This is a genomic window from Micromonospora taraxaci, assembly GCF_007830095.1.
In the GTDB taxonomy this organism is placed as follows: domain Bacteria; phylum Actinomycetota; class Actinomycetes; order Mycobacteriales; family Micromonosporaceae; genus Micromonospora; species Micromonospora taraxaci.
This window is the reverse complement of record NZ_VIWZ01000002.1, coordinates 627,798-685,468: the sequence shown is the minus strand read 5'-3', so window position 1 is coordinate 685,468 and position 57,671 is coordinate 627,798. Positions and strand designations below refer to the sequence as shown.

Sequence of the window (57,671 nt, the reverse complement as noted above, 5' to 3'; positions counted from 1 at the left end):
CGGCCAACCAGGATGCGGCTGACCCGGCTGCGGCTGCCCGTAGACGCCGGGCTGCGGCTTGGGCCGCGGCACGTAGTAGTGGGCACGCCAGACCGTGTAGACCACCCACGCGGCGACCGCGAAGACGACCATCCAGGCGAACCGGGTGAGCACCCCGAGGAGCGCATCGAGGATCTCGGCCTGGGCCAGGCGGCCGACCGTCCAGATCAGCATGGTCAACGTGCCGAAGAAGGCGCTGACCGCGTACTCGACGAGGGCCACCTGTGTGATCAGCTTCGCCTTCGGCAGCACCGGCGAGATGTGCGTGGCCAGCAGCACGGCCAGTAACGGCAGAGCCACCGCCTCCACCCCGATGAACGAGTAGAACGCGCTGCCCGCCCGGTCGGTGAAGGAGCTGTAGTCGTTCGGGGCGATCAGGCGGAGCAGGCCCACGAAGAGGAACACGGCGTTGGCGCCGAGCAGCGCGAGCGCAGCGAGCTCGCGTAGTGGCTTGGTCAGCTGACGGGCCTGCGTCGCGTCGGTCGACGCGGGCTCGGCGGGGCTGGTCACGAGCTCCCCCTCGGGGCAGGAACGAACAGGGCGCACGTGAGCCTAGTCTCCCGGGTCACCGGCGGACCGGAGGCGTCACGTGAGCGAGGATGGTCGACATGCGCATCGTGGTTCTGGCCGGCGGCATTGGTGGCGCCCGGTTCCTGCTCGGCGTCCGGGCGTACGCCCGGGACGTCGGCGCGGAGGTGACCGCCGTGGTCAACGTCGGCGACGACCTGTGGCTGCACGGGTTGAAGATATGCCCTGACCTGGACAGCGTCATGTACACGCTCGGCGGCGGCGCGGACCCGGAACGGGGCTGGGGTCGGGTCGGCGAGAGCTGGACGGTCAAGGACGAGCTGGCCGCGTACGGGGCGCAGCCGACCTGGTTCGGTCTCGGCGACAAGGACATCGCCACGCACCTGGTGCGTTCCACCATGCTCAACGGCGGTTACCCGTTGAGCGCGGTCACCGAGGCGCTGTCCACCCGCTGGGAGCCGGGGGTACGCCTGCTGCCGGCCACCGACGACCGGCTCGAAACCCACGCTGTCGTCGAGGACGAGCAGGGGCAACGGGCGATCCACTTCCAGGAGTGGTGGGTCCGGTACCGGGCTGACATCCCCACCCAGCGCTTCGTGTTCGTCGGAGCGGAGACGGCGAAGCCGGCACCCGGGGTGCTGGAGGCGATCGGCTCGGCCGACCTGGTGCTCGTCGCGCCCAGCAACCCCGTGGTGAGCGTGGCGCCGGTGCTGGCCGTACCGGGGCTGCGCGAGGCGGTCGTGGACGGCCCGGCGCCGGTGGTCGGTGTCTCGCCGATCATCGGCGGTGCTCCGGTGCGCGGGATGGCCGACCGGTGCCTCGACGTGCTCGGCGTCGAGTGCAGCGCCGCCGGGGTGGGCGGCCTGTACGGAGGCCGGCCGGACGGCGGCCTGCTGGACGGGTGGCTGGTGGCCGAGGAGGACGCCGGCACGCTGGTGCCCGATGTGACGGTCCGCTCGGTGCCGCTGCGGATGACCGACGAGGCGGCGACGGCGGCGATGGTCCGCGCCGCGGTGGAGTTGACGTGAGGCTCGAAATCCTGCCGGTGCTCGGCATCGGCCACGTGACCGAGGGTGACGATCTGCCGGCGGTGATCGCGACGGCGGCACCGTGGCTGCGTGACGGTGACGTGCTGGTGGTGACCAGCAAGATCGTCTCCAAGGCGGAGGGGCGGCTGGTCGACGTCCCGGCGGACGGGCCGGAGCGGCTGGCCGCACGCGACGAGGTGCTGGCCGGTGAGACCGCCCGGGTGGTCGCCAGCCGAGGGCCGACCCGGATCGTGCAGACCCACCACGGCTTCGTGATGGCCTCGGCCGGCATCGACGCGTCGAACGTGGACAAGACCCAACTGGTGCTGCTGCCGGTCGACCCGGACGCCTCGGCGCGGGCCCTGCGCGAGGCGCTGCGGGAGCGCTACGAGCTGGATGTCGCGGTGATCATCAGCGACACGATGGGGCGGCCCTGGCGCAACGGGCTCACCGACGTGGCGCTCGGCGTGGCCGGAATGCCGGCCATCCGTGACCACCGGGGCGAGATCGACCCGTACGGCAACGAGCTGCAGTTGACCCAGATGGCCGTGGTGGACGAGCTGGCGGGCGCCGGCGAGCTGATCAAGGGGAAGTGCGACCAGGTCCCGGTCGCTGTGGTGCGGGGCTACCTGTCCAGCACCGACCCGGAGGACACCGCCGGTGCGCGGGCGCTGGTCCGCGACGCCGCCCAGGACCTCTTCTCGCTCGGCACCGCCGAGGCCCGGGCCGCCGGACTCGCCGACGCCGCCACCCTGAGCGACGCGCTCGGCTCGACGCCTGCGGACCTGGGCGCGGTGCGACGGGCGATCGACGCGATCGCCGACGTCGTCGCCCCCGGCACGGTCTTCACACTGGTCGACGAGGCGGAGGTACGCGCCGGACTGGTCGCCGAGATGCCGGGATGGCCAGAGGGCGCGGCCCTGCTGCTGGGCTCGGCCCCGACGCCGGTCGAGCCGATCGGTCTGGTCCGCTTCGGCGCCGACCTGCACCGGCTGCGCGTCGCCCTGGCCGCTGAGGGTGTCGAGTCCACTCTGTTGCCGCCACCGCCGGGCAGCCCGGCGAGCGCCGCGCTCGCTCTGTGAGAGACGGCCGGGTCAGGCGTCCAGCATGGCCCGGCCGAGCGGCGTCAACGTGTGCAGCACGCTGTTGCGTTCCCGGTGACTGACCAGCAGGCCGGCGTTGCGCAGGACTGTGGCGTGCTGGCTCGCCGCGGCGGGCGAGATGTTCAGCTGGCGGGCGACCTCGCCGGTGGTGCAGCCCTCGTCGCTGGCCTGCAACACCGCCGCCCGGGTACGGCCGAGCAGCGCGGCGAGTGAGTCGCGGGTAGCACCGGACGGGGCAGCAGCGATGCCGTCGGCCGGCGCGAGCCCGCCCAGCCGGTCCACCGGGTAGACCAGCACCGGCGGCAACGCCGGGTCGAGCAGCGCGACAGGGGTGCTCGCGCAGAAGAACGACGGCACCAGCAGCAGCCCGCGACCGTCCAGGTGCATCTCCCGACTGTGCGGGTAGTCCCGGACCTCGAGCACCCCGCCGTCCCAACGCATGGCCGGCCGGAGGCTGGTGAGCAGACCCTCGACACCGCCGTCGAGCAGCGCGCGGGCCCGGCGAGCCCGGTCCGCCGCCACCGCGGCCTGGATCCGGTTCCAGTACGGGCTGATCGCCAGCGACCGGTACTGCTCCATCGATTCGGCGAGGTGATGCAGCACCGCCACCTCGCCTCGGGCCAGCGCGGCGGCCGAGGAGGGCAACTGGTTCTCGGCGGCCAGCACGCTCAGGTCCCGATGCAGGAGCTCGGTGGGGGTTCGGCGGAGCGCGTCCAGCCCGGCTTCGAAACCGTCGACGCTGGCGTACGGGGTGAGGAAGTCGGGAAAGTAGCCGCGTGGCGGGTTGAGCGCGAACAGCAACCGGAGCTGCTCGGAGGCGACGTCCTGACGCAGCCCTCGGGACACGGAGCGCCGCCAGTGCGCCGTCAACGGATCGCGGTTGCGGCCCTGGAGCACGTGCAGGCTGAGGACCAGCTCCCAGATCGGGTCCGCAGCCGGCGCCACCCGGGTCCGGAGGATGTCCTCCCCAGAAAAATGGATCTTCAGCATGGTGCGCTCCCGTGTCGCCGGCAGGGGGATGCCGGTTGACCGTTCGACTCTACCTGGACGGCACTAATCTCCATCTTTAAGCCTGAGCTGAAAAACCTCGACGTCCTCCGGGCCGGTTCGGCATGCTTCCAGTGCTCGAGCACGAGGTGCCGGCGCGTCCTCGACGTCCCGGCGCAGGGCACCGGGACCGGGGAGGCCCCGGTGATCGGGCGGCACCACGAGGGTCTGCGGCCCTTGCTCCGCAGAGGTGCCGCCCGGTCACCCCACCCACGCATCCTCCCGCCCGACTCAGCCGACCCAGAGCGCGACCCGGTGGTCCTCGTCCGTGACGTAGAACGGCCGCCCGTCCAACTCGGCCACCCCCTCGACGTGGTGGAACGGCGCCAAATCCGCCACCAGTTCCCCGCCGAGCCGGCACGCGTCGTCCGACCTACCGTCCGGGAGTCGGAAACGCACGTGTCGGGAGGTGACGTCACCCCCGCCGGGGTGGTCGTCCAGCAGCACCGATCCCTTGCCCAGCGCGTCGATCGAGCCGATCACGGCCGCGTACCCGCCGTCCGCCGTCGGGCTGATCGCCCGAAAGCCGGTCAGCTCTCCGGGCGGGGTGACCCCGGTCAACACGTACGTGCGCACCGCCCGTGGCCACGCCGGCTCGGCCGTGAACATACCCGGCACGTCGGCCACCTCGACCAGGATCGGCTCACCGGCCTCGGTGACCGGGAAACGCAGCCCGAGCAGCACCGTCCCGCCCGGGGTGAAGGCCGCAGCCTCCACGTTCAACGGCAGGTCGTCCGGGGTGAGGCGACTCACCCAGCTCTTCTCCCGGGCGGTGCCCCTGGCCAGGGTTTCCACGATGAACCGGGCCCGCACCCGTTCCCCCCGGGGCAACAGGACCAGCGGCGACCCGGCGAGGGCGTCGTTCACTGCCCGGTGCAGCCGGAACGAGTTGCGCACCACGTGCACCGGGAGCGGCCCGGCCGCCGCCTCGTCCTCCCGGAACCGGGCCACGAAGGCACGTCGGGGGCGCAGCGGGCCACCCTTCGAGCCGAAGTGGGAGCCGAAGACGTAGACCCAGCCGTCGTGGTGGGCGAGCGCCTCACCGTCCTCGGTCCGCCCGTTCTCCGCACCGGCGTCCGCCAGCACGTGCCGGGCCGTCCACTGGCCGTCGTCCAGTTCCAGCAGCAACGCGAGGCAGCGCTCCACCGGCCCCTCGTCCAGCACTGTCCAGAAACCCCGCCGAGCGCCGTACGCGCGAAGCAGGGCCGCCGACCGCACCGGCAGCAGGTCACTGGCCTCGTTGCCGGCCACCACGAATTCGACGAGTCGCAGGGTCACCGAGCCAGCCTACGGAGCACACGCTCGTACAGTGTCGGGGTGCCCGACACCGCGATCCCCGGACCGACCGCTCACCCGACCGATGCCGCGACGTACACGGCGCTGCACGCCGACGCCACCGCGCTGCTCGGCGACTGGCAGCCCACCAGCCCGGATGCGGCCCGCGCACGGGACCGCACCCTCCGCCTGCTCGACGCCGGCCCGATCGCGATGAGCAGGCAGCACCGCCCCGGGCACATCACCGCGAGCGCGCTGGTCCTCGACGCCACCGGCTCGCGCGTGCTGCTCTGCCTGCACGGCAAATTCGGGCGGTGGGTGCAACTCGGCGGGCACTGCGAGCCGGTCGACCAGACCCTGGTGGCCGCCGCGCTCCGCGAGGCCACCGAGGAGTCCGGGATCGCCGACCTGCGCATCGACCCGGTGCCGATCGACGTGGACGTACACCCGGTGCAGTGCCAGGGTGGCTCCTTGCACCACGACGTCCGGTTCGCCGTGCTCGCCCCGCCCGGGGCGGTGGAGCAGGTCAGCGACGAGGCCGAGGAGCTGGGCTGGTTCCCGCCGGACAACCTGCCCGAGCCACTGGCCGGCGGGACCGTGCAACTGGTCGCGCCGGCCCTCGCAGCCCTCAGACGTAGCCCTCTTCGCCTCGCTCCTTGAGCTCGTCGACCAGGGCCTTGACGTCCTGCGCCCGGTCGCGCGGGCAGACCAGCACCGCGTCCGGGGTGTCCACCACGATCAGGTCCTGCAACCCGAGGACGGCCACCAACCGTCCCGACTGCGGCACGACGACCAGGTTGCTGCTGTCCCGCAGCAGCACACCGGGCTTCGCGTCGGTGCCGAGCACCACGTTGCCCGCGTCGTCGGCCGGCAGCACGTCGCCCAGGGTGTGGAAGTCGCCGACGTCGTTCCAGCCGAAGTCGCCCGGCACTGTCGCCACTCGACCCGCGGTGGCCGCGCCCTCCATCACCGCGTAGTCCACCGAGATCTTCGGCAGGGTCGGCCAGATCGCGCCGAGAACCTCGTCCTGCTCCGGGGTGCCCCAGGCGGCGGCGATCGCGACGACGCCCGCGTGCAACGCCGGCTGTTGACGGGCCAACTCGGCGAGGAAGACGTCCACCCGCCACACGAACATGCTCGCGTTCCACAGGTGCCGGCCCGAACGGACGTACGCCTCGGCGACCTCGGCGCCCGGCTTCTCCTTGAACTCGGCCACCTGCCGCCACGGCGAGCCGTCGGTGTCCTCGCCGGTCTCCAGGTAGCCGTAGCCGGTCTCCGGCCGGGTCGGGGTGATCCCGACGGTCATCAGCATGCCCTGCTCGGCACCGCGGACCGCCTCCTGGACCGTGCGGACCCAGCTGTCCGGGTCGCGGATCAGGTGGTCGGCCGCGAAGCTGCCCATCACCGCGTTCGGGTCGCGCGCCGCGATCACCGCCGCCGCCAACGCGATCGCCGCGCAGGAATCCCGAGGGGACGGCTCGACCAGGATGTTCTCCTCGGGCAGACCGGTCAGCTGCCGGGCCACCGCCGCGACGTGCGCGGCACCGGTGACCACAAGGGTCCGATCCGGTGTGGTCAGCGGCGCGAGCCGTTCCACGGTCGCCTGCAGCAGCGAGGCGCTGGTGCCGGTCAGCGGATGGAGAAACTTCGGGTGGCCGGCGCGGGACAACGGCCACAACCTCGTGCCGCTGCCACCTGCCGGAATGACCGCATAAAGCATCCGCACATCATGCCCGACGAGCCTGTCCGGAGTGGCACGGGTCACCACTCGGGTCGGAGAGTCAGGATCGGGCCCGGCTCCAGGCGGCGATGTGCACCTCGGCGCTGGACTCCCAGGTGAATTCCTTCGCCCGGTCGAAGCCCGCCTTCGCCAGCGACAACCGTCGTTGCTCGTCGTCGAGAAGGGCGGCCAGGTCGGTGCCGATCTGCTCCGGGTCCTCCGACGTGTACGCGACCGCGTCGCCACCCACCTCGGGCAGCGACAGCCGGGGAGTGGTCAGCACCGGGGCGGCGCACGCCATCGCCTCCAGGATCGGCAGGCCGAACCCCTCGCCGTAGGACGGATAGGCGGCGACCAGGGCGCCACCGAGGAAGCCCGGAAGGTCGGCGTAACGCAGGTAGCCGGGGCGCAGCAGGCGCAGGTGCGACGGCACCTCGGCGACGGCCCGGTCGATGTCGTCGTCGTGCCCCTGCCCGCCGGCGATCACCAGGGCCGGCGGGTCGGACCGGTCGGCCACCGCGCGCGCCCAACCACGGATCAGGTTGGGTACGTTCTTCCGCGGCTCCTTGGCCCCGAGGAACGCGACGTAGCTGCTGTTGCCGAGCCCCAGCCGAGCGCGGACTCGGGCCTTCTCCTCCTCGGTGGGAGCGTGGAAGGCAGCCTGGTCGACACCGTGGTAGGCCACGTCGATCCGGGTCGGGTCGGCGTCGAGCAGCCGGATCAGCTCGTCCCGGGTGGCCTTGCTGGGCACGATCACCCGGTCGGCGCGGCGCAGCGAGGTCTTGATGGCGCTGCGGAAGAACGTGCGGCGGGACTTGTCGTAGTGCTCCGGCTCGGTGAAGAACGTCGCGTCGTGCACTGTGACAGTGACCGGACAGCCGGCCCGCAGCGGGCAGGTGTAGAACGGCGAGTGGAGCACCTCCGCACCGACCTGCTGGGCGAGCAGCGGCAGGCCGGTCTGCTCCCAGGCGAGCCGGGCCGGACGGTGGGCCACGGCGGCCGGGGCGGGAATGATCTCCGCACCGGGCAGCATGCGGGTGTAACGCTCCAGGTCGGTGCGGAGGCTGACCACCGCCAGCTCCACCCCCGACCCGCACACCTTGCCGAGGGCACCGAGCAGACCGTCGACGTAGCGACCGACACCACCACGGTCGGCGGGGACACTCGTGGCGTCGATGAGCACGCGGGGCGGGCGACCGGCGGTCACGGGGCGACTCCTTGCACTGGCGGGTCTGTGGGGAAAAACACTCCGGGGGCCAAGCCTACGCCGGAGCGCGGGGGCGGCGCTGACTGCGACCCGACGGTACGCCGACTTGTCATCGCCATCGAGTACGGCCGGCAGGGGCGTATCGTTCGCGCCGATGGCCGACAATATTGCCCGGGTCTTCGCCGATGCGATCGCGACCGACCCGACCAGACCGTTGCTCACCTGGTACGACGATGCCAGCGGGGACCGCACCGAACTTTCCGGCGCCACCCTGGCGAACTGGGTGGCGAAGACCGCCAATCTTCTCGTCGACGAGGTCGGCCTCGCCCCGGGCACCCCGGCCGGCGTGTTGCTGCCGCCGCACTGGCAGGCCGCGGCGGTGCTGCTGGGTTGCTGGTCGGCCAAGTTGAACGTCGTCGACACGCCGGGAGCCGTGGACGTGCTCTTCGCCGCCGTCGACCAGTTCGACGAGGCGCAGTCCTGGGCTGCCGACGAGCGGTACGCCCTCGGGTTGGCCCCGCTCGCCGCCCCACTACGGCAGGTGCCGCCAGGGTTCGCCGACTACGTGGTGGAGGTACGCCGGCACGGCGACCACTTCACGCCGCAGCCCGGTCCGGGCCCCGCCGACGCGCGTCTGCTGACCCGGGCGGAGGCCCGCGCCGACGAACTGGGCATTCTTCCCGGCGCCCGGGTCCTCATCGACGCCGCCGGGCACCCCGACCCGGTCGACTGGCTGCTGGCACCGCTGACCCGGGCCGCCACCGTGGTCCTCTGCGCCAACCAGGACCCCGCCCGGTTGGCCGACAGGCTCATCACCGAGAGAGTCACCCACTCCCTCCGGTAGTCCGGTCGCCGTGCCCTGCGGAACGTCCGACGTGCGCGCCCGCGAGTGGGCCGACTAGGTGCTGAGTCTCCCTTTGCTCTGCACCCGCCGATGCGCCAGCCGCCACCCACCGACCTTCCCTTTGCTCTGCACCCGCCGATGCGCCAGCCGCGTCGGCCCGCACCGACCTCCACGGACCAGTGCGGGACTCCGACTGGCGCATCCGGGGGTGCAGAGCAAAGGGGCAAACAATCCCGGGTCGGGGTCGGGGTCGGGTCGGGTCGGGGCCGATCGCCGCGACGGGCGTGGACGCGGGGAAGGTGAACAAGGGACGCGGACCAGGCCTCGGGCGGGCCCTCCGAGCCCAGCGCGGGAGGTCTCAGACGGGCGTTCCGGTCGGGGGACGGCGTTGGGCCAGGGCCGCGAAGGCGGTCAGGGACTCGGGGTTGGCCAGGGCACCCTTCGCCGCGGCCTGGTCCACCGGCGTGCCGGTGAGGATCTTCTTGACCGGCACCTCCAGCTTCTTCGCCGACAGGGTGCGGGGCACCGACCGCACCTGGTGGATCTCGTCGGGCACGTGTCGGGGCGAGAGAGCGGTGCGGAGTTCGCGACAGATCGTCGCGCGCATCGCGTCGTCAAGGGTCAGACCCTCGGCGAGCACCACGAAGAGCAGCAGCTCACCGGCGCCACCCTCGTCGTCCTCCAGGTGCACGACGACGGAGTCGAGCACCTCGTCCAGCCCCTCGACCACGGAGTAGAACTCGGCGGTGCCCAGCCGCACCCCACCACGGTTGAGGGTGGCGTCGGAGCGTCCGGTGATCACGCAGCCGCCCCTCTCGTTGATGGTGATCCAGTCGCCGTGCCGCCACACGCCGGGGTAGACGTCGAAGTACGCCTCGGCGTAGCGGACGCCGTCCCTGTCGTTCCAGAAGCCCACCGGCATGCTCGGCATCGGCTCGGTGATCACCAACTCGCCCAGTTCACCGATGACCGGGGTGCCGTCGGCGGAGCGGGCCTCCACCTTCGCGCCCAGGGCACGGCAGGCGATCTCACCGGCGTACACCGGCAGCAGCGGCACCCCACCGACGAAACCGGTGCACACGTCGGTGCCACCGGAGAGCGACTGGAGCTGGAGGTGGTCGCCGACGGTCTCGTACACCCAGTGGAAGCCCTCGGCGGGCAGCGGCGCACCAGTGGAACCCACCCCGCGCAGCGCGGACAGGTCGGCGATCTCCCGTGGGACCAGCCCGGCCTTGCGGCAGGCCAACAGGAACGGGGCGGAGGTGCCGAAGTACGTGGTGCCGGTCTCCGCCGCCAGCCGCCACATCCCACCGAGGTCGGGGTGGCCGGGATTGCCGTCGAAGAGCACGATGGTCGCGCCCACCGCCGGGCCCGAGACCAGGAAGTTCCACATCATCCAGCCGGTGGTGGTGAACCAGAAGAAGCGGTCCGCCGGGCCCAGGTCGTGGTGCAGGGCGAGCATCTTCAGGTGTTCCAGCAGGATGCCGCCGTGGCCGTGCACGATCGGCTTGGGCAGCCCGGTGGTGCCCGAGGAGTAGAGAACGTAGAGCGGGTGGTCGAACGGTACCGGCGTGAACGTCAACGGCTCGTCGGTCGGCGCGGCCAGCTCGGCCCAGCCCAGCTCGCCGTCCTGCGGCGTCGCCTGCGGGTCGAGGTAGGGGATGCTGACGGTGTGCCGCAGCGACGGCAGGGCGGCCCGGATCGCCGCCACCTCGGCGCGCCGGTCCACCGGCTTGTCGCCGTAGCGGTAGCCGTCCACGGCGACCAGCACGGTCGGCTCGATCTGCTGCCACCGGTCGGTGACGCTGCGAGTGCCGAACTCGGGCGCACAGGACGAGAAGACAGCGCCCAGGCTGGCGGTGGCCAGCAGGAGGACGTACGTCTCGGGAATGTTGGGGGCGTACGCCGCCACCCGGTCACCGGCGGTGACGCCGAGCCGGCGCAGCCCTGCCGACACCCGGCGCACCTGCGCACGCAGCTCCCCGGCGGTCAGCGTGACCGGCGGTCGGGTCTGCCCGTGCGCGATCACCACCGGGTCGTCGTCGACCCGCCCCGGCATCCGCAGCACGTTCTCCGCGTAGTTGAGCGTGGCCCCGGGGAACCAGCGGGCCCCGGGCATCCCCCGCTCGGCCAAGGTGGCGGTCGGCGGGGTGTGCGCGATCACCTCGAAGTGATCCCAGATGGAGCGCCAGAACCCGTCCAGATCGGTGGTGGACCAGCGCCACAGCGCGTCGTAGTCGGCGAAGTCCAGCCCTCGGTGCTCCCGCAGCCAGCGCAGGTAGCCGCCGATCCGGGACCGCTCGCGTACGTCCGCCGGCGGCGCCCACAGCATGTCACCCACTGGTCCACCCTCCCCTGGCCCGGCACGACGTTGTGAATGGGCCGTGGCGCCATCTTGCCCTACCTCGAAGCGCCATTCTGCGCACCGGGTGCGCCGACCGACGCGTGCCCGTCCCACACTCCACCCCGCCGACCCATGTGGGTCAGCCGGCGCGGTGGGCCTGGATGGCGCGGCGGCGGGCGAGGCGGTGCGCCCGGCGGATCTCCGCCTCCTTGTACCGGCGCTCGTCCTCCGCGGTCTCCGGCAGCACCGGGCGGACCGCCCGCGGCGCCCCGCCGACGTCCACGCCGACGAAGACCAGGTATGCGGTGGCCACCCGCACCGCCGCGTCCTCGGCCGAGTCCCACCGTTCGGCGACCACCCGCACGCCGACCTCCATCGAGGTCTGGCCGGTCCAGTTCACCTGCGCGTGCGCGTGCACCAGGTCACCGACCCGGACCGCCTCGGAGAAGACGATCTCGTCGATCGCCGCGGTCACCGCCGTGCCTCCGCTGTGCCGGGCCGCGGCGGCGCCCGCCACGTCATCGACGAACTTCATCAGGACCCCGCCGTGCACGGTGCCGTAGAGGTTCACGTCCACAGCGGTCATGATCTTGCTCAGCGTGACGCGCGAGTACGACGTCGGCTTGCCGACCGGTGCGGCGGAGAGGTGCTCAGTCATGTCGAAAACGGTACGGTGCGCGGATGCGACATCTCTGGAGCTTCCTCGCCGGGCTGGTGGTGGCGCCCATCACCTGGGTGCTGGTCACACTGGGGCAGGACGGGTCGAGCCGGACGGTCGACCGCTGGGTGGAGATCGGCACGTTCAACACCGCCAACCTGATCGAGCCGGCCGTGTACCTCGGTGTCGGCGGTGTCCTGTTGGGCCTGCTCGGCACGCTGCGTTTCTCACCGCTGGGCCCGCTGGTGGCCGGATTGCTGCTGGTCACCCCGTACATCGGGATGTTCGTGGCGCCGTTCGCGGTGCGGGACGCGATCCCGCACGGGTGGAAGGTGTTCGGCGATCCGCTGCCGCTGCGGCTGCCGGTGGAGAACGGCACGCTCTTCCTCGTGGGCCTGCTGCTGCTGATGGCGACCTTCAGCATGCAGCGGTGGCGGCAATGGCCCCACCCGGCGACCGAGCCGGCCGCGACGCCGGCCCCCGTGCCGGACGGAGGCCCCCGCAACGACGACTTCACCCTCACCGACTGGCCGCCGGCCACGCCGACGGAGCGGGACACCGCGCCGCTCACTCTGGGTTACCCGGCTGATTCGACGCCGACCGAGCCGCTGCCGCGCCGGGTCGGTGGCGAGTCGCCCTGGTCCGCTCCGCCGCGCGGTCAACCGCGCCCGGAGGACACCACCGAGATCCGCTGAATCGTCGGGCGGGCCGGGTGACCGGCCCGCCCGCTGTCTCGTGCGGCCCTAGTGCACCGCGACCGCGAGGTCCGGGTCGACGGCGCCGAGGCTGGCACGGGGGACGACGACGAGCATGACCACCAGGGCGGCGGCCATGCCGCCCGCGATGACGATCGCCATCGGTACGCTCCCGGTGCCGAACAGACCGGCCAGGGGCGCGGACAACGCGCCGATGCCGAACTGCACCGCGCCGAGCAGCGCCGCGGCGGTGCCAGCGGCCTCGCTGTGCCGGCTCATGGCCAGCGCCGGCGCGTTCGGCAGGGCGAGGCCGGCGGCGGCCAGGACCAGCCACAGTGACGCGAGCAGGGTGCCCAGGCCACCGATGCCGGTCGCCGCGAACATGACCAGCAGCAGGCCGGCCGCCGTGCCGGCGATCAGGGCGCTGACCAGGATCTGCTGCGGGGTGTAGCGGCGCAGCAGCCGGACGTTGAACTGGGTGGCCCCGATCAGGCCCACCGCGCCGGCCCCGAAGGCGATGCCGAACTGCTGCTCGTCGAGGCCGTACTCCTGCTGAAGCACGAACGACGAACCCGAGACGTACGCGAACAGGGCAGCCATCGCCAGCCCGGCGACCAGCACCAGGCCGACGAACGCCCGGTCGTTGAACAGCCCCCGGTAGTCGCGCACTGTGGCAGCCACCCCTCCGTGCCGCCGACGCGCCACCGGAAGGGTCTCCTGGAGCCGGAGCGCGGCAACGACGATCAGCAGCGCACCGAGCACCGCCAGCGCCGCGAAGACGCCCCGCCAGTCGGTCCAGCTCAGCAGACCGCTGCCCAGGGTCGGCGCGAGAATGGGCGCCAAGCCCATGACGAGCATCAGCCGGGAGAAGATCCGGGCGAAGGACGCCCCGCTGAACAGGTCGCGGACGACGGCCGTGGCGACAACTGTGGCGGCCGCGACACCGAGCCCCTGCAGCACGCGCAGCGCGCCGAGCACCTCGATGTTGGGCGCGAAGACGCACAGCACGGAGGCCACGATGTGCGCGGCCAGCCCGGCCAGCAGCGGAATCCGCCGTCCGACCACATCGGAGAGCGGACCGATCAGCAGCTGGCCCAGGGCGAGACCGACAAGCGTGCCGGTCAGCGTCAGCTGCACAGCGGTCTCGGTGGTCTGGAGACCTGCCGTGATGGCGGGCAGCGCGGGCAGGTACATGTCGATGGTCAGCGGCCCGATCGCGATCAACGCCCCCAGCACGAGGACGAGTTGCACCCGCTGACGGTTGGTCATCAGATCGCCGGGCAGGACGCCCTCGGTGATCGTCGGATCTGCCGTGCGGGTGCCCGCTCCGGTCTCTTCCACGGACTGCTTCATCATCTCGATCTCTCTGCGGAAGCGGGTGTCTCGTCACACGCGGTGCGGGGCGTCCCCGCACCCGCAGGAGCAGCGGGCATGGTGGGGCGAGGCGAGGACATGACGAGCAGGGGTCGTGGTGGAGGTGAACGCCCGGAAGGCGTACGACGTTCCCAGTGTGTGGGGTGTCACGCCTCGACGGATCGCGGTCGACGGATGCCAGGTGTGACGGCGGTCACGGCAGAACGAGAACCGAAGCGGGGGTACGCGTCGTCTTGCCTTTCGTGAGACGAAGTCTGGACGGGCTCGACGAGGGCGAACTGCTCCGCCGGGTCGCTCGGGGCGACCGACGCGCGTTCGACGCGCTGTACCGGCGTACCGCCCCCTGGTTGACCGCACGTCTGCGTCGGCGCTGCGCCGACGAGGACGTGGTGGCCGAGGTGTTGCAGGAGACGTACCTGGCGGTGTGGCGGTCGGCCGGCAGTCAGGCGCAGTCGTCCTCCGCGTCCGGCAGCGCCGTGGGCTGGCTGTGGACGATCGCCGCCCACCGGCTGGTCGACGCGTTCCGCCACCGGGCTCGACGCGAGCGGATCCCGGCGGTGCAGACCTTCGAGACAGTGGCCCCTGCCGCCGAGGAGGAGGCGCTGGCCGGCGGGTTGGACGCCAACCTCGAAAAGGCCCTGCACGCGCTACCCCCGGAGCTACGGCAGGTACTCCGCGCGATGGTCCTCGACGGGTTGACCGCCCGGGAGACGTCGCTGCTGCTCGGCATGCCGGAGGGGACCGTGAAAACCCGCGCGCGACGGGCCCGAATCGCACTCCGGGAGGCGCTGTCATGACCACTCACCCCGCACCCGCTCTCATCTCCCACTACGCCTCGGGCGGTGTGGGCGTCGACGACGCGACCATCTGGGCGGTGGAGGCGCACCTGGAGACCTGCGCCGACTGCCGGGCACTGCTGACCGATGCTGTCGACCCCGGCACGCGTGACCTGCTGGACCGGGTCGCCGGCACTGTCGCCGCCGGGATCGCCAGCGGTCCGGGGCCGGTGCGACGGCGGCGGCTACGGCGTACCGGGGTGGCCGCCCGGATCCTGCCGTGGCTCGGCACCGCCGCCGGGCTGATGCTGGCCGCGGTCCTGTTCGAGAAGACCTTCGCCACCCTGCCGTCACTGGTGCTGCTTGTCGCGCCGGTCGCGCCGCTGCTGCCGGTGGCCGCCGTCTGGAGCCGGCGCGTCGACCCGGCCTGGGAGTTGACGGCCACCACACCTCGTACCGGCCTGCCGCTCCTCATGCGCCGCACGTTGGGGGTGCTGGTCGCGGTCCTGCCGGTGCTGGCGGTGGCCGGCTGGGGCACCGGGCACTCCCCCGGCCTCTGGTTGCTGCCGGCCCTGGGCTTCACCGCCGGGGCGTTGGCGCTCGGCACTGTGGTCGGGATCGACCGGGCCGCCCTCACGTTGGCGCTCACCTGGTCCGTGGGTGTGGTGGCCCCGAGCCTGGTCGGCGGGCGACTCCCGGCCGTCCTCGCGGGCAGCAGCCTGACCGGTTGGGCGCTCATCACGGTGCTGTTGCTGGCCGTGGTCTTCGTCCAGGCCCGATGGCGGTCGCAGCTACCCACCAGCACCTTCCGATGACGAGATACGGAGACATGATGATGCGTACGGTCAGCGTGGCGGAGACCGCGCCGTCGACCTACCCGTGGGCGGTGCACGCCGAGACGTTGCAGGTCAAGGCCGGCCGGCACCTGGCGGTCAACGGTCTGGACCTGTCGTTGGGCATCGGCGTACACGGGCTGCTCGGCCCCAACGGCGCCGGCAAGACGACGTTGATGCGGGCCCTCGCCACCGTGGTGAAGCCGTCCGCTGGTCGACTCACACTGCTCGGCGAGGACGTCACGTCCGGCGCGGACCTGCGCCGGGTACGACGTGGCCTGGGCTACCTGCCGCAACACTTCGGCTTCTACCCGCGTTTCACGGTCCGGGAGTTCGTCGAGTACCTGGCCTGGCTCAAGGAGATGCCGAAGGCGGTCATCCCCGGTGCTGTGCAACGGGCCATCGAACGGGTGGGTCTGGAGGACCGCGCCGACTCCCGGATGAAGACGCTGTCCGGCGGGATGCTGCGCCGCGCCGGCATCGCCCAGGCGATCGTCAACGACCCGGCGGTGCTGCTGCTCGACGAGCCGACGGTCGGTCTGGACCCGGAGCAACGCCTCGACTTCCGTGAGCTGCTGCGTGAGATCGGCCTGGACAGCTGCGTACTCGTCTCCACCCACCTGGTCGAGGACGTCGCCGTGGCCTGCACCGACGTGGTGCTGGTCAGCGAGGGCCGGTTGGTGTGGCAGGGCAGCACCGGTGAGCTGGCCGAGCAGGGCGGCGCCGACGACGCCGGCGACAGCGCCACCGAACGCGGCTACTCGTCGGTGCTACGCGCCTACCGTGGGCGGGTGTCGGCGTGACCGGACGAATTCTGCGCATCGAACTCCGCCGGTCGGCGGCGGTGGCCGTCGCCCTGCTGATGCTGGTGACCGGCACGGTCCTGCTGCTCACCGCCACCCAGTTCTTCGCCGGGCGCTGGATGCAACTGGCGGTCACCACCCGGACGATGCTGATGGTGCTGCTCCCACTCGCGCTGGCCGGCGGGGCGTGGCTGGGGCGGCGCGACGCGCGTAACCGGGTCGACGAGTTGTTCGCCAGCACCGTCCGGCCACGGTGGCAACGCGTCGGCCCGACCGCCGGCGCCCTCGCGATCGCGGTGGTGACCGCGTACCTCCTGGTGTTCCTCATCGCGGCCGGATGGGTGGTGCGGACGTCGGCGTACTTCCCGGCCAGGGCGATCGTCGTGACCGCGGTCGGCGTCCCGGCGTTGGTCGCCGCGGCCTGGCTGGGCATGGCCGCCGGCCGGGCCGTGCCGCGCCTGATCACCGCACCCGTCGTCGCCGTGCTCGGCTTCGTCCTGGTGGGGCTGGTACCGGACCTGGTCATGATGGCTGACACCGCCTCGACCATGACGAGGTTCCGGCCCGAACCGTCGGCGGTGCTGCTCATCCCGGTCTTCAGCGGGGGCGTGGACGACTTCCAGACGGTCACCAACCGGGTCAGCCTGCTCCAGATGGTGTGGCTGGTGTCCCTCGCCGCCACCGGGCTACTGCTCCTGGGCGCGGTCCGGCGTCGGGCCATCGCGCTGGCAGTGCTCCCCGCTGTGCTCGGCGCCGCCGTCACCGTGCCGCTGCTGCCCGTGGGCGGAACTCGCGGCGCGGTCGCCCCCGACCCGGTCGCCGTCGAGCTGGTCTGCGACAACGACGGCCCGCAGGTCTGCGTGACCCGTGCACACGCCGGGGTGCTGCCCGACGTCGTCGGCCCGGCCCGGGAGGCCCTGGCCGTGATGGCGGCGAAGCTACCCAACGCCCCGGTCCGGGCGGTGGAGACCCGACAGGTCGCCTACTGGGCGCAACTCTCCCCCGACCTGTCACCGCCCCGGCACCCCGTCGACACCGTCGTCTTCGAGGCCCCGACGATCACCAGCACCGGAGGCGCCGACCTGTCCGACGACTACTTCCGGCCGTCCCTGCTCCGGGCCGCCTGGCAGCAGGAGTGTGGCGAAGGGTCGGAGCGGGACGACGAGCCCCTCGCCCGGATGGTCGCCGCCGCCTGGCTGAGCGACCAGCCACCGACACTGGAGTCCTGGTGGGATCGCGCGGACGCCGAGCGGGCACAGCGTGCCTACCAGGCGCTGGTGAGCCTGCCGCAGGCCGAGCAGCGCCAACGGATGGCGGCGGCACGGGAGGCAGCGCTGGACTGCCGCTACGACGACCTGCTGGCGCTCCTGCCCGAGGACAAGCCGTGAGGTGGCTCCAGCTCTACCTGCGCTCCCGTCGGGTGCCCCTCGCCCTGGGTGTCGCCATCGCGGTGATCGTGCTGGCGTGGGTGATGTCGTCGACCTACACGACCTCGACGACGATCAACGCCCGTACGGCCAGCCTCACCATCATGCTGGCGGTGGTCGCGCTCGGGGCCACCCTCAACGGCGCCGACGACGCCCTCGACCACACCGCGTCGGTCAACTGGCCACTGCGGCGGGCCGGGCACCTGCTCATCGCCGCCGCCGTGATCACCGCCCTGCTGTCGCTCAGCGCACTCACCGACGTGCGGTACGAGCCGCTCGCCCTCGTGCTGCGCAACACCGCCGGCCTGCTCGGGCTGACCGCGCTCGGCACCGCAGTGTTCGGCGCCGCGCTGTCCTGGATCGCCCCGCTCACCTGGACCCTCATCGCGGTCCTGCCGTTCCTGGGGCCGAGCGCTGACGTGCGGGTACAGGTCGCCAGTTGGCTGACCCAGCCCGCCGGCACCACGGCTGCCACCGTCTGCGCCACAGTGCTGGCCGTGACCGGTCTGCTGGCGTACGCGCTACGCGGCGGTCCTCTGCGACCCGCCAGCGAGACAGCGCCCGACCGATGACGGAACCGCCGGTGGTCCGGCGCGCCGGTGCCGGCGCACCGGACCACCGGCGGCTACGCGCCCTAGACGACGGCGGCCAGCAACTGCCGGGCCATGACGATGCGCTGCACCTGGTTGGTGCCCTCGTAGATCTGGGTGATCTTGGCGTCCCGCATCATCCGCTCGACCGGGTAGTCCCGGGTGTAGCCGTAGCCACCGAGCAACTGCACCGCATCTGTGGTGATCTCCATGGCGGCGTCCGAGGCGAAACACTTGGCCGCCGCGCCGAAGTAGGTGAGGTCCGCGTCGCCCCGCTCGGACTTGCCGGCGGCCGCGTACGTGAGCTGCCGGGCCGCCTCCAACTTCATGCCCATGTCGGCGAGCATGAACTGGATGCCCTGGAACTCGGCGACCGCCTTGCCGAACTGCCGGCGCTCCGTCACGTACCCCTTGGCGTAGTCGAGCGCGCCCTGCGCGATCCCGACGGCCTGCGCGGCGATGGTGACGCGGGTGTGGTCCAGGGTCTTCATCGCGGTGGCGAAGCCGGTGCCCTCCGCGCCGATCATCCGGTCGGCGGGGATCCGCACGTTGTCGAGGTAGACCTCGCGGGTCGGCGAGCCCTTGATGCCGAGCTTCTTCTCCGGCGCGCCGAAGCTCACCCCGGCATCGGACTTCTCGACCACGAAGGCCGAGATGCCCCGGGACCGCGCGGACGGGTCGGTGACGGCGAAGACGGTGTAGAACTCCGACACGCCGGCGTTGGTGATCCAGCGCTTCACGCCGTTGAGCACCCAGTGATCCCCGTCACGCACCGCCCGGGTGGTCATCGACGCCGCGTCGCTGCCCGCCTCCGGCTCGGAGAGGCAGTACGAGAACATGGCCTCACCCGCCGCGACCGGCGTCAGATAGCGGCGCTTGATCTCCTCGGAACCGGACAACAGCAGCGGCATCGTGCCGAGTTTGTTCACCGCCGGGATCAACGAGGAGGACGCGCAGGCGCGGGCGACCTCCTCGATCACGATCGCGGTGGCCAGCGCGTCCGCGCCCGCCCCGCCGTACTCCTCGGGGATGTGGGGGGCGTGGAAGTCGGCCGCTCGCAGCGCGTCGTAGGACGCCTTGGGGAACTCCCCGGTCTCGTCGGCCTCGGCGGCGTGCGGGGCCACCTTCGCAGCGCAGACCTCCCGGACCGCCTCCCGGATCGCCTGGTGCTCATCGGGCAACCGGTAGACGTCGAACGACTCCCCTGCGGCCATGTCGGCCCCTCCCCTTCACCGCTATCATGCGCAGTCTGTGACGACTCCGGACCGCTGACCGAGCAGACTGAAGACTAGCGACTGCAGTTCAGGAGATGTTACCGGCGCGTAGGCATGGGCATGAGGGTGCACCCACGCCGCTGGGCAATGATGGAGGGCAGACAGTGAGCCACCCTCCGGTGCCCCGCCCAGGCGCCGCAGCAGAATGCGACGCGACGACGCGCCGCCAGTGCGAGCGGAGAAGACAGGCGTGACGATCCCCTACCCCACCATCCAGCCGACCCCCGCCATCGCCGCGGTGACACCGCCCTCGGGCGCGCCTCGGCCGCGGGTGACGTTCCTGGGGACCGGCTACCTCGGTGCCACGTACGCCATCTGCTACGCCGAGCTGGGCTACGACGTGCTCGGTTTCGACGTCGACGCGGACAAGATCGCGATGCTGAACGCCGGTCAGGTGCCGATCCACGAGCCCGGCCTGGACGAGCTGCTCCGGCGCAACCTCGCCGCCGGACGCCTGCGGTTCAGCACCGACATCGCCGAGACCGCCGACTTCGGTGACGTGCACTTCATCTGCGTCGGCACCCCCCAGCGAGCCGACGGGATGGGCGCCGACCTGTCGTACGTCGAGGCGTCGGTCACCAGCCTCGCGCAGCACCTGACCCGCAAGGCCCTGATCGTCGGCAAGTCCACCGTGCCGGTGGGCACGGCCGAGTGGGTGGAACAGCTCGTCGGCAAGCACACCCCCGACGACCTCGGCGTCGAGGTGGCGTGGAGCCCCGAGTTCCTCCAGGAGGGCTTCGCCGTCGACGACGTCCTGCGCCCCAACCGGATCGTCGTGGGCGTGAAGAGCGAGTGGGCCAACGGCATGCTCTACGCCGCGCACAAGGGCGTGTTCGACCTGGCCGCCACCGAGGACCGCGAGGTGCCCCTGGTGGTCACCGACTTCGCCACCGCCGAGCTGGTCAAGGTCGCCGCGAACGCCTTCCTCGCCACCAAGATCTCCTTCATCAACGCCATGGCCGAGGTCTGCGAGGCCTCCGGCGGCGACGTCACCCAACTGGCCCGCGCGATCGGCTACGACCCGCGCATCGGCAACCGGTTCCTCCAGGCCGGCCTCGGCTTTGGCGGCGCCTGCCTGCCGAAGGACATCCGGGCGTTCCAGGCCCGGGCCCAGGAGTTGGGTGCCGGCGAGGCGCTGCGTTTCCTGCACGAGGTCGACCTGATCAACCTGCGCCGCCGTACCCGGGTGCTGAACCTCGCCGCGGACCTGCTCGGCCGCCGCTCCGGGCCGGCCGGACCGGACTTCTCCGGCACCCGGATCGCCGTGCTCGGCGCCACCTTCAAGCCCAACACCGACGACGTCCGCGACGCCCCGGCGCTCGCCGTCGCCGCGCTGCTGCACAAGGCCGGTGCCGACGTGCACGTGTACGACCCGCAGGGCACCGACAACGCCCGCCGCGCGGTGCCCGAGCTGACCTACGAGCCCGGCATCAACGAGGCGGTCACCGGCGCCGACCTGGTCTGCGTCCTCACCGAGTGGGCGGACTTCCGCAACGCCGACCCGGTCGCCCTGGGCGAGCTGGTCGGCGGCCGCAAGGTCGTAGACGGGCGCAACTGCCTCGACTCGGCACTGTGGACCCAGGCCGGCTGGGAGTACCGGGGCATGGGCCGCCCCTGACGATTCACCACTCATCGGCCGGCCGCGAAGCGCTCCACGCGGCCGGCCGATGATGTTGTTTGCCCCGGACCCGCCGACAAGTGTCGAAATCCGCGCCAGCTTTGGGCATGCTGCGACAGTGGGAGTCCACAGTGCGGGTGGAGGGGTGTCGTGGCGACCTTTCAATGCTCCTCGTGCGGCCGGGAGATCAAGCCGGCCGTCCGATGCCCGCACTGTGGGGCCGACCAGCCACAGTGGGTCGAGCACCTGGCGGACATCGAGCGTTCCATCGCGGAGATGAAGGCGCGCGACGCTGCCATCGCCCGTGAGCAACGGCAGATCGCCGCCAAGATGCAGGCCGCGCTCTTCCAGCGGGACATCCTCGCCCACGCCGGCGAGGAGCGGGTCAAGCAGGCCACCCGACCCCGTCGCGTGCTGCGCCGCCGCCCTGGCCGGCGGCCACCGACCGCCACCACCGGCGCGCCTCCCCGGGTGCCCCGCCAGAACACTCCGCACCCCCCGGAGGACCCGCCGCCGCCACCCCGATGGCTCGACGCGGACGACCCGGAGCACCCGCCGGAGGCCTCGTCGCGCGAGGTGCAGAACATCCCCCTCGGGCTGGGCGCGCTGCTGCTCGGCGTGGCCGCGGTGGTCTTCGCCGCGGTGGCGACCAGCTCGATGGACGCGGTGGCCCGGCTCGGCATCCTGCTCCTGGCCACCGTGCTGATGCTGCTCGCACCGCCCGTGCTGGCCCGGCGCGGGCTCACCTCGACCGCCGAGACCATCGCCGCGGTCGGCCTCCTCCTCGTACCGCTGGCCGGTAACGCCCTCTGGGCGGTGGACCGGATCGGCACCGGCGGCATCTCCGCCACCGTCTTCAGCGGGGTGATCTTCGCGGTCACGGCGGCCGTCGCATTCGGGTACGCCGGCTGGACAGGCCTGCGCGCACCCCGCTTCGCCACCGTGCTCGCCGCACAGCCGGTGCTGCCGCTGCTCGCATACGACCGGATCACCGGCCCAGGCGGCTGGGCGCTGGTGCTGGCCCTGGTCGCCGTCGTCGACCTCGGGCTGGCCCGCTCCGGCGTGGTGCTGGAACGCCCCGTCCAGCAGGACCTGCCACTGCCGGACGCCTCGTCGGCGCCTCGCCAACGCAACGCCGAGAGCCGGCCGGAGGGCGACCCGGAGGAGGCCGCCGAGCTGATCGACGCCGACGCGGGCTCCGCCGACCCGCGACCCGCCCGCCCGGTGCCCGGGCTGCGCGAGCTGACCTGGTTGCTGCACGCGGTGGCGGTCGCTGTCGCCCTGGCGTACGCGGTCACCGCCCTGCTGCGGGCGCAGACCGTGCCGACGGCCACCGGCGCCGGGATGGTGCTGCTGCTGGCCGCCGCGGTCGGGCTGGCCGGCGCGCTGGTGCTGCGTCGACCGCCGTTGCCCGACATCGCGGCCGGCATCGTCACCCTGGCCGTGATCGGTGCGCTCAGCCGAATCGTCTCGGTGGCGCTGCCCGGCCGGGCGCTGCTGCTGATCGCGCTGGTCATCACGGTGACCGGGCTGGCGGTCCGCGCGGTCCCCGAGGCCGCCCGCCGTGGTCCGCAGATCGCCTCGGCGGTGGCGCTGACGGTCAGCGGCCTGGTGGTCGCCGGTGGCGCACTACGCGCCGGGGTCGCACCGGTCCGGGCGGCGCTGCCCGCCTGGGGCACCGACCTCAGCCGGTACCCGGCCGAACTGGCGGCGGCGGTCGGACCGACCACCTGGCAGCTCGCGGGTGCCGCGTTCCTGCTCACCATCGCTGCGGTGCTGGCGCTGCCTCCGGAGATCCGCCGCGAGTTCGCGGTCGCCGGCGCGGCCCTGACCGCGCTCGCCGTTCCGGCCTCGTTGGGTCTCGGCTGGGCGGCAGCCCCGTGGCCGATGGTGATCACCTCGATCGGCATCGGTGTCATCGGGCTCTCCGCCCGCACCGACCGCGCCGCGGTGGCACACGCCGTCGGCGCGGCGGTGGTGGGCCTCTTCGGTGCCGGTGCCAGCCTCACCCGCCCCGCACTCACCGCCGCGGTCCTGATCACCCTGTTCGTGGCCGGCACCCTGGTCGCGTTGGCACCCCGGATCCGGATCGCCTCGGCCGCCTCCGACACAGTCACCGCCTGGGCCGCCGGTGGTGCCGCGTTCGCGTTGCCCGGGGCGGTGGCCGCGTTCGTGACCGCCACCATGCCGGTCGACCCGACTCCCACCCCGGCGAGTCTCCGGGAGGTGACCGTCCCGGTGCTGGCGCCCAGCTTCCTGGCCGTCTGCCTGACTCTCGGCTACGCCGCGATCGTGCAGGTCTCCCAGCGCCGCATCCCCGCGCCGCTGTCGGTCGGCACCGGGCTGGGCGCGCTGCTCGTCACCGCCGCCGCGTTCGGCGCGCCCGGCGCCACCGTCGCCGACGCCTGGGTCGGTGCGCTCCTGCTGGTCGCGGCGGTGCTGCTCTTCCTGGCCCCCTCCATCGACGCCGGCCGTCGCGCCGACCTCACCCTCGACGGCTCCGACCTGGCCGCCGCCGCCGTCACCACCGCCCTGGTCGCCACACTGGTGCGGATCGGCGCGGTGCTCGCACCGGGCGGGCAGTTGGCGGTGGCCGCCGCCCTCGTCCTGGTCGTCGCGGTCGGCGCACGCAGCATGCCGGAGGAGTGGCGACGCGGGCCGATCCTCGGCCTCACCGTCGGTGGCCTCCTCATCGGCGTACTCGCCGGATGGTCCGCGGTGCGCGGCGGGGTCGGCGTGCTCGCCACCCCGGGTCCGATCTGGAGGGGTGACCTGAGCGGCTGGCCCGCCGCTCCCGTCGGCGGCTCCACCTGGCAGGCGCCCGTCGCGTTGGCGCTGTTGGCCCTCGCCGCCGGCATCCTGCTCCCGCCGCCCTGGCGCTGGGACGCGTCCGGCGTGGCGGCGGTGCTCGCCACGATCGGCGCGCCCGCCGCGTTCGACCTGGCCTGGTGGTCGCCGGTCCTGGTCGGCGGCATGGTCGCCACCGTGTACGGGATCGCCGCAGTTGCCACCGAGGAGGCCCGCGCCGCGCTGTCCCGGGCCACAGTGGCCGGGGTGGTCGCGTTGCACGCCGCCGGAGCCGGCCTGGTCCGGCCGTGGACGACGGCGCTGGCACTGGGCAGCATCGCGCTCATCGGCGTGGTGGTGGCCACGCTGGCCCGCGTCCTGGCCGGCCCGCAGGTGACCGACATCGACACCGAGGGGATGCCACCGCACCTGGCACAGATCGGTGGTGCGGCCCTCGGCGCGGCGCTGCTGGCCCTTCCCGGTGCGGTGGCGGCGCTGGCCGCCGAGTTCGAACACTCGGCGCAAGTGGTGCTCACTGGGGCCCTGGCCGCGTCCAGCCTCGGCCTGGCCGCCGTAGCGGCGGTCCGCAGGCAGGTACCGCAATATCTGCCCTGGGTCAGCGCCGCTGTGGTCGGCGGCGCCACCATCAGTGCCCTCGCCGCCATCCCCACCGGCCTCGCCGCAGGTGTCTACGCGGCCGCAGCGGCACTGCTCGGCGTGCTGGCCGAGCTGATCCGAGCGGCCACCGTGCCGCCCACCGGCGCCGCCCAACCGGTCCGGCGTTGGGCGGTACGCCTCGACGGGGCCCTACGCCGGCTGCCGGACGACCCGGAGCGACGGCGGTGGCGTTTCAACCCCGCAGCCGGTGCGCTGGCCGCAGCGGCCCTCCCGACCGCCCTGGCTCTCGCCTCGATCGCCCCCGCGCTGGTCGCCGCGCTGGTCGAGCCGCACCGCACACTGACCCGGATCTGGGACGGCCCGCCGCCGGAGCTGCTCAGCCCGCCCCCGGACGTGGTCGACCCCACCCACGTGCTGACCGCGCTGCTGCTCACCGCGACCGCCGCGCTCGCGGCCACCGGCTTCAGCGGTGGACGACGCTCGCGAGCCGTGCCTGTGGTGCTGCCCGGGGCCGCCGTCACGCTGTTGATCACGCCCATCGCGTTGGGCAGCGGCTGGCCGGCGAGCACCCTCGCCGCGCTCTCCGTCTTCACCATCGCAATGCTCGGCCTCGCGTTGACCCCACCGCCGCCGCTGGCCGAACGGGCCCGCTCGCTGCGGCTGGCCCGGGTCCTGGTGTTCGTCATCGGGTTGGCCGCCGGCGGCGCCGGGCTCGCCGGGAGCCTCGCCGCCCGGGAACTCACCCTGTTCACGCTGGGCGGGGCGGTCGGGGTGGGCGTGGTGGCGGCCCTGTTCGGCACCACCCAGCGGGCCCGCATCCTCGGTTGGCTCTTCGCGTCGCTGATGGCGCAACTTTTCGTGCTCACCGCCGGTCTGGTCGCCGGGCTGGCCCCGGTCTGGTCCGCGTTCGGGGTGCTCGCGGTCGGGGCCGTACTCCAGGTGTTCGCGGCGGTCCTGCCCCGGCTGCGGCAACCCGAGGCGCAGCGTGAGGCCTCCACGGTGCAGTGGAGCGGATACGCTGCCGCGCTCATCGCCCTGGCCCTCGCCTTCGACTCGCCCCGACACATCGCCGCCCTGCTGGCCGCCTGGGGCGCTGTGCTCGGCGTGGCGGCGACCAGGCCCGGTCGCCGGCCGGTGGAACGCCGGATCCTGTTCTGGGCGGTGGTGGTCTGCGAGATCACCGCCTGGTGGATCCTGATGCGGGTCGCCGACGTCGCGCTGCCCGAGGCGTACACCTTGCCGTTCGCCGCACTGGCCCTACTCGTCGGAGTCCTCGAACTGCGTCACCGGCCTGATCTGAGCAGCTGGGTGGCGTACGGGCCGGCGTTGGTCACCGCCTTCGTCCCGACCCTGGCCATCGTCCTGGCCACCGAGTCCAGCACCCTGCGGCAGATGCTGTTGCTGCTCGGCGCGGTCGCGGTGCTGATCTTCGGCTCGTCCACCCGGCAGCAGGCCCCGGTGATCGTCGGCGCGTCGGTCACCGCGATCACCGCGATCCACGCGCTGGTCAGCCTCGGCCCGTGGCTCGCGCTCATCCCGGTCGGCATCCTGCTGCTCGTGCTCGGGGCGAGCAACGAGCGCCGCCGCCGCGCCCAGGAACGCCTACAGACCGCCCTGCGCGGCATGAGATGAGACCGGAGGGTCACGGCGGGATGGGTGACGACGCAGGCTGAGAGGGCGCGCTTCCCACGCCGCTGCGGCTGGTGGGGGGCAGCGTTAGCGGAGGGTTTTCTGGAGGGCTGCTTCCTTGGTGGCTACCAGCTCCTCCAGCTCCCGCTGGTAGGTCGTCATCCTGGTGCGCAACCCCTCGTCGGAGGCACCGAGGATCCGCACGGCGAGCAGGCCGGCGTTGCGCGCGTTGCCGATCGACACGGTGGCGACCGGAACACCGGCCGGCATCTGCACGATGGACAGCAGCGAGTCCATGCCGTCGAGGTGCTTCAGCGGCACCGGTACACCGATCACCGGCAGTGGCGTCACCGAGGCCACCATGCCCGGCAGTGCGGCGGCACCGCCCGCCCCGGCGATGATCACCTTGAGGCCACGGTCGGCGGCGTCGCGGCCGTACTCGATCATCGCGACCGGAGTCCGGTGCGCCGAGACCACGCGCACCTCGTACGACACGCCGAAGTCGTCCAGCACCTCGGCGGCGGCCCGCATGGTCGGCCAGTCCGAGTCACTGCCCATGATCAACCCGACGGTGCTCACTGCGGCCCTCTCCTCGTTCCCGCTCACTCGTGCCCCTCGCACAGCCAACGAACGGCCCGTGCCGCCCGCGCCCGTACGTCATCCAGGTCGTCGCCGAGCACCGTGACGTGCCCGATCTTGCGGCCCGGTCGCACCTGCTTGCCGTAGAGGTGCACCTTCGCGCCCGGCTCGGCGGCGAAGAGGTGGTGCAACCGCTCGTCGATCGACATCCCGCCGGGCTCACCGCCGAGCACGTTCGCCGACACCACCACCGGCGCGGTCAGCGCCGTGTCGCCCATCGGGTAGTCCAGAACCGCCCGCACGTGCTGCTCGAACTGGGAGGTCCGGGCACCCTCGATGGTCCAGTGCCCGGAGTTGTGCGGGCGCATCGCCAGCTCGTTGACCACGATGGCGGGACGGCCAGCGTCGTCACGGACCTCGAACAGCTCCACGGCCAGCAGACCGATCACACCGAGCGCGGTGGCCAGGTCGATAGCGAGCTGCTGCGCGGAGACCGCCAGCTCCTCGTCCAGGTCGGGCGCCGGGGCCAGCACCTCCACGTTGATGCCGTCGCGCTGCACGGTCTCGACCACCGGGTACGCGGCCACCTGACCGAACGGCGACCGGGCCACCTGCACTGCCAACTCCCGGCGCAGCGGCACCCGCTCCTCGACGATCAGCCGCGTGCCCCCGGCCAGCAGGGTTTCTGCCAGCTCGGTGGCCTGGGCGGCGTCGTCGACCATCCAGACGCCCCGGCCGTCGTACCCGCCGCGCGCCGCCTTGAGCACCACGGGCCAACCGACCTGCTCGCCGAAACCGACCAGGTCGGCGGGCTCAGCGACCGGTCGCCACGCCGGGTTGGGAGCACCCAGCTCGGTGAGGCGTTCCCGCATCACCTGCTTGTCCTGGGCGTGCAGCAACGCGTCCGCCGGCGGGTAGAGGGTCACCCCTTCCGCCGCCAGCGTGCGGATGTGCTCGGAGGGCACATGCTCGTGGTCGAAGGTGACGACGTCGCAGCCCTTGGCGAAGGTACGCAGGGCGGCCAGGTCGGTGTGGTCGCCGTACTGGACGTCGGCGGCGACCAGCGCCGCGCCGTCGTCGGGGGCGGTCGCGAGCACACGCAGTGACTGGCCGAGGGCGATCGCGGCCTGGTGGGTCATCCGGGCCAACTGGCCGCCACCCACCATGCCGACAACAGGCAGTCCGGTACGGGAATCCATAGCGCGGCCAGCCTATCCGGGCCCTCGGCACGCCTCCCCGGAGGGCCGGCGACCCTGCGCCGGGCGTCCCGTTCCCACACCGGCGTGGCGCACCGACGACTACCGCGTGCTACCCAGCTCGGCGACCAACTCCTCGACGGAGGTGACCGGCCGCTGACAGACGAAACCCCGGCAGACGTACGCGGCGGACCGGCCGTCGACCAGCGGACGGTCGGCGAGCAGCGGCACACCGGGCTGGTCCGGGCGGCCGGCGACCACCACCGCCCCGGGCGGGGCGTACCGACGGGCAGCGGCCACCAGGGGGTCGCCCGCCGGGTCCTCGGTGACGACGGCGATCTCGTACGGCCCGGAGAGCAACGCCTCGCCGGTCATGGCCGCGTACCCGGTGAACCGGGGGTGCCGCCCGACGATCGGCGCGACGGTGGCGAGCGCCGCCTCGGCGGCCTCCCGGTAGCGCGTCTCCCCGGTCAGGGCCGAGTACGCGACGAGCCCGGCGATCAACGCCGACCGGCCGGACGGGGTGGCGTTGTCGGTCGGGTCGGCGGGTCGGGCGACCAGCTGTTCCGCGTCGTCGGCGGTGTCGTAGAAGGCCCCACCGGGTGCGGCGAAGCGCGCCAGCGCGGTGTCCAGCAGCTCGCCGGCCAGCGTCAGCCAGCGCCCCTCGCCGGTGAGCTGGTGCAACACGCAGAAGGCCTCGGCCACACTGCCGTAGTCCTCCAGGACACCGGCCGGCTCGCCGACCTTGCCGTCCCGGGAGACCCGACGCAGCCGGCCGTCCACCATGTGCACGGTGGCCAGGTGCTCGGCGGCCTGACGCATCGCGCCGTCGGCGACGATGGTCACGCCGTCCATCAGGTTGGCGTCCTCGTCCTGCGGAGACGCGTACAGGGCGGCGACCTGCTGGAACTCGGCGATGGCGGTGATCGCCAGCCCGTTCCAGGCGGCCACCACCTTGTCGTCGCGGGCCGGCTGCGGACGGGTGTCCCGGGCCGCGAGCAGCCGTCCCACCGCCTGCTGCCAGCGGGCGCGGACCTCCGGCGCGGCATCGTCGACGTCCCGAGCAAGCCTGAGCACGCTCGTGCCGTGCTCAAAGGTGCCCTCGTCGGTCACCGTGAACAGGTCGGCGGCGAACCTGCCGTCCTCCTCGCCCAGCGCCTCGACGAGCTGTCCGGGCGTCCAGGCGTAGGTGAGGCCCTCGACGCCCTCGGTGTCGGCGTCCAGCGCGGACGCGAAGCCCTCGCCCGGTCGGTGCAGCTCGTCGGCGAGGAACCGGGCGGTGTCCCGGGCGACACGGCGGGCCAGCGCGTCACCGGTGAGCCGCCACAGCTGGGTGTAGAGACGGAGCAGGAGCGCGTTGTCGTAGAGCATCTTCTCGAAGTGCGGCACCGTCCAGTGCGCGTCCACCGAGTAGCGGGCGAAGCCGCCGGCGAGCTGGTCGTAGATGCCGCCCCTGGCCATCGCCTCGGCGGTGTGCCGGGTGATCTCCAAGCTCTGCGGGTCACCGGTGCGCTGATGGTGGCGCAGCAGGAAGAGCAGGTTCATGTGCGGCGGGAACTTCGGGGCACCGCCGAAGCCGCCGTTCGTCGCGTCGTACTCGCTGGCCAGTTGGCCGGCCGCGGCGTCGAGCAGCGGCGCGTCCAGCGGGGCGGTGGGGCCACCGACGGCCTGCGCGCCGCCGATCGCCTCGACCACGGCGGCGCCCTGGCGCACCACCGCCTCGCGCTGCTCCCGCCACGCGGTGGTGACCGACTGGAGCAACTGGACGAAGTTGGCCTTCGGGAAGTAGGTGCCGCAGAAGAACGGGGTGCCGTCCGGGGTGGCGAAGACGGTCATCGGCCAGCCGCCCTGGCCGGTCATCGCCTGGGTCGCGGTCATGTAGATCGCGTCCACGTCCGGACGCTCCTCACGATCCACCTTGATCGACACGAAGTTGTCGTTCAGCAAGGCCCCGACCTGCTCGTTCTCGAACGACTCGTGGGCCATCACGTGACACCAATGACAGGCCGCGTAACCCACCGAGATGAGCACCGGGACGTCGCGCCGTTTCGCCTCGGCGAACGCCTCGTCGGACCACTGCCACCAGTCGACCGGGTTGTCGGCGTGCTGGAGCAGGTACGGACTGGTGGCGTCGACGAGTCGGTTCACCCGACGACCATAACCACCCCTGCTCGGACGTGCCCGGCGGTCAGGAGGCGCCGTCGGCGCGGAGCCGGAACACGTTCGACTCCGCCGAGTCGCGCAGCGACCCCAGCACCGCGCCGATCTTGTCCGCCGGCATCGGCTTGAAGAAGTGGTAGCCCTGCGCTGAGGTGCAGCCCAGCTCGGCCAGGGCCATCCGCTGCTCGGCGGTCTCCACCCCTTCGGCGACCACGCGCAACCCCAGCTCGTGGGCGAGACCCACCGTCGTGCGGACGATCGCCGCCGCCTCCGGCGAGTCCGCCATCCGGATCACGAACGAGCGGTCCACCTTCAACTCGTCCACGGCGATCCGGGTGAGGAAGGTCAGCGACGAGAAGCCGGTGCCGAAGTCGTCCACAGCGAGTTGCACGCCCATCGACCGGAGGGTGGCCAGCACCTCGTCGATGACCTCCAACTCGCTCATCACCACCGTCTCGGTGATCTCCAGGACGAGCCGGTGCGGTGGCACCTGGTGTCGGCGCAGCGCGTCGGCGATCTCCGCCGGCAACCGGGGGTCCAGCAGGCTGCGTGCCGACAGGTTGACCGAGATCGGGACGTCCAACCCCTCCCGGGCCCAGCCGGCGGCCACACCGAGCGCCTTGTCCAGCACGTAGCGGGTGAAGGTGCCGAGCTGCTCGCTGTTTTCCACCGGCCGGATGAAGTCGGCCGGGTTCAGCCACCCACGCCGCGGGTGCTGCCAGCGGATCAGCGCCTCCACGCCGGTGGGCGCGCCCGTGGTCAGGTCGACCGCCGGCTGCAACGCCAGCACCAGCTGGTCGTCCACAGTCAACGCCTCCCGAAGCTCGGCCAGCAGGGCGAGCTGATCCGTGCTGGCAGCGTCGCGGGTGCCGTCGTACGCCGCGACGTTGCCGCCGCCCTCCTTGGCCTGGTACATCGCGATGTCGGCGCGGCGCAGCAGCTCGGTCAGGTCGGCGGTGCCGGCGTCGGCCACCACCACACCGACGGAGACCTCGATCGACATCCGGACGCCGGCCACCTCGGTCGGCGCGGCCAGCCGTTCGGCGATCTCCCGGGCCTGGCGCATCGCGTGGGCCATCGGGGCGGCCCGGTCGCCGAGCACCGGTACCGCGGTCAGGAGCAGGGCGAACTCGTCACCGCCGAGACGACCGAGCAGGTCGCCGGGGCGAACCAGCGTGTCGAGCCGGTTCGCGGTCAGCCGTAGCAACTGGTCGCCCGCCGCATGACCGAGGGTGTCGTTGACTTCCTTGAACTGATTGATGTCCAGCAGCAACAACGCCACCGGGTGATCGTGCGCGAGCTGCCGCAGCGACTGGTCACCCTTGCCGAGCATCGCCGCCCGGTTGACCAACCCGGTGAGCGGGTCGTGCACCGCCTCGTACGACGATCGGGCGGTCACCAACCGCAGCTCGCGGTGAGTCGCGGCGTCGTGCAGCGCGGCAGCGAGCGCGTCGCCGAACGCGGCCACGGCGTCGCGTTCCCGGGCGGTGGGCGGAGCCGACCGGGGAAACCGCACCCGCAGTCGACCCACCGGGGCGGCGCCGACCGACAGTGCCCGGCTCAACTCGTGCTCGTCCGGCTCCGTCTCCTCCGGTGGGTCCGTCTCGCGGTCGGCCGTTTGACCGCTGGCGTCGCCCCGGTACCGGTGCCACCGGCCGTCGGCCCGGGCCACGTCGACGTCCACCAGTTCGGCGTTGAACAGCGTCAGCGCACCGGTGACCGCAGCGCTTGCCACCCCCCGCTCGTCGAGCTGGTTGAGGGCGGCGGTGGCCTCGGCGAAGGCCCTCCAGGTGCGGCGCTCCAGATCGGAACGCAGCCGGTACCGGTAGGTCTGCTGGAGCAGCCAGAGCAGCGGCGGCAGCAACAGCAACCAGCGCGGGTCGAGCTCCAGCAGAGCGACCACCACGAGGCCGACCGCCACGTTGCCGACGAACATCAGCAGCTTGCCGCGCAACGCGGCGAGCAGCGGCGGCCCGATCGGCAGGCCGTGCCGCAGGCCCAGCGTCACCCCACCCAGCCAGGCGGTCACCAGCAGATAGGTCACCGACCCGGCGACCACAGCCAGCGCCAGCATCGGGGTGGGCGGGGAGAGCAGTGGCCGCCCGAGCGCCGTGGTCACGGAGACTGCCAGCGCTGACGCGGCGGCCAGCGACGCGGCGATCCGGACGATCTCCAGGGCCGGGCGGCGGTCGTTGTGCAGGGAGAGCACCGTCCAGGCCAGCCCGGCGCCGAGCAGCGTGGCGGACGGGAGCCAGCCGGCCGGGGTCAGGTAGAGGCAGACGATCAGCGCCGCCTCACCCCAGGTGATGCTGACCATGCCGGCGGCCGAACGGAACCGGAGCCGGGCCAGCTGGGCGAGGCCGAGGACGGCGACCGCGATGCCGAAGCGGGCCGGACCGCCGAGCGGGTCGTCGGCCGGCAGGCGGGCCGGGAGGGTCAACCCGACCGCGGCGGCCACCACGGCGGTCAGCGTGACGGCGGCGGTGAGCACGAGTAACCGGCCCGGGGTGCCCCGCACCCCGAGCCGGTCGAACGAGTCGTTGGCTGGACCGGAGGTCATCGACCTCCCCCGTCAGCCGACCGACCGAGGTTGCGGCGGGCTGCCGGTGCTGTGCTGGTCATCGGCGCCCCCTCCCGCACACGGCTCGGAGACTTTTGGTCCCCCGGCGGAAGGCTAAGCCAAACCGGGTGGTCGCAACAGGGGGCGACCACCCGGTTCGGCGTGATTCACGGGGCGACTACCCGTTCCGGTGCTGCTGGTGCCCGTTGGGAGCGGGCGTGGATGAATCACGCCCCCCGGTCCCGTCTGTCGGATCGACGACTGCCGCATCGGCCCTGGTCGGGTCGGTCGGCCCCGTCTGCTGCGGGAACTGGTCCGGCAGGCGACGCAACCGAGAGTTCATGTTGCGGATCAGCAGGATGGTCGCGGTGGCCAGCAGCAGGATGAGGAACAGGCCCATCGGGCCGGCCAGACCACCCGTGCGGGTGTCCCCGAAGTTGTTCTCCGCGAGCACCTGGGCAGCGGTCAGCATGGCGTTCCTCCGATGTGCGGTTGGTAACCAGGGTAGACCCGCCCGGAATCAGCGTGCGTGCGCCGTCTCCCGCACCCCGGCGAAGAGATCCGACTCGGGCAGCGGGCTGTCGACCACCGAGCGGGCCAGCTCGTAGTCCTCGGTCGGCCAGGCGCGCTGCTGCAGCTCCATCGGCACGTGGAACCAGAAGCCGTCCGGGTCGACCTGGGTGGCGTGGGCGCGCAGCGCGTCGTCACGAACCGGGAAGTATTCGGCGCACTCGACGCGGGTGGTGATCCGAGGACCCTTGTCGGGCCGATCCTCCCACCGCTTGAGCCACTCCTCGTAGGGCGACTCCAGACCCGCGGCCAGCATGCCCTCGTGCAGGGCCATGATCTTGCCCTTGGAGAACCCGATGTCGTAGTAGAGCTTCAGCGGCTGCCAGGGGGCACCCAGCTCCGGGTAGCGCTCCGGATCACCGGCGGCCTCGAAGGCGGCCACGCTCACCTTGTGGCACATGATGTGGTCGGGGTGCGGGTAGCCGCCCTCTTCGTCGTACGTGGTGACCACGTGCGGACGGAACTCGCGCATCAACCGCACCAGGGGCCCGGCGGCCACCTCGACGTCCTGCAGGGCGAAACAACCCTCGGGCAGCGGCGGCAGCGGGTCACCCTCGGGCAGGCCGGAGTCGACGAAACCGAGCCAGGCCTGGTCGATGCCGAGGATCGCCCGCGCGGCGTCCATCTCGGCACGCCGGATGTCGGCGATGTTGGCCCAGACGTCGGGTCGGTCGAGCTTGGGGTTGAGCACGCTCCCGCGCTCGCCGCCCGTGCACGTCACGACCAGGACATCCACCCCCTGTGCGACATATTTCGCCGTCGTCGCCGCGCCCTTGCTCGACTCGTCGTCCGGGTGCGCGTGCACGGCCATGAGACGCAGTTGCTCTGCCAACTTCGGCGCTCCTCGTCTGTGCCGGACGGTGGACCCGACCGGGCTCGACCGGCTGACCTGCCGGGATCTTCCTCACCGCACCCTTGTCGCCGGTCAGCAGCGCATGCATGACCTGCCATTCCTGCCGCTGGACCGGGTGGGAGGATGGGACTCTGCCATTCTTGCTGATGCCGCCGACAACAACGCCAGGAGATACCCGCCGGTGACCGAGACGCACGCCACAATTTCATCAGGCGCGCCGGTTTTTCCGGCCGGGCGCTACGGCCGTCGCCGGGCACCGGGCGGACGGCGGCGACGCACGCTGCTGGCCGCACTGGTGCTGCTGGCGCTCGTGGGGACGCTGACCGTGATCTCCGTACGGCTATACCGCCAGTACGGCGACCCGGTCTACGACGCCCAGGTGATCACTTATACGGACATCACCGACAACCAGATGCTTGTCGACTTCCGGGTGACGGTGCCGTCGGGTGGATCGGCGGTCTGCCTACTGCGCGCCCGGGACCGCGCGGGTGCCGAGGTGGCCCGGGAACAGGTCACGGTGACCGCCCAGCCGGGCAACCGGCACGTGACGACCCGACACCGCCTCGCCACCACCGCACGGCCGTTCATCGGCGAGGTCCTGCGCTGCCGCCCCCCGTCCTGACCTGCGGGAACAGCCCTTTCGACGGCGGCAGCGACCCATCTACGCGCGGTGTCGGATCCGGGCACCGGCGGTGATGGCCGACACGCTGTGTCGTACCGCACTGGTAACTTGGTAGTTCACCTGTCAGCCAGCCACGCACAACTGAGGAGAACGCCTGTGTCCACTGGCAACGAGGCGCCCGCCACCTGGCTGTCGCAGGACGCGTACGACCGCCTCCAGGCCGAGCTCGACGAGCACATCGCCAACCGCCCGGTGATCGCAGCCGAGATCAACGCTCGGCGCGAGGAGGGCGACCTGAAGGAGAACGGCGGCTACCACGCCGCCCGCGAGGAGCAGGGCAAGGCCGAGGGCCGCATCCGCTACCTCCAGGAGCTGCTGCGCACCGCGAAGGTCGGCACGGCGCCGACGGCTGACGCGGTCTCGCCCGGCATGGTCGTGACGATCTACTTCGACGACGACACCGACGACACCGAGACCTTCCTGCTCGGTTCCCGGGAGATCGCCGCCACGACCGACCTGACCGTCTACAGCCCCGAGTCCGCGCTGGGCAAGGCGATCCTGGGCGGCCGGGCCGGGCAGACCTGCACCTACACGGCGCCCAGCGGCGCCGACATCAAGGTGACAGTGGTCAGCTTCGAGCCGTTCTCCGGCTGACGTCGGCGGCCATACGAGCCGCACCCCAGCACCGCTTCCGAGGCGTGACACCCACCGGGTGTCACGCCTCGGCGGCGAACACCACCTGGTAGCCGCTGGCCCGCAACGCGCTGATCAGCGTGTCCGAGTGCTCCACGCCACGGGTCTCGACCGACAACGCCACCTCCACCTCGCCGAGGCCGAGGTGCGGGTTGGCCCGCTGGTGCTCCACATCCACGACGTTGGCCCGGTGCTCGGCGATCTGGCTGAGCAACGACGCGAGCTGCCCCGGTCGGTCCGAACACCGCACCGTCACCCGCAGGTAGCGACCCGCCGCGGCCAGCCCGTGCTCGATCACCCGCATCATCAGCAACGGGTCGATGTTGCCACCGGAGAGCACCGCGACCACCGGCGTCTCCACCTCGACGACGCCCGCCAGCAGCGCGGCGACACCGACCGCCCCGGCCGGCTCGACAACCTGCTTGCCGCGTTCCAGCAGCATCAACAGGGCACGGGAGATGTCCTCCTCGGACACCGTGACCACCTCGTCGACCAGTTTGCGCACGTGGTTGAAGGTGATCTCCCCCGGCCGGCCGACAGCGATGCCGTCGGCGATGGTGGAGAACGTGGGCAGCCGGACCGGCTCGCCGGCCACCAGTGAGGGCGGGAACGCCGCCGCACCGGCCGCCTGGACGCCGATGATCCGTACCTCCGGCCGCAGCGCCTTCGCGGCCACCGCCATGCCCGAGATCAGACCGCCGCCACCGACTCCGGTGATGATCGTCTTCACGTCCGGGCACTGTTCGAGGATCTCCAGCGCGACAGTCCCCTGGCCGGCGATCACGTCCCGATGGTCGAAGGGGTGGATCAGCACCGCGCCGGTGCGCTCGGCGTACGTGTGGGCGGCGACCAACGACTCGTCGACGGTGTTGCCGGCCAACTCGACCTGCGCGCCGTACCCCTTGGTGGCCGCCACCTTCGGCAGCGGCGCGTTGACCGGCATGAAGACGGTGGCGTGCGTGCCGACCAGGCCGGCGGCGAGGGCCACGCCCTGCGCGTGGTTGCCCGCGCTCGCCGCGACCACGCCGCGCTCCCGCTCCGCCGCCGACAAGCGGGAGATCCGCACGTACGCGCCCCGCACCTTGTACGAGCCGGCACGCTGCACGTTCTCGCACTTGAGCCAGGTCGGCCCGCCCAGCGCCGCGCTCAGCGGACGCGAGGGCTCCAGCGGGGTGGTCCGGGTGACGCCAGCGAGCAACTCCCGTGCGGCCCGCACGTCGTCGAGACCGACCAGTTCCGTCATGCCCCCGATCGTGCCACCCGCCCCCGGAGCCCTCGGCGGCGACACCGGCTCGATCACCGCGACATCGCCGACACGGCGGTATCCCTCCCACCTCGATACCGCCACATCGGCGATCCCGAGTCGATCGCCAGTCGGGGGCGGCCGATCATGCGACGGCCGGCGACCCCGTTCCGATCCGGGGGTAGCCGGGGGCGTGGCGCGCCCAGGGGGCGGCCATCTCGAACTGGCCGGCCACACCGAGCAGCAGCAACTCCGAGCCGGGCGGACCGACCAGTTGCACCGCGACCGGCAGACCATCCGGGCGCCGACCCACCGGTACCACCACCGCCGGAAGGCCGGCGACGTTCCACGGTGCGGCGTACGGGGCGTACCGGATGTTGGCCGTCATGTTCGCCCGCCACGACCGCTCGGACCAGCGCGCGGCCTCCGGCGGCGCGGTGGCCAACGCCGGGGTGAGCAGCAGGTCGACGGAGTGGTCGCCGAAGAAGTCGATCGACCGTTGCCGCCACGCCGCCCGGTCGGCCTCCCGCACGTAACCGCGGCGCTGCGCCCACTCGCCCAGCGCGACGTGCCGCCGGGTACGCCGTTGCAGACCACGCCGGTCCAGCCCGGACGCCCGGACGTCGGTGGCGGCCGCGGCGAACCACGTGGCGATGCCCTGCAGGCCGAGCGCGGTGGGGTAGACCGGATCGGCCGGCACCGTGTCGTGCCCGGCGGCGGCGAGGAGCCGGCCGGCGGCGGCCACCGCGTCGCGGTTGGGTTCGTCAGGTGTGACACCCCGCACCGGGGACCGCAACGAGACGCCCACCCGCAGCCGCTGCGGCGGGACCAGCTTCTCGGGACGTCGACCGGCGAGCACCGAGAAGCCGACCGCCGCGTCGGCGACCGTGCTGGTCAGCATGCCGTGTTCGGTGAGGCCGAACCAGTCGTCCGCACCGAGCTGGCAGGGCACCACACCACGACCCGGCTTGAGCCCGACCAGGCCGCAGCAGGCCGCGGGGATCCGGATCGAGCCGAGACCGTCGTTGCCGTGCGCGATCGGCACCAGCCCCGCGGCCACCGCGGCGGCTGCGCCGCCGGAGGAGCCACCGGGGGTACGCGTGCTGTCCCACGGATTGCGGGTCACCGCGCTGTCGTCGTCGGTGAGCGCCCACAGCCCCAGCTCCGGCATCCGGGTCACACCCAGGATCACCGCGCCCGCGCCGCGCAGCCGACGCACCACCTCGTGGTCGGCCTCCGCGACGTCGGTGCGGGCGGCCGTCGACCCGTTCCAGGTGGGCAGGCCGGCGACCGGGGTGTTCTCCTTCACCGCCACCGGAACCCCCGCCAGCGGCAGGTTGGCGAGGTCCTCCTGCTCGTCGACCTTCTCCGCCTCGGTGATCGCCTCGCCGCCGCGAACGGCCCGGAACGCGGCCAGCTCACGGTCGGCTCGGGAGATGTACTCGAGGTGGTCGGCGACGACCTGGGTGGCCGAGACGTCACCCCGGCGTACGCCCCGGGCGATCTGCTTGGCGGTCGCCCCGACCCAGGTCGCCATGATGTCCTGCACGGCCATCCTCCCCAGCGGTCAGCCCAGTGCCTGCTCCAGATCGGCGAGCAGGTCGTCGACCGTCTCGATGCCGACAGACAGTCGCACGAGATCGCCGGGAACTTCAAGCGGCGAGCCGGCAGCACTTGCGTGTGTCATCCGGCCGGGGTGCTCGATCAGGGATTCCACGCCGCCCAGCGACTCGGCGAGCACGAAGAGCTTGGTGCGGTTGCAGATCTCGACGGCGTGGTCCTCACCGCCGGAGGCGCGGAACGAGATCATGCCGCCGAACCGGCGCATCTGCTTCGCAGCCACCTCGTGCCCGGGGTGCGAGGGCAGCCCGGGGTAGATCACCTGGGCCACCTTGGCGTGCCCGTCGAGGTACGCGGCGAGCCGCTCGGCGTTGTCGCAGTGCCGGTCCATGCGTACCCCGAGGGTCTTGATGCCGCGCAGCGTGAGCCAGGCGTCGAACGGGCCGTTGATCGCGCCCATCGCGTTCTGGTGGTAGCGCAGTTCCTCGCCGAGTCCGGCGTCGGCGACGACGAGCGCGCCACCGACCACGTCGGAGTGCCCGCCGATGTACTTGGTGGTGGAGTGCACCACGACGTCCGCGCCGTGCGCGATCGGCTGTTGCAGGTACGGCGAGGCGAAGGTGTTGTCCACGACGAGCAGCGCGCCCGCGTCGTGTGCCACGGCGGCCAGGGCGGCGATGTCGGCGATGCCGAGCAGCGGGTTGGTCGGCGTCTCCAGCCAGACGATCTTCGTGCGGCCGGGCTGGACGGCGGCCCGGATCGCGTCCGGGTCGGAGACCTTGGCCGGGGTGAACTCCAGGCCCCAGCGCTGGGCGACACGGGCGAAGAGCCGGTAGGTGCCGCCGTACGCGTCGTCGGGGATCACCACGTGGTCGCCCGGCTGGCACACGGCCCGCAGCAGAGTGTCCTCCGCGGCCAGGCCACTGGCGAAGGCCAGCCCCACCGGCCCACCCTCCAGCGCCGCCAGGCACTCCTGGAGCGCGTCGCGGGTCGGGTTGCCCGAGCGGCTGTACTCGTAGCCGAGCCGGGGCGCACCGACGGCGTCCTGCGCGTACGTGCTGGTCTGGTAGATCGGTGGGATCACCGCGCCGGTGCGGGCCTCAGGGTCCTGGCCGGCGTGGATGGCGAGCGTCTCGAAGCCGTGGTTCATGGTGTGAGGCTAGTGCCCCGTCCCGAGGGCTGGAACGGAACCCGCGCTCCCGGGCAGGAGCCGGACCGTCTGGCCCGGCCCCACACCCGGAGAGGTGGTCAGGCGGCCGGGACGGGCAGGACGTGCAGGGTCGCCGGACGGGCTCCGGTCCAGTCCGAGGTGACCGCGTAGACCCGGGCCCCGTTCGGGGACCAGGCCAGCCCTCCGGCGCTGAGCTCGGCACCCAACTCGTAGCGGGCCAGTTCGGTGCCGTCGGCGCTGAACAGGAAGACGTCCGGGTCGTACGCGGCATCGGCGCCGGCGGCGATCTGGGTGCCGGTACGCGACACCTCGACGGCACGCGGGTAGGGCCCGGTGGCGTACGTCGCGGTGGGGCTGGTGATGTCGGCGAACGGGAACGCCTGCACCAGCGGCGGGGACCCGGCAGCCGTGTAGAGGGTGGCACCGGTCGGGTCCAGGGCGATGTCACGCAGGTTGCTGCCGACGGCCGAGAACTGGTTGGTCCGCAGCAGGGTCAGTGCTCCCGCGGTGCCGATGCCGTAGGCGTAGACCGACGCCGGACTCAGCGACGCCTGCCCGGCGAGCAGCACCGACCGGTTCTGACTGGCGGCCGCCAGCAGTGGCGCGTTGTAGAAGTCCTCGCTGGCGACCCCGGTGCTGAGCCGGGCTGGTTGACGTCCCAGGTCGATCCGGCCGATGTTGCCACCCCACTGGTCGCATCCGTAGCCGAACCACAGGTAGCGCCCGGTGAGCGCCAGCGACGACGGGCACTCGCCCGCGCCGGTGTCGTAGCGGGCCGACTCGACGAGTGAACCGGTGTCGAAGGCGGCGATGGCGTTGGCTGTCGGCAGCGCCACGTAGAGGGTCCGCCGGTCGGCGCTGAGCAGCAGGTCGGTGGGGCCGGGCAGGTCGGACAGGGTGCCGACGACCGCGCCGGCCGCGCTGGTCACGACGACGTCGGTGGCGGAGCGGCCGCCGCTGACGAAGACCCGGTCACCGGCCGACACCACGTCGGCCACCGTGCTCAGCGGCAGCGGGGTCGCTGTCGGCGCGGCGGCGGCCAGGGCCTGGCCCGGGACCCCGCCGGTGAGCAGACCGGCGGTCAACGCCGCCACGGCCAGGCTGATGCTTCTTCTGAGGTGCACGGTTCGTCCTTTCGGAGCTTCGCCACAGCACGCCACCCCCGTGCTGATCGATTCATGTAGATGGATACCACAGTCGGGCCGCGCGCAGGGGGCGGCGTATCCCGCGAGGTCGCGGCATAGCCTGTGCCGATGAGCGGTTGCGTGTTCTGCGGGATCGTGGCGGGTGAGGTGCCGGCGTTCCGGGTGGCCGACACCCCGGACGGGGTGGCGTTCCTGGACACCCGGCCGGTGTTCAAGGGGCACGTGCTGGTGGTCCCCCGGGTGCACCTGGTGGCCCTGACGGATCTGCCGTCCGACCTGCTGCCGGGCTACTTCGCGCTGGTCCAACGCCTGGCGGTGGCCGTGGAGTCCGGTCTGGGGTCTGGCGGGACGTTCGTGGCGATGAACAACAAGGTGTCCCAGTCCGTCCCGCACCTGCACACCCACGTGGTGCCACGGACCAAGGGCGACGGGCTGCGCGGGTTCTTCTGGCCGCGTACCCGCTACGAGGACGACACCGAGGCCCAGACCTACGCGGACCGGGTCGCCGCCGCGCTCTGAGGCGCGGCCTGACTCACACTCGCGCGGGTAAGGAAGGTGGACCCACCGGTGTTGCACGCTGCGAGAGGTACGAGAGGAGATCCCCACGTGTTTTTGCGCCGTATGAACGCCGAGATGGTTTCGCCCGACCAGGCCCTGCCGGGCCGTCCGATCGCCATGCCGGTCGCTGACCGGCACGAGGTGCTGGGCACCCCGTTGAAGGGCCCGTTTCCGGAGGGCCTCCAGGTAGCGGTCTTCGGTATGGGCTGTTTCTGGGGCGCCGAGCGGCTGTTCTGGACGCTGCCCGGTGTCTACACGACCTCCGCCGGCTACGCGGGTGGCATCACCAAAAACCCGACGTACGAGGAGACGTGTTCCGGCCGCACCGGGCACGCCGAGGTCGTCCAGGTGGTGTACGACCCCAGCAAGATCAATTATGAGGACCTGCTGAAGGTCTTCTGGGAGAACCACGACCCGACCCAGGGCATGCGCCAGGGCAACGACGTGGGCACCCAGTACCGGTCGGCGATCTACACGACCACCGACGAGCAGCGGACCATCGCCGAGTCGTCCCGGGACGCGTTCCAGCCGATCGTGGCGCGGGCCGGCAAGGGTGAGATCACCACCGAGATCGCCCCGCTCGGCAGCTACTACTTCGCCGAGGACTACCACCAGCAGTACCTCGCCCCGACCAAGAACCCGAACGGGTACTGCAACCACGGCCCGAACGGGCTGAGCTGCCCGGTCGGCGTGGCCCGTGTCGCTGGCTGAGTCGAGGCGTTAGCCTGATTCGGACGCATGGGAGGGCACGATGAGCAGCGACAGCGCTAGCCGTCCGCACGGTTACGCCAAGCCGGTCGTCGTGCCCGAAACCCTTGATCAGCTTCGCGGGCCAACGTCCGGGGTAATAGACCTACCACGCCACTTGAAGTGGTCCGGCAACCCCCGCTACGACCTTACGCAGCCCGGACGTATCGGCGACCTGTACCGGACGGTCCTCAACGAGGCCGCGACTGCGGCCGACCTCTACGCCTACGTCAGCCGCGACTCTTTGATCCAGCTCTGGCCGTCGATGTGGTTACCCCAGGCCGTGCGCCGAGCCTGGGAAGAACGCTTCCCCGAACTTCGCAGCGCCCATCGCCGCGCCGCCTGAACGATGCTGCCGAGCCACATCAACATCACCAGAGTCGCTCTCGCGGCGGCCGGCCGATTTGGCTTCGCCCTGGCCGGCGGCTACGCGGTGAGCGCGCACGGCATGGGCAGTCGGCTCAGCGGCGATGTGGATCTCTTCACGGCCTGGGACCTACGCGCATCGTTCCCAGAAGCGGTCGACAACGTCATCAAGGCTCTGGAAGAGCACCCACCAATACACGGTCACCTCCCTGATTAGGAACGACACGTTCGCCCGCCTGCTCGTCGGGGACCGCAGTGATCCAGACGGGGAGCCGGACAAGCTAGAGATGTCGGCGGACTGGCGAGCGCACGCCCCCGTTATGTCCGCCGTCGGCCCTGTCCTTCATCCCGACGACGCCGTTGCCAACAAGATGTGTGCGCTCTTCGGCCGTGCCGAAGCCCGGGACTTCCTCGACGTGGACGCCGCCCTCCTGAGCGGCCGATACACGAGGCAACGCCTGCTCGAACTGGCCGCGGCCGCGGATCCCGGCTTCGAGCCGCGGGCCTTCGCGGACGCACTGGGCGCGTTGACCCAGATCACGGACGCGGACTTCGACTGCTACGGGATACCAGCCGCAGAGTTACCCGCTGTCCGCGAGCGTTTCGCGCACTGGCGACGCGAGCTCATCGACACTCCATAGACACAGTGGCTGAGACCGCGTCCACCTGCGCACGCGTGATGCCCGACCGCCCAGGAGGTGGCCGGTCATTCCCGTTCGGCCCTGTGATCGAAATCCGTTGCCGAGGGCGGCGAGAACTCGATAGCGTGGCCGTACACGTGAAAGGAGGTGGTCCAGACTTGTATAGCAATCGGACTCGTGAGGTGGCTGTCAGCTAGCCGCTGTCCTCGACAGTGATCGGCCTGCCGCGAGGCAGGCAAAAGCACCATCGTCGAGACCGTGTGGCAGCGGTGCGGCGAATCCACGACAGCCACCCGACCCCCGGGGTGCCGGCCAAGTCCAGCCGGCCCGCGCGCGAGCGCGGAGCGCCCCGGGGGTCGCTCCATCTCCGGAGGCCCGCCGATGTCGATGCGCGAACTGGTGGTGCTGGGGACTGCCAGCCAGGCACCGACGCGGCAACGCAACCACAACGGGTACGTGCTGCGCTGGGACGACGAGGTGATCCTCTTCGACCCGGGTGAGGGCAGCCAGCGGCAACTCCTGCACACCACGGTCACCGCCAGCGACCTCACCCGCATCTGCGTCACCCACTTCCACGGCGACCACTGCCTCGGCCTGCCCGGCACCATCCAGCGACTCTCCCTGGACCGGGTGCCGCATCCGGTCGCTGTGCACTTTCCCGCCGGGGGCGCCGAATACTTCGCCCGGCTGCGGCACGCGACCTCCTTCTACGAGACCGCCGAACTGCGGGTCGAACCCATCGAGGCGGACGGGCAACGGATCACCCTGTCGTGCGGCACGCTGGAGGCACGCCGGCTGCGGCACCCCATCGAGACGTACGGCTACCAGCTGGTCGAGCCGGACGGCCACCGGATGCTGCCGGAGAAACTGGCCGCGTACGGCATCGCCGGGCCGGCCGTCGGCGAGCTGATCCGCGTTGGCCACCTCGACCTCGACGGGCGTCGCGTCACCCGCGACGAGGTCAGCGAGCCCCGGCACGGGCAGCGCTTCGCGTTCGTGATGGACACCGGCCTCTGCGACGGGGTGTACGCGCTCGCCGAGCACGCCGACCTGCTGGTCATCGAGTCGACCTTCCTGGAGTCGGAGGCCGCGCTCGCCGCCGAGGTCGGCCACCTCACCGCGGCGCAGGCCGCCCGGGTGGCGACCGAGTCCGGGGTACGCCGGCTGGTGCTCACCCACTTCTCCCAGCGCTACCCCGACCCGCGCCGGTTCCACGACGAGGCACGCGAGCACTTCGACGGTGACCTGATCATCGCGGAGGATCTGACCACGGTGCAGCTCCCACCCCGCCGGGTAGCCTCGTCCGGGTGACCGTCACGCTCCGCTCCGCGACCGGCGACGACCTGATGGCGGTGGGTGCCCTGCACCAGCGCTCCCGGGTCGCCGCGTACTCCGCCTTCCTCCCGGTCGAAGCCCTGGCCGACCCGACACCGGAGGCGATGGGGCGGTACTGGGTCGAGCGGTGGCGCTGGGAACAGGCCACCCACCGGATGACAGTGGCCGAGCGGGCCGGAGTGCTGGTCGGGTTCAGCCACCTGGGCCCGGACGACGAGGACGACCCCGCCACCGGGCTGCTCAACGCGATTCACCTCGACCCGCGCGAGCAGGGCCGGGGCGTCGGTCGTGCGCTGATGGTGGATGTCCTGGACGCCATGCGTGCCAGGGGTTGGCGTCGCGCGGTGCTCTGGGTGCTCCGGGACAACGCCCACGCCCGCTCCTTCTACGAGCGCGGCGGCTGGACGTCGACGGGCATCGAACGCGAGGAGCACATCGGCACCGCCCTCACCCCACAGGTCCGCTATACCCGCCCCCTCTAACCCAACCCCACCCCACCCTGCGCACCCCACCCTGCGCACCCCGCCCCGCCCGCGCCGACCTGCCTGGTCGATCATGGACTTATGGTGGGCGCTTTGGTGACTTATGCCCCCTTTGGGCACCACCACAAGTCCATGATCGACGCGCAGCCGGGGCGAGGGCGGGGGTGAGTGCGGGGTCAGCGCGGGGGTGGGTGGTGGTGCGTATGCGTAAGCAGAGCAAAGGGCGCGACAGTCACCCGGTGCCCCGCCCGCAGGCGGGGCACCGGGCGGGAGTCAGTGGGCGCCTAGGTGGGCCAGAAGGTCCTGGCGGGTCAGGACGCCCTTGGGCTTGCCGTCGACCAGCACCAGCGCGGCGTCGGACTTCTCCAACAGCCCGACCGCCTCGCTCACCGGCTGGCCGCCGCCGATCATCGGCAGCGGGTCGCCCATGTGCCGCTCGATCGTGTCGTGCAGGTGGGCCTGGCCGGTGAAGAGCGCGTCGAGCAGGTCCCGCTCGGCGATCGAACCGGCCACCTCGCCGGTCACCACCGGTGGCTCGGCCTTCAGCACCGGCAGCTGCGAGACGCCGTACTCGCGCATGTAGTCGATCGCGTCGCGAACCGTCTCGGTCGGGTGCACGTGCACCAGCTCGGGCAGCCCGCCCGGCTTGCTGGCCAGAGCGTCGGCCACCGTCGGCTCCGCGCCGGAGTTGTCGAGGAAGCCGTACCGGGCCATCCACGAGTCGTTGAAGATCTTCGACAGGTAACCCCGGCCGCCGTCCGGCAGCAGCACCACCACGACGTCGTCCGGACCGGCCTTGCGGGCGACCTCCAGCGCGGCGACCACCGCCATCCCACAGGAGCCGCCGACCAGCAGGCCTTCCTCGCGGGCCAACCGCCGGGTCATCTCGAAGGACGCCTTGTCGGAGACCTCGACGATCTCGTCCGCGACACCCCGGTCGTACGTCTCCGGCCAGAAGTCCTCGCCGACGCCCTCCACCAGGTACGGACGGCCGGTGCCGCCGGAGTAGACCGAACCCTCCGGGTCCGCCCCGACGACCCGGACCCGACCCTCGGACGCCTCCTTGAGGTACCGCCCGATGCCGGAGATCGTGCCGCCGGTGCCGACGCCCGCCACGAAGTGGGTGAGCCCACCCTCGGTCTGCTTCCACAGCTCCGGGCCGGTGGTCTCGTAGTGCGAGCGCGGGTTGGCCGGGTTGCTGTACTGGTTGGGCTTCCAGGCGCCGGGGATCTCCCGGGTCAGCCGGTCGGACACGTTGTAGTACGAGCGCGGGTCCTCCGGCGCGACCGCGGTCGGGCAGACCACCACCTCGGCGCCGTACGCCCGGAGCACGTCCTGCTTGTCCTGGCTGACCTTGTCCGGGCAGACGAAGACGCACTTGTAGCCCTTGAGCTGGGCCACCAGGGCCAGCCCGACACCGGTGTTGCCGCTGGTCGGCTCGACGATGGTGCCGCCGGGCTTGAGCAGGCCGGCGGCCTCGGCGTCCTCCACCATCCGCAGCGCGATCCGGTCCTTCACCGAGCCGCCCGGGTTGACGTACTCCACCTTGGCGAGCACGGTGGCCTGGATGCCCTCGGTGACGTTACGCAGACGTACCAGCGGGGTGTTGCCGATCATGTCGACGACGTTGTCGTAGTACTGCACGGTGTGCCCTTCGTTGCGGCGCCGGCAACGGCGGCCGGGCAGACGTTTACTCGCGCCCAGCGTACGTGCCGTCAGGGCGCCAGCCCCCCGGGGATGACCGAGCTGCGGCGGCCTTCCCACTCCAGGAAGCGATCGGTCTCGGCGAGCACGCTGCCGGCCAACCAGGTGATCATGACCGCGTCGTCGGCGAGCCCGAAGATGGCCAGCGGGATCTCCGGGAGCAGGTCGATCGGCGAGACGATGTACGCCGTGGCCGCTGTCATCAGGGCCAGCCGGAGGCCGCCGTCGTACTCTCCCTTGGTGGTGGCCCGGATCATCCGGGGCAGTGCGGCCAGGCGGGTGCCCAACGACGGCCCACCCCGGGCCCCGGACGCCAGTGCCCGCGCCAGTGCCGCGAACGCCGCGCTGCGCTTCAGTGTCTTCCCCATCGTCGTGCTCCTCTCCGCCGGATCAGCGTGGCGGGTCCGCGCAAGTCGGCCGGCCTCTCCTGGACAGATACCCCGTCGCGTCGGTTTCCAGGCACCCGGGTGCCGTCACGACGACAGCGGCGTGTCGTGCCGGCGCGATAATGTCGCGGTATGGGGGTGGCTGATTCCGTCGTACCCGGTGGTGCGAGATGGCGACAGGCCCGGCGGTTCGCCCGCCTGGTGGCCATCGGCACGGGTGCCACCGCGGCGGCCGCGGTGGCTACCGGCGGGGTGCTGCTCGGCCAGGCTCGGCAGGCTCGACGCACCATCCCGATGGCCGAGGCGCCGCCCCCGCGATGCGACGGCATGTACGGCGCGAAGTTCCCCGGTCCTGCGCTCACCATGGTCGTGCTCGGTGACTCGTCGGCGGCCGGCTACGGGGTGCACCGCCGTCGGGAGACACCTGGGGCGCTGCTCGCCAACGGTCTGTCCCGTCGGCTGCACCGGCCGGTGCGACTGCACCGCTTCGCGGTGGTCGGTGCCATCTCCTCGGCGCTCCGTCACCAGGTGGAGGCGGCTCTGGAGTGCCGACCCGACATCGCGGTGATCCTCATCGGTGGCAACGACATCACCAACCGCACCCCGCGCGGGCTGGCGGTGCGCTACCTGGTCGAGGCGGTGCACACGCTGCGCGACGCCGGCTGCGAAGTGGTCGTCGGCACCTGCCCCGACCTGGGCGCGATCCGCCCGATCCAACCGCCGCTGCGGTGGTTGGCGCACCGGTGGAGCCGGCAACTCGCCGCCGCCCAGACGGTCGCCGTGGTCGAGGCGGGCGGTTGGACGGTCTCCCTCGGCGACCTGCTCGGCCCCCGGTTCACCGCCGAGCCGACCCGGATGTTCGCCTGGGACCGGTTCCATCCCTCCGCCGAGGGTTACGCGATGGCCGCCGCCGCGCTCCTGCCGACGATGCTGTCCGCGCTCGGCGCTGCGCAGGAAAGACGGGTTACGCCGACCCGGGGCGAGGGCGTACGGTCGCTGCCTGAGGCCGCGCAGGAGGCGGCCCGGCACGCCGGCACGGAGGTCAGCGCCACCCGGGTCCGGGGCCGCGACCGAGGGCCGGCGGGCAGGTGGGCGCAACTGCGTCGCCGCGCGTTCTTCGGTGTGGGCGCGGCGCCGCAGCACGGCTCCGCCTCGGACACCTCGACAGTGGAGGGACTGGCATGAACGAGCGCACAGTGCGGGGCGTGACCGCCGGCGTCGCCGGCCGGCTGGGCCGAGCGGCGGCGTTCTCGCTGCTCGCCGGCACCGTGGGGGGCGCTGCCGTCCTGGCTGGCGAGGCGTTCGTCGCCCGACACCGTCGCTACGCTCAGCCGGAGCTGGGGCTGGCCCTGCGGGCCACGATCGGCCGGGCCGAGGCTCCCCCGCTGCGGCTGGTGCTGCTCGGTGACTCGTCGGCCCTGGGCGTCGGTGTCGACCGTCTTGAGGACACCATCGGCGGGCAGTTGGCACACCTGCTCGCCGAGGGCCCGACCGGCCGGCGGGTGCACCTGTCCAGCGTCGGTGTCTCCGGTTCCCGCTCGACCGACCTGGCCACCCAGGTGGCCCGGTCCCTGCTCGGTGAGCGGCCCGACGTGGCGCTGATCCTGATCGGCGCCAACGATGCCACCGGGCTGCGCCGGCCCACCGACGCGGCGGCCTATCTCGGCGCGGCGGTGCACCGGCTGCGGGAGGCGCGGGTCGAGGTGGTCGTCGGCACCTGCCCCGACCTCGGCGCGGTGCGTGCCATCGCCCCTCCGCTACGCCAAGTGGTCGGCTGGTCCGGCCGGCGGATGGCCCGAGCGCAGACCACTGCCGTGCTCGACGCCGGCGGCTCCGTGGTCGACCTGGCCACCGAAACCGGGCCGGTGTTCCGGGCCGACGCGGGGACGCTCTGCCACGACGGCTTCCACCCCTCCGCCGACGGCTACCGGGTCTGGGCGCACGCGCTGCTGCCCGCCGTCGCCGCCGCCGCGACGGTCGCCACCCGGCGCTAGATCGGCCCGGCGGGGGTGACATTTCCCGCCGCGCCTGCGCCTTCCGCGCCATGTTACTGGCGGGTTAACGTTGGTCCATGCCGATTGAGTCGTCCCGCGACGCCGTCATCGTCGCCACCGCCCGCTCCCCCATCGGCCGGGCGTACAAGGGGTCCCTGCGCGACGTCCGCTCCGACGACCTCGCCGCGACCATCGTCCAGGCGGCCCTGGACAAGGTCCCCGCGCTCGACCCGACCACCATCGACGACCTCTACCTCGGGTGCGGCCTGCCCGGCGGCGAGCAGGGCTTCAACATGGCCCGGGTGGTGTCGACGCTGCTCGGTCTGGACACCGTGCCCGGTGCCACGCTCACCCGCTACTGCGCCTCGTCGTTGCAGACCACCCGGATGGCGATGCACGCGATCCGGGCCGGTGAGGGCGACGTGTTCGTCTCCGCCGGCGTGGAGATGGTGTCCCGCTACGCCCGGGGCAGCTCCGACGGGCTGCCCTCCGAGGCCCAGGCCCTGGTCGGCGGTGGCTGGGAGAACCCCCGCTTCGGCGCGGCCGCCGAGCGCTCCAAGCAACGCGCGCAGGGCGGCGCCGAGGTGTGGACCGACCCGCGCGAGACGGGCGACCTGCCCGACATCTACCTGACCATGGGGCAGACCGCGGAAAACCTGGCCCAGGTGTACGACGTCACCCGCGCCGACATGGACGAGTTCGGCGTACGCAGCCAGAACCTCGCCGAGAAGGCCATCGCCGACGGTTTCTGGGCCCGGGAGATCACCCCGGTCACCACGCCGGACGGCACCGTGGTGAGCACCGACGACGGTCCCCGTGCCGGCGTCACCCTCGACGCGGTCTCCGGCCTCAAGCCGGTGTTCCGCCCGGACGGCCGCATCACCGCTGGCAACTGCTGCCCGCTCAACGACGGGGCGGCCGCCGTGGTGGTGATGAGCGCCCAGCGGGCCGAGGAACTCGGGCTCACCCCGCTGGCCCGGATCGTCTCCACCGGTGTGACAGCCCTGTCGCCGGAGATCATGGGCCTCGGGCCGGTGGAGGCGTCCCGACAGGCGCTACGCCGGGCCGGGATGACCATCGACGACGTCGACCTCGTCGAGATCAACGAGGCGTTCGCAGCGCAGGTCATCCCCTCCTACCGCCAGTTGGGCATCCCGGAGGAGAAGCTGAACGTCATGGGCGGCGCCATCGCGGTCGGTCACCCGTTCGGGATGACCGGTGCCCGGATCACCGGCACCCTGCTGAACGCCCTGGAATGGCACGACAAGACCATCGGTCTGGAGACGATGTGCGTGGGTGGTGGCCAGGGCATGGCCATGGTGCTCGAACGGCTGAGCTGAGCCGCCGCCGGTCGCTCCCGCCCATCGCGGAGCAGGCCTCAGAGCGCGCTGCGGGTCGCCGTCACCTCGGCGGCGGCCCGCGCCAGCACCTCGTCGTCGGCCCCGGCGGCCAACAGGTCCGCCACCACCACCCGCACCTGGTCGGGTAGGGCCAGGTCGTTGTCCAGCCGGGGCACCGTCCGTCGCGGCTCCCCTTCTGCGTCAGCGGCCAGGTTGGCGACCTCCTGCACCAACCGGTGCACCAGGTCGGCGCGGGACGCGTTGCCTGCGGTGGCGACCGCCGCCCAGCGCGGTTGCTGCCAGTGCACCACCTGACGCACCAGCAACGTCACGGCCTTGTCCAACTCCGCTGCGCTCATCGCCGCCGAGTCTACGGCCGGTTGCGGGCGTCGGTCAGCGGCGCAGGTAGCTGAGCAGCCGCAGCAACTGCCAGTAGAGGAAGACCAACCCGGTGAGCAGGCCGAACGCGCTCAGCCACGCGAACCGGCGGGGTCGCCCGTCCCGCACCGAACGCTCGACGAGATCGAAGTCGAGGATGAAGCTGAACGCCCCGGCGATGATGGCGACCACCGAGAAGGCGTACGGCAACCAGCCGACCTCGCCACTGACGCTGTAGACCGCCAGCCCCGGCCGTCCGGAGATCAGGTACGACACCAGGTTGACCACACTGAGCACGGCGATGCCGAGCAGCGTGCCGATCACCAGACGCGCCAACCGGGGGGTCGCCCGGATCACCCGGGCCCGGTAGAGCGCCGCCATGCCGAGGAAAACGCCGAAGGTGCCGGCCACCGCCTGCACCACGATGCCGGGATAGACCTGCTCGAAGGCGCGGCTCGCCACCCCCAGCAGCAGACCCTGGAGCACGGCGTAGCCGACGATCGGCACCGGGTTGGTGATCGCGCGCAACGAGATGACCAGGACCAGCGCGATCGAGGCGAGCGCGCTGCCGGCCAGCGCGGCGCCCAGCCACGCCGCGTCCGGGATCACCGCCCAGGACACCGCCGCCGCCGCGCCGGTGACGAGGAGCAGCCCGACGGTACGCACCACCACGTCGTCGACGGTCATCGGCTCGACGTCGCGGGAGCCGAGCACCCGGGCCTCCACCCGGCCGGCCTCGTCCAGCCGGTTGAGTACCGGGTTGTTGCTGCGCACCGCCGCCTCCTTCGCCCGCGTACCCCCGGGTGTTGCCCTCGCAGTCACTCTGCCCCGGGCGGACCGGCGGCGGCGGGGAAACGGCGCGGACGACGGCGCCCGCCCCCACCAGAGCGGGGACGGGCGCCGTTCGGAAGGCCGGACGAGGTCAGTCGTCGCCCTGGAAGTAGCTCAGCAGGCGCAGGATCTCGATGTAGAGCCAGACCAGGCTGACCAGGATGCCGAACGCGGCCACCCAGGAATAGCGCTGCGGCAGGCCCATCCGGACGCCGTCCTCGATTTCCTTGAAGCTGAGCACAAAGCTCAGCGAGGCGACGACGATGCAGACCAGGCTGAAGCCGATCGCCAGCGGGCTGCCGTCACGCAGACCGGTGTTGACGCCGAACATCGCCAGCACGAAGTTGATCAGCATCACCGCGAAGAGGCCGGTGATGACAGCGATCATGCCCTTGACGAACGCCGGGGTGGCCCGGATGACCTTCGCCTTGTAGAGCATCGCCATCAGGAAGAAGATGCCGAAGCTGGCTGCGGCGGCCTGGAGCACGATGCCGTCGTACGCCGTCTCGAACGCCTTGCTGACCATGCCGACGAAGACACCCTCGACGACCGCGTACGCGATGACGAGTGCCGGGTTGGCCATCCGGGAGAACGAGATGATCAAGCCGAGGACCAGGCCGACCACCGCCGCGCCGATCCAGGCGGTACCGACCAGCGCGTCGGGCACGAGCACCCAGGCGGCCGCAGCGGTGATGCCGAGGATGCCGAGGAGGGCGACCGTCTTGACGACCACGTCGTCGACGGTCATCGGCGCGACGGTGGGGGGCGCGGCCGGGTAGCCGGCCTGGGACGGGTACTGCTGGGGAATGCCGGGCTGTCCGTACGGCCCGGCCGGGGCGTACCCGGCGGAGCGCTCCCGCTCGGCCGCTTGGCCGAGCCGGGCGAGCACCGGGTTCGAGGTCTTCACTGTCTGGCCTCCCTCAGGGGGTCGTTTGCACGTGAACGTGCCCTCCAAGAGTAAACGGCGCAGCCAAGTCCTGGTGATCACGAATGAGAATGCGTCTGAGTGACGGGTGCCCGGGGCGGGGGTCGAACCCGCACGCCTTTCGGCAGCCGCTTTTAAGGCGGCCGTGTCTGCCTTTCCACCACCCGGGCGGGTGGCACCGGCGCGCCGACACGCACAGTGCAGTGTCACCGTAGCCGGTCTCCGGCGACCCGGCGTACCCCGACGGGTTGGCCACATTAGGGTCGATGCCGTGAGCAGCGCAGCCCCCACGGCCCCCGACGCCGCCCCTGAGCAGGCCTTCCGCCCCGCCGATCAGGTCAACCGCCGTCCTCGGACCACCCGGCTGCTGGCCGCCGTCGGCCGACACCGGGGCGATGTGCTTGTCGCTCTGCTCTGGGCCGTGCTGGCCGGCTGGCTCACCCACGGACTGTGGCCCGACCCCGCCGGCCGCATCCTGTCGCTCAACCCGGAGGACCAGGCCCTCTACGAGTGGTTCCTCGCTGTCGACGCCCGCGCGCTGCTCGGCGACTTCGACCTGCTCAGCGACCGGCTCAACGCCCCCGACGGCGTCAACCTGATGGCCAACACCACGGTGATCGCGCTCGGCGTCGCCTTCGCGCCGGTCACGCTGCTGCTGGGCGCGCCGGTCACCTTCGCGCTGCTCGCCGCCGCCAACCTCGCCGGCACCGCTCTCGCGTGGTACCTGCTGTTCCACCGGACGCTGCGGGCCCGCCGGCTCGCCGCCGTGCTCGGCGGGGCTCTGTGCGGGTTCGGCCCGGGGATGGTCTCGCAGACCAACAGCCACCTGCACATGACCGCCCAGTGGCTGGTACCGGTGATCGTGTGGCTGGTGGTCCGGCTGCTGCGCGCGTCCGACCCGGGGCCGACACCCGACGGTCCGGGTCGCGACCTGGCCGCCGGGCCGGACCGCCGACGGATGATCACCTCCGCTGTCGGGCTGGCCGCCGCGGTCACCGCGCAGGTCTTCGTCGGCGAGGAGGTGCTCTTCCTCGCCGCCATCACCCTGCTGGTGATGGCGATCAGCTATGCCGTGGCGGACCGGGACCTGGCCCGGCGGGCGCTACCCGGCTTCGCCGGCGGGCTGGCCATCGCCGCCGGGCTGGCCCTGATGGTGCTCGGCTACCCGCTGTGGTTCCAGTTCGCCGGCCCGCAGGGAGTCGCCGACGGCATGTTCACGCCGGCCTACTTCTCCGCCGACCTGAGCAGCTGGTGGACGGTCTCCCCACTGTCGGTGGCCGGCAGCGACGAGTCGGCCCGGCTGACCACCGGACCGGCCGAGTACAACACCTTCCTGGGTTGGCCCCTGCTGCTGGTCGCCGCGGCCTGCGCGATATGGGTCGGGCGACGTCGACTGGTCTTCGCCTGCGTCGTGGCGGGCCTGGTGATGGGTGCGCTCTCCCTCGGCCCGGAAGTGGTGCTCGGCGGCACCAAGACGGCGATTCCCGGCCCGTACGCCCTGATCGGCGGGCTGCCGGTGGTGGACGGCGCGCTGCCGATGCGGTTCGCGCTGGCACTGCTGCCGATCATCGCGACACTGCTGGTGCTGGCGGTCGACCGGGCTCTGCGGAGCACCGGTCGCGTACGACGGCTGGTGCCACTGGCCGTCGGCGCGGCGCTGCTACCGATCTTCCCGACCCCGCTGCCGACCGCCGAACGACCCGCTGTGCCGGAATTCGTCACCGGCGGACACTGGCGGCAGTGCGTCCGCCCCGGTGGGGTGCTGGTCCCGGTGCCACTGCCCACGCCCAAGGAGCCCTGGCCGATGCGCTGGGCCACCGCCGCCGACGCCGCGTTCGGTCTGCCGGAGGGGTTCTTCATCGGCCCGTACGGGCGGGGCGGCAGCGCCGCGATGGGCACCTTCAAGCAGCCCACCTCCGCTCTGCTGGCGGACGTCGCCCGACGCGGCGACCAACCGGCAATCGGCGACGAGCAGCGCCGTCAGGCCGCCCGGGACGCCGAGTTCTGGGGCGCCTCCTGCGTGGCGTTGGCCGACGGCGCCCCGCACGCGGAGAGCCTGCGGGCGACCCTGGAACAGCTCTACGGCCCAGCCACCCGGGTCGCCGACGCCTGGATCTGGCGGGTCTGACGGTTAGCCCAGGCATGACGAAAGGGCCCCCTCCGACGGAAGGGACCCTTTCGCAAGCTTGCTGGTCAGACGCGCGGGGCGCCGACCGGCTGAGATGCCTCGGAGAACTCCTCACGCGGGTCGTGCAGCTGCCCCAGGGCGACAACCTCACGCTTGAGGACGAACGCCAGCGTCCAGTCCACCACCACGCGGACCTTGCGGTTGAACGACGGGATCCGGCTCATGTGGTACGTCCGGTGCATGACCCAGGCCGGCCAGCCGGTCATCTTGATCCCGTACACCTGGGCGACGCCCTTGTGCAGACCGAGGCTGGCGACGCTGCCGACGTGCTTGTGCTTGTAGTCGACCGGCTCGCGGCCCCGGATCACGGCGGCGATGTTGTCGGCCATCCGAGCGGCCTGACGCACCGCGTGCTGCGCGCTCGGCGAGCAGAAGTTGCCCGGCTCCTTCGTCAGGTCGGGCACCGCGGCGCAGTCACCGGCGCTCCACGCCCCCTCGACCACCTGGTCGCCGTCGACCACCTGAAGCGTGGGCAGGCAGGTGATCCGCCGACGGTCGTCGCGCGGGAAGTCGGTCGAGTCCAGCATCGGCGAGGGCTTCACGCCGGCCGTCCACACGATCGTGTCGGACCGGAAGCTGTCACCGTCGGAGAGCTTCACCACGCCGTCGACGCAGGACTCGAGCCGGGTGTCCAGCCGGATGTCCATGTTCCGCTTCATCAGCTGCTGGACGGTGTAGGCGCCCATGTCCCGGTCGACCTCGGGCAGCACCCGCTGGGTGGCCTCGACCAGCACCCAGCGAACCTCGTCCTGCTTCAGCTCCGGGTAGTAACGCAGGGCGTCGCGAGCCATGTCCTCCATCTCGGCGAGCGCCTCGATGCCGGCGTATCCACCGCCGACGAAGGTGAAGGTCAGCGCCGCGCGACGGACGTCCGCATCGGGCGTGGCAGCAGCCACGTCGAGCCGGTCCAGCACGTGGTTGCGCAGGTAGATCGCCTCGCCGATGGTCTTGAACCCGATGCCCTGCTCGTGCAGGCCGGGGATCGGCAGGGTGCGGGACACCGAGCCCGGGGCCACGATCACGTGGTCGTAGGTGATCTCCCGGGCCGGGCCGCTGATCGGCTGCACGGTCGCCACCTTGCGGTCGTGCTCGATCCGCGTGACAGTGCCGGCCACCATCTTGCAGCGCTTCAACTCCCGCCGCAGGGGCACCACGGAGTGCCGCGGGGAGATGTTGCCCGCCGCCGCCTCGGGCAGGAACGGCTGATAGGTCATGTGCGGCTGGGGATCCACCACCATGACCTCAGCCTCACGGGAGCTGAGCTTCTTCGACAGGCGCAGGGCCGCGTACAGACCGACGTGCCCGGCACCAACCACAAGGATCCGCTTCGGATTCACGTTGTCTATCTTTCCCCGGCCGGCTCAGGTAATCCCGCTCGCGCCCCCCATCTGTGACGGAGCACAACCCCTGTGACCTGCGTAACCCTCCCGTAGCAGCGGTCACCGCCGCCGCAGGAGCCAGCCCAGCAACGCTGCCGTACCCACGGCGAGCAGCAAACCCAGCACCGTCACCCACTGGTATCCGGTGTCCGCGCCCATGGCCCCGGCCTGCAACAACAGCACCCCCAGCACGGCGGTGCCCAGCAGGACCGCCGCCGAGCGCAGCAGCCACCGAGTGATCAGTTCGGGGTCCACCACCGCGTCGTACGGCAGCAGCGCGGCCAGCGCGCACAGGGTGTGCCCCAGGTAGAGCAGGGCGGCGAGGGCGAGCAGCCGCCAGAGGGCAACCGGGCGGCCGTACCCGTCGGTGGCGAGCAACCAGCCACCGACAGTGACCAACGCCGTGAAGGTCGCCCAGACCCGACGCGGGCCGAAGGCGGGCAACAACGCGGCAACCGTCAGGAACAGGATCGGTCGCCCGGCAAGCACCTCAGCGGGAAAGGCGAGGGCGAACCCGGCAAGCACGACGACGAAGATCGCACACCGCACCAGGAGCGGAGCGACGCTGATCCGGGTGACAGCGTTCTGGACCGCCCGGACCCGCCCGGACACGGCGTCGATCATCTGCCCCTCCGCTCGTTCGCGACTGCGGGGCCCGCAAGCTCACTCCTCGCGCTCACCGGCCACCAACCCTTGGGGCCGTCGCCATCCTCGCCACATCCCGCAGCACCTGGTCCAGGCTCCCGGCGCCGGCCCAGCGCACCACCGGCACGCCGTGCTCCCGGAGCTGCCCGATCATGACCTCACGATCCAACCGCCACAGCCGGTACGCCACCTCGGCCCACCCCCGGTCCTTCGGTGACACCAGATCCGTCGGCAACGTGTCGACAGCCACCACGAACCGGCCGGCGCGGGCCAACCGGGCGAGCATCTGCGCCGACCGTTCGTCAAGCAGCGGGGTGAGCACCACCACCAGCGCGTCCGACGACAGCAGTTGCGGGCCGAAAACCTGGTCGTACGGTTCGTGCGAGGACGACGTGACGTGAATGTCGAGCAGCCACTCCAGGACGGTCAGGTACTGCCGTCGTCCGGCCGCCGGACGGAGCCGGCGGGCTGCCGGCCCGTACTCCAGCAGCGAGACGCGGTCACCGCGGTGCAGGTAGTGCTCGGCGATCGCGGCGGTGGCCCGGACGGTGGTGTCCAGCACCGAGGCGGCACCGTTCACCCCGCCGGAACGCCCCGCCTCAGCGAGCACGTCGAGCAGCACCACCACCTCAGCGTCCCGGTCGGAGAGGGTGGAGGCCACGTGCAGTTGGCGGGCGCGCAGCGAGACCCGCCAGTCGATCCGGCGCAACCGGTCCCCGGGGGCGAAGACCCGTACCCCGGCCAGTTCGCCGCCCTCACCGGGCCGCCGCGAGTGGTGCGCCCCGACCAGACCGGCGGCCCGGGGCATCGCCTCCACCGCCTCGAACGGCTCGGTACGCGGGTACACGCGCACGCGAACCGGCTCGACGATCACCGCGCGGGAAACCAGCAGGCCCCCTGCCGTGGCGACCCGAGCGCCGGCCGGGCCGACCGGGTGTCGGCCCCAACGCAGGGCGCGGCCGGCCAACTCCAGGTCGACAGCCGACCCGACGGGCACCGACGTCACGAACGGCCGGTCGGCCACCGAACGACCCGCGCCGCTGGCCGCCGGACCCTCACCACCGGTCGGCGGCACGTCGGCGACAGCCTCGTCCCGGGCGAAGCCGGCCCGAAATATCCGCAGCCACGGCGACACCCGGGTACGCAGCACCACCAGGTCGTAGTCGACAGTGTCCGGATTGCCGACGCTGACGGCCGCCGTCG

General features: G+C 72.1%; 49 protein-coding genes, 1 tRNA gene and 2 pseudogenes (2 of these 52 cut by a window edge). 24 read left to right on the top strand and 28 right to left on the bottom strand.

Going from position 1 to position 57,671, the window contains the following annotated elements; all coding sequences use genetic code 11:
• Positions 1-549, bottom strand: the 5' portion of a protein-coding gene (locus FHU34_RS32335; RefSeq protein WP_145786390.1) for a hypothetical protein. It extends 423 nt beyond the left edge of the window; only the first 549 of its 972 coding nucleotides appear in the window; the start codon lies at positions 547-549; the stop codon falls past the left edge of the window.
• Positions 550-647: 98 nt separating this feature from the next.
• Here FHU34_RS32335 and cofD point away from each other — a divergent pair, with 98 nt between their 5' ends.
• Together cofD and FHU34_RS32325 are read left to right on the top strand one after the other, a co-directional pair.
• Positions 648-1,595 carry a 2-phospho-L-lactate transferase gene (cofD, locus tag FHU34_RS32330; protein ID WP_145786389.1) on the top strand — a complete coding sequence of 316 codons (948 nt, stop codon included), beginning with the start codon at positions 648-650 and terminating at the stop codon, positions 1,593-1,595.
• On the top strand, positions 1,592-2,677 hold the full coding sequence (locus FHU34_RS32325; protein ID WP_145786388.1) for a coenzyme F420-0:L-glutamate ligase: 1,086 nt from the start codon (positions 1,592-1,594) through the stop codon (positions 2,675-2,677). Before cofD ends, FHU34_RS32325 begins: the two co-directional genes overlap by 4 nt.
• A gap of 12 nt (positions 2,678-2,689) precedes the next feature.
• On the opposite strand, the gene FHU34_RS32320 is transcribed toward FHU34_RS32325, so the two are convergent.
• On the bottom strand, positions 2,690-3,688 hold the full coding sequence (locus tag FHU34_RS32320; RefSeq protein WP_145786387.1) for an ArsR/SmtB family transcription factor: 999 nt from the start codon (positions 3,686-3,688) through the stop codon (positions 2,690-2,692).
• A gap of 288 nt (positions 3,689-3,976) precedes the next feature.
• Entirely contained in the window at positions 3,977-5,023 is a 1,047-nt protein-coding gene (locus FHU34_RS32315) for a DUF4185 domain-containing protein (protein ID WP_145786386.1), read from the bottom strand.
• Positions 5,024-5,062: 39 nt separating this feature from the next.
• Here FHU34_RS32315 and FHU34_RS32310 point away from each other — a divergent pair, with 39 nt between their 5' ends.
• Positions 5,063-5,680, top strand: coding sequence for an NUDIX hydrolase (locus FHU34_RS32310; protein ID WP_208745233.1), 618 nt, complete (start codon positions 5,063-5,065; stop codon positions 5,678-5,680).
• On the opposite strand, the gene FHU34_RS32305 is transcribed toward FHU34_RS32310, so the two are convergent.
• Together FHU34_RS32305 and FHU34_RS32300 are read right to left on the bottom strand one after the other, a co-directional pair.
• Positions 5,649-6,740: a mannose-1-phosphate guanylyltransferase gene (locus FHU34_RS32305; RefSeq protein ID WP_145786385.1), complete on the bottom strand. Its 1,092-nt coding sequence runs from the start codon at positions 6,738-6,740 to the stop codon at positions 5,649-5,651. The genes FHU34_RS32310 and FHU34_RS32305 overlap by 32 nt on opposite strands.
• Positions 6,741-6,801: 61 nt before the next feature.
• Positions 6,802-7,947, bottom strand: coding sequence for a glycosyltransferase family 4 protein (locus FHU34_RS32300; protein ID WP_145786384.1), 1,146 nt, complete (start codon positions 7,945-7,947; stop codon positions 6,802-6,804).
• A gap of 154 nt (positions 7,948-8,101) precedes the next feature.
• Here FHU34_RS32300 and FHU34_RS32295 point away from each other — a divergent pair, with 154 nt between their 5' ends.
• A complete protein-coding gene (locus FHU34_RS32295) occupies positions 8,102-8,791 on the top strand; it encodes a TIGR03089 family protein (RefSeq protein WP_145786383.1) in 690 nt (229 codons plus the stop codon).
• Positions 8,792-9,149: 358 nt separating this feature from the next.
• Here the strand turns inward: FHU34_RS32295 and FHU34_RS32290 are convergent, their stop codons facing one another.
• On the bottom strand, positions 9,150-11,132 hold the full coding sequence (locus tag FHU34_RS32290) for an acetoacetate--CoA ligase (protein WP_145786382.1): 1,983 nt from the start codon (positions 11,130-11,132) through the stop codon (positions 9,150-9,152).
• 142 nt (positions 11,133-11,274) lie between these two features.
• A complete protein-coding gene (locus FHU34_RS32285) occupies positions 11,275-11,793 on the bottom strand; it encodes an acyl-CoA thioesterase (protein ID WP_145786381.1) in 519 nt (172 codons plus the stop codon).
• A 23-nt stretch (positions 11,794-11,816) separates the two neighbouring features.
• Here FHU34_RS32285 and FHU34_RS32280 point away from each other — a divergent pair, with 23 nt between their 5' ends.
• On the top strand, positions 11,817-12,488 hold the full coding sequence (locus FHU34_RS32280; RefSeq protein ID WP_145786380.1) for a hypothetical protein: 672 nt from the start codon (positions 11,817-11,819) through the stop codon (positions 12,486-12,488).
• A gap of 48 nt (positions 12,489-12,536) precedes the next feature.
• Here the strand turns inward: FHU34_RS32280 and FHU34_RS32275 are convergent, their stop codons facing one another.
• Positions 12,537-13,844 carry a multidrug effflux MFS transporter gene (locus FHU34_RS32275; protein ID WP_425280598.1) on the bottom strand — a complete coding sequence of 436 codons (1,308 nt, stop codon included), beginning with the start codon at positions 13,842-13,844 and terminating at the stop codon, positions 12,537-12,539.
• Positions 13,845-14,104: 260 nt separating this feature from the next.
• Between FHU34_RS32275 and FHU34_RS32270 the strand changes: the two genes are divergently transcribed.
• The 5 genes from FHU34_RS32270 to FHU34_RS32250 are packed head-to-tail and all read left to right on the top strand — an operon-like array spanning position 14,105 to position 18,273.
• On the top strand, positions 14,105-14,659 hold the full coding sequence (locus FHU34_RS32270; protein ID WP_208745232.1) for an RNA polymerase sigma factor: 555 nt from the start codon (positions 14,105-14,107) through the stop codon (positions 14,657-14,659).
• Positions 14,656-15,453 carry a zf-HC2 domain-containing protein gene (locus FHU34_RS32265; RefSeq protein ID WP_208745231.1) on the top strand — a complete coding sequence of 266 codons (798 nt, stop codon included), beginning with the start codon at positions 14,656-14,658 and terminating at the stop codon, positions 15,451-15,453. Before FHU34_RS32270 ends, FHU34_RS32265 begins: the two co-directional genes overlap by 4 nt.
• 20 nt (positions 15,454-15,473) lie before the next feature.
• On the top strand, positions 15,474-16,274 hold the full coding sequence (locus tag FHU34_RS32260) for an ABC transporter ATP-binding protein (protein WP_145786503.1): 801 nt from the start codon (positions 15,474-15,476) through the stop codon (positions 16,272-16,274).
• Positions 16,271-17,662, top strand: a complete 1,392-nt coding sequence (locus FHU34_RS32255) for a hypothetical protein (protein WP_145786379.1) — start codon at positions 16,271-16,273, stop codon at positions 17,660-17,662. Before FHU34_RS32260 ends, FHU34_RS32255 begins: the two co-directional genes overlap by 4 nt.
• On the top strand, positions 17,659-18,273 hold the full coding sequence (locus tag FHU34_RS32250; RefSeq protein WP_145786378.1) for a hypothetical protein: 615 nt from the start codon (positions 17,659-17,661) through the stop codon (positions 18,271-18,273). Before FHU34_RS32255 ends, FHU34_RS32250 begins: the two co-directional genes overlap by 4 nt.
• A 62-nt stretch (positions 18,274-18,335) precedes the next feature.
• On the opposite strand, the gene FHU34_RS32245 is transcribed toward FHU34_RS32250, so the two are convergent.
• Positions 18,336-19,505 (bottom strand): acyl-CoA dehydrogenase family protein, encoded by a 1,170-nt coding sequence (locus FHU34_RS32245; RefSeq protein ID WP_145786377.1) that lies wholly within the window; start codon positions 19,503-19,505, stop codon positions 18,336-18,338.
• Positions 19,506-19,755: 250 nt separating this feature from the next.
• Between FHU34_RS32245 and FHU34_RS32240 the strand changes: the two genes are divergently transcribed.
• Positions 19,756-21,183, top strand: coding sequence for a UDP-glucose dehydrogenase family protein (locus FHU34_RS32240; protein ID WP_145786376.1), 1,428 nt, complete (start codon positions 19,756-19,758; stop codon positions 21,181-21,183).
• Between the two features lie 150 nt (positions 21,184-21,333).
• A complete protein-coding gene (locus FHU34_RS32235; RefSeq protein WP_145786375.1) occupies positions 21,334-26,220 on the top strand; it encodes an SCO7613 C-terminal domain-containing membrane protein in 4,887 nt (1,628 codons plus the stop codon).
• Positions 26,221-26,304: 84 nt separating this feature from the next.
• On the opposite strand, the gene purE is transcribed toward FHU34_RS32235, so the two are convergent.
• From purE to mca, 6 genes are all read right to left on the bottom strand, one after another.
• A complete protein-coding gene (gene purE / locus FHU34_RS32230) occupies positions 26,305-26,796 on the bottom strand; it encodes a 5-(carboxyamino)imidazole ribonucleotide mutase (protein WP_145786502.1) in 492 nt (163 codons plus the stop codon).
• Between the two features lie 23 nt (positions 26,797-26,819).
• Positions 26,820-27,995 carry a 5-(carboxyamino)imidazole ribonucleotide synthase gene (locus tag FHU34_RS32225; protein ID WP_145786374.1) on the bottom strand — a complete coding sequence of 392 codons (1,176 nt, stop codon included), beginning with the start codon at positions 27,993-27,995 and terminating at the stop codon, positions 26,820-26,822.
• A gap of 99 nt (positions 27,996-28,094) precedes the next feature.
• Positions 28,095-30,140: a thioredoxin domain-containing protein gene (locus FHU34_RS32220; RefSeq protein WP_145786373.1), complete on the bottom strand. Its 2,046-nt coding sequence runs from the start codon at positions 30,138-30,140 to the stop codon at positions 28,095-28,097.
• Between the two features lie 40 nt (positions 30,141-30,180).
• Positions 30,181-32,712, bottom strand: a complete 2,532-nt coding sequence (locus FHU34_RS32215) for a putative bifunctional diguanylate cyclase/phosphodiesterase (RefSeq protein ID WP_145786372.1) — start codon at positions 32,710-32,712, stop codon at positions 30,181-30,183.
• A gap of 178 nt (positions 32,713-32,890) precedes the next feature.
• Positions 32,891-33,184, bottom strand: coding sequence for a hypothetical protein (locus FHU34_RS32210; RefSeq protein ID WP_145786371.1), 294 nt, complete (start codon positions 33,182-33,184; stop codon positions 32,891-32,893).
• Positions 33,185-33,232: 48 nt separating this feature from the next.
• Positions 33,233-34,114 carry a mycothiol conjugate amidase Mca gene (mca, locus tag FHU34_RS32205; RefSeq protein ID WP_145786370.1) on the bottom strand — a complete coding sequence of 294 codons (882 nt, stop codon included), beginning with the start codon at positions 34,112-34,114 and terminating at the stop codon, positions 33,233-33,235.
• A 202-nt stretch (positions 34,115-34,316) separates the two neighbouring features.
• Between mca and FHU34_RS32200 the strand changes: the two genes are divergently transcribed.
• Positions 34,317-34,757 (top strand): DUF4307 domain-containing protein, encoded by a 441-nt coding sequence (locus FHU34_RS32200; RefSeq protein WP_145786369.1) that lies wholly within the window; start codon positions 34,317-34,319, stop codon positions 34,755-34,757.
• A 156-nt stretch (positions 34,758-34,913) separates the two neighbouring features.
• Positions 34,914-35,411, top strand: a complete 498-nt coding sequence (greA, locus tag FHU34_RS32195; protein WP_145786368.1) for a transcription elongation factor GreA — start codon at positions 34,914-34,916, stop codon at positions 35,409-35,411.
• Positions 35,412-35,472: 61 nt separating this feature from the next.
• Here the strand turns inward: greA and ilvA are convergent, their stop codons facing one another.
• The 4 genes from ilvA to FHU34_RS32175 form a co-directional block, all read right to left on the bottom strand.
• Positions 35,473-36,693 carry a threonine ammonia-lyase gene (gene ilvA / locus FHU34_RS32190; protein WP_145786367.1) on the bottom strand — a complete coding sequence of 407 codons (1,221 nt, stop codon included), beginning with the start codon at positions 36,691-36,693 and terminating at the stop codon, positions 35,473-35,475.
• 145 nt (positions 36,694-36,838) lie between these two features.
• Positions 36,839-38,248: an amidase gene (locus FHU34_RS32185; RefSeq protein WP_145786366.1), complete on the bottom strand. Its 1,410-nt coding sequence runs from the start codon at positions 38,246-38,248 to the stop codon at positions 36,839-36,841.
• Positions 38,249-38,260: 12 nt separating this feature from the next.
• Positions 38,261-39,403 (bottom strand): cystathionine gamma-synthase, encoded by a 1,143-nt coding sequence (locus FHU34_RS32180; protein ID WP_145786365.1) that lies wholly within the window; start codon positions 39,401-39,403, stop codon positions 38,261-38,263.
• 98 nt (positions 39,404-39,501) lie between these two features.
• The gene (locus FHU34_RS32175; protein ID WP_145786364.1) at positions 39,502-40,548 is read right to left on the bottom strand and encodes a hypothetical protein; all 1,047 of its coding nucleotides are present in this window, start codon (positions 40,546-40,548) and stop codon (positions 39,502-39,504) included.
• Positions 40,549-40,677: 129 nt separating this feature from the next.
• Between FHU34_RS32175 and FHU34_RS32170 the strand changes: the two genes are divergently transcribed.
• The 6 genes and pseudogenes from FHU34_RS32170 to FHU34_RS32145 all read left to right on the top strand — a co-directional run bounded on the left by FHU34_RS32170 (position 40,678) and on the right by FHU34_RS32145 (position 44,698).
• Positions 40,678-41,088 carry an HIT family protein gene (locus FHU34_RS32170; RefSeq protein ID WP_145786363.1) on the top strand — a complete coding sequence of 137 codons (411 nt, stop codon included), beginning with the start codon at positions 40,678-40,680 and terminating at the stop codon, positions 41,086-41,088.
• Between the two features lie 87 nt (positions 41,089-41,175).
• Positions 41,176-41,838: a peptide-methionine (S)-S-oxide reductase MsrA gene (msrA, locus tag FHU34_RS32165; RefSeq protein ID WP_145786362.1), complete on the top strand. Its 663-nt coding sequence runs from the start codon at positions 41,176-41,178 to the stop codon at positions 41,836-41,838.
• Between the two features lie 40 nt (positions 41,839-41,878).
• Complete coding sequence (locus FHU34_RS32160) at positions 41,879-42,220, top strand: hypothetical protein (RefSeq protein ID WP_145786361.1); 342 nt, start codon at positions 41,879-41,881, stop codon at positions 42,218-42,220.
• A gap of 3 nt (positions 42,221-42,223) precedes the next feature.
• A pseudogene (locus FHU34_RS33475) lies at positions 42,224-42,881 on the top strand (nucleotidyl transferase AbiEii/AbiGii toxin family protein).
• A 381-nt stretch (positions 42,882-43,262) separates the two neighbouring features.
• Entirely contained in the window at positions 43,263-44,192 is a 930-nt protein-coding gene (locus FHU34_RS32150; protein WP_145786360.1) for a ribonuclease Z, read from the top strand.
• Entirely contained in the window at positions 44,189-44,698 is a 510-nt protein-coding gene (locus tag FHU34_RS32145; protein ID WP_145786359.1) for a GNAT family N-acetyltransferase, read from the top strand. Before FHU34_RS32150 ends, FHU34_RS32145 begins: the two co-directional genes overlap by 4 nt.
• A gap of 273 nt (positions 44,699-44,971) precedes the next feature.
• On the opposite strand, the gene FHU34_RS32140 is transcribed toward FHU34_RS32145, so the two are convergent.
• Positions 44,972-46,342, bottom strand: coding sequence for a cystathionine beta-synthase (locus FHU34_RS32140; protein WP_145786358.1), 1,371 nt, complete (start codon positions 46,340-46,342; stop codon positions 44,972-44,974).
• Between the two features lie 71 nt (positions 46,343-46,413).
• Positions 46,414-46,770, bottom strand: coding sequence for a YkvA family protein (locus FHU34_RS32135; RefSeq protein ID WP_145786357.1), 357 nt, complete (start codon positions 46,768-46,770; stop codon positions 46,414-46,416).
• Positions 46,771-46,920: 150 nt separating this feature from the next.
• Between FHU34_RS32135 and FHU34_RS32130 the strand changes: the two are divergent.
• The 3 genes and pseudogenes from FHU34_RS32130 to FHU34_RS32120 all read left to right on the top strand — a co-directional run.
• Positions 46,921-47,984: pseudogene (locus FHU34_RS32130) on the top strand (SGNH/GDSL hydrolase family protein); the annotation flags it as partial.
• Entirely contained in the window at positions 47,970-48,782 is an 813-nt protein-coding gene (locus FHU34_RS32125; RefSeq protein ID WP_145786355.1) for an SGNH/GDSL hydrolase family protein, read from the top strand. The pseudogene FHU34_RS32130 and the gene FHU34_RS32125, both read left to right, overlap by 15 nt.
• 77 nt (positions 48,783-48,859) lie before the next feature.
• Entirely contained in the window at positions 48,860-50,122 is a 1,263-nt protein-coding gene (locus FHU34_RS32120) for an acetyl-CoA C-acetyltransferase (protein ID WP_145786354.1), read from the top strand.
• 38 nt (positions 50,123-50,160) lie between these two features.
• Here FHU34_RS32120 and FHU34_RS32115 read toward each other — a convergent pair whose 3' ends face one another.
• From FHU34_RS32115 to FHU34_RS32100, 4 genes are all read right to left on the bottom strand, one after another.
• Positions 50,161-50,481 (bottom strand): hypothetical protein, encoded by a 321-nt coding sequence (locus tag FHU34_RS32115; RefSeq protein WP_145786353.1) that lies wholly within the window; start codon positions 50,479-50,481, stop codon positions 50,161-50,163.
• A gap of 34 nt (positions 50,482-50,515) precedes the next feature.
• Positions 50,516-51,274, bottom strand: a complete 759-nt coding sequence (locus tag FHU34_RS32110) for a Bax inhibitor-1/YccA family protein (protein ID WP_145786352.1) — start codon at positions 51,272-51,274, stop codon at positions 50,516-50,518.
• Between the two features lie 148 nt (positions 51,275-51,422).
• The gene (locus tag FHU34_RS32105) at positions 51,423-52,238 is read right to left on the bottom strand and encodes a Bax inhibitor-1/YccA family protein (protein ID WP_145786351.1); all 816 of its coding nucleotides are present in this window, start codon (positions 52,236-52,238) and stop codon (positions 51,423-51,425) included.
• 107 nt (positions 52,239-52,345) lie between these two features.
• Positions 52,346-52,426 (bottom strand) — tRNA-Leu (locus FHU34_RS32100).
• A gap of 101 nt (positions 52,427-52,527) precedes the next feature.
• On the opposite strand from FHU34_RS32100, the gene FHU34_RS32095 reads away from it, so the two are divergent.
• Positions 52,528-54,384, top strand: coding sequence for a hypothetical protein (locus tag FHU34_RS32095; protein WP_208745230.1), 1,857 nt, complete (start codon positions 52,528-52,530; stop codon positions 54,382-54,384).
• Positions 54,385-54,449: 65 nt separating this feature from the next.
• Here FHU34_RS32095 and FHU34_RS32090 read toward each other — a convergent pair whose 3' ends face one another.
• The 3 genes from FHU34_RS32090 to FHU34_RS32080 form a co-directional block, all read right to left on the bottom strand.
• Positions 54,450-55,781 carry an NAD(P)/FAD-dependent oxidoreductase gene (locus tag FHU34_RS32090; protein WP_145786350.1) on the bottom strand — a complete coding sequence of 444 codons (1,332 nt, stop codon included), beginning with the start codon at positions 55,779-55,781 and terminating at the stop codon, positions 54,450-54,452.
• Between the two features lie 102 nt (positions 55,782-55,883).
• On the bottom strand, positions 55,884-56,444 hold the full coding sequence (locus FHU34_RS32085; RefSeq protein WP_423436564.1) for a hypothetical protein: 561 nt from the start codon (positions 56,442-56,444) through the stop codon (positions 55,884-55,886).
• 55 nt (positions 56,445-56,499) lie between these two features.
• A protein-coding gene (locus FHU34_RS32080; RefSeq protein WP_145786348.1) for a DUF58 domain-containing protein crosses the window boundary here: on the bottom strand, positions 56,500-57,671 show its 3' portion. 259 nt of this gene lie beyond the right edge of the window; 1,172 of the gene's 1,431 nt are visible here — the last part of the coding sequence; its start codon lies off the right edge, out of view — the gene reads right to left on this strand; its stop codon occupies positions 56,500-56,502.

Bases quoted from the DNA above. Each gene is read 5' to 3' on its own strand.
- cofD (WP_145786389.1), top strand. From the start codon at position 648: ATGCGCATCGTGGTTCTGGCCGGCGGCATTGGTGGCGCCCGGTTCCTG.
- FHU34_RS32320 (WP_145786387.1), bottom strand. From the start codon at position 3,688: ATGCTGAAGATCCATTTTTCTGGGGAGGACATCCTCCGGACCCGGGTG.
- FHU34_RS32305 (WP_145786385.1), bottom strand. From the start codon at position 6,740: ATGCTTTATGCGGTCATTCCGGCAGGTGGCAGCGGCACGAGGTTGTGG.
- FHU34_RS32295 (WP_145786383.1), top strand. From the start codon at position 8,102: ATGGCCGACAATATTGCCCGGGTCTTCGCCGATGCGATCGCGACCGAC.
- FHU34_RS32285 (WP_145786381.1), bottom strand. From the start codon at position 11,793: ATGACTGAGCACCTCTCCGCCGCACCGGTCGGCAAGCCGACGTCGTAC.
- FHU34_RS32280 (WP_145786380.1), top strand. From the start codon at position 11,817: ATGCGACATCTCTGGAGCTTCCTCGCCGGGCTGGTGGTGGCGCCCATC.
- FHU34_RS32275 (WP_425280598.1), bottom strand. From the start codon at position 13,844: ATGATGAAGCAGTCCGTGGAAGAGACCGGAGCGGGCACCCGCACGGCA.
- FHU34_RS32265 (WP_208745231.1), top strand. From the start codon at position 14,656: ATGACCACTCACCCCGCACCCGCTCTCATCTCCCACTACGCCTCGGGC.
- FHU34_RS32260 (WP_145786503.1), top strand. From the start codon at position 15,474: ATGCGTACGGTCAGCGTGGCGGAGACCGCGCCGTCGACCTACCCGTGG.
- FHU34_RS32245 (WP_145786377.1), bottom strand. From the start codon at position 19,505: ATGGCCGCAGGGGAGTCGTTCGACGTCTACCGGTTGCCCGATGAGCAC.
- FHU34_RS32225 (WP_145786374.1), bottom strand. From the start codon at position 27,995: ATGGATTCCCGTACCGGACTGCCTGTTGTCGGCATGGTGGGTGGCGGC.
- FHU34_RS32215 (WP_145786372.1), bottom strand. From the start codon at position 32,712: ATGACCTCCGGTCCAGCCAACGACTCGTTCGACCGGCTCGGGGTGCGG.
- FHU34_RS32210 (WP_145786371.1), bottom strand. From the start codon at position 33,184: ATGCTGACCGCTGCCCAGGTGCTCGCGGAGAACAACTTCGGGGACACC.
- ilvA (WP_145786367.1), bottom strand. From the start codon at position 36,693: ATGACGGAACTGGTCGGTCTCGACGACGTGCGGGCCGCACGGGAGTTG.
- FHU34_RS32185 (WP_145786366.1), bottom strand. From the start codon at position 38,248: ATGGCCGTGCAGGACATCATGGCGACCTGGGTCGGGGCGACCGCCAAG.
- FHU34_RS32180 (WP_145786365.1), bottom strand. From the start codon at position 39,403: ATGAACCACGGCTTCGAGACGCTCGCCATCCACGCCGGCCAGGACCCT.
- FHU34_RS32170 (WP_145786363.1), top strand. From the start codon at position 40,678: ATGAGCGGTTGCGTGTTCTGCGGGATCGTGGCGGGTGAGGTGCCGGCG.
- FHU34_RS32160 (WP_145786361.1), top strand. From the start codon at position 41,879: ATGAGCAGCGACAGCGCTAGCCGTCCGCACGGTTACGCCAAGCCGGTC.
- FHU34_RS32150 (WP_145786360.1), top strand. From the start codon at position 43,263: ATGTCGATGCGCGAACTGGTGGTGCTGGGGACTGCCAGCCAGGCACCG.
- FHU34_RS32135 (WP_145786357.1), bottom strand. From the start codon at position 46,770: ATGGGGAAGACACTGAAGCGCAGCGCGGCGTTCGCGGCACTGGCGCGG.
- FHU34_RS32125 (WP_145786355.1), top strand. From the start codon at position 47,970: ATGAACGAGCGCACAGTGCGGGGCGTGACCGCCGGCGTCGCCGGCCGG.
- FHU34_RS32120 (WP_145786354.1), top strand. From the start codon at position 48,860: ATGCCGATTGAGTCGTCCCGCGACGCCGTCATCGTCGCCACCGCCCGC.
- FHU34_RS32115 (WP_145786353.1), bottom strand. From the start codon at position 50,481: ATGAGCGCAGCGGAGTTGGACAAGGCCGTGACGTTGCTGGTGCGTCAG.